Source organism: Actinacidiphila guanduensis (assembly GCF_900103985.1).
GTDB lineage: Bacteria > Actinomycetota > Actinomycetes > Streptomycetales > Streptomycetaceae > Actinacidiphila > Actinacidiphila guanduensis.
On record NZ_FNIE01000002.1, the window covers coordinates 397,687 to 455,357 of the forward strand.

Consider the following 57,671-nt stretch of genomic DNA (forward strand, 5'->3'; position numbering starts at 1 on the left):
TCGGACGTGCCCGCCGCCCCCTCCGGCTTCACCACCACGTGGAGCGACGACTTCAGCGGGCCCGCCAACACCGGTCTGAACACCGACACCTGGCGCTACGACGCCGGCGCCGGCTGGACGTTCGGCACCGGTGAGATCGAGGACATGACCACCAGCACCAGCAACGTCTACACCGACGGCAACGGCCACCTGGTGCTCAAGGCGCTGCACTCCGGCACCGACCCCAACTCCGGCTGGACGTCCGGCCGGGTGGAGACCCAGGCCGACGGCTTCGGCGCGCGGCCGGGCGGCGTGGTGCGCGTCCAGGCCTCGATCCAGCAGCCGAACCTCACCACCGCCAACGGCGCCGGTTACTGGCCCGCGTTCTGGATGCTCGGCTCCCCGCTGCGGGTCGGCGTCGGCTGGCCGGGCTCCGGCGAGGTCGACATCATGGAGGACATCAACGCCCGCAGCTCCGTCTTCGGCACCCTGCACTGCGGGGTCAGCCCCGGCGGCCCCTGCAACGAGTCCACCGGCATCGGCAGCGGTGAGCACGCCTGCTCCGGCTGCCAGACCGGCTACCACACCTACGCCGTGGAGATCGACCGCTCCACCTCGCCCGAGCAACTGCGCTACTACCTGGACGGGCAGCAGTACTTCACCATCAACTCCAACCAGGTGGACGCCACGACCTGGGCCAACGCGGTCGACCACAGCTTCTACGTGATCTTCGACCTGGCGATCGGCGGCGGCTTCCCGGCCGCCTTCGGCGGCGGCCCCAACTCCGCGACCGCCTCGGGCGGCCAGATGAACATCGACTACGTCGCCGTCTACAACAAGGCGCCGGCCGGCACCACCGGCACGAACATCGCGCTGGGCAAGACGGCCACCTCGTCCTCCAACGAGAGCGCCCAGTTCCCGGCGTCCAACGCGGTGGACGGCGACATCACCAGCCGCTGGTCCAGCGGCTTCTCCGACCCGCAGTGGCTCCAGGTCGACCTCGGCCAGTCGTACAACCTCACCCACGCCAGCCTCACCTGGGAGGCGGCCGCGGCGGCGGCCTACCAGCTACAGGTGTCCTCCGACGGACAGAACTGGACGACGGTCTACACCAACAACAACAGCCCGCAGGACCTGCAGGACACGGCGCTGAACACCACCGGCCGCTACGTCCGCGTCTACGCCACCTCCAGAGCCTCGCAGTACGGCGACTCGCTCTACGAACTGGCGCTGTACGGCACACCGGCCGGCGGCAGCACGCCCCCGGGCGGCTCCACACTGCTCTCGCAGGGCCACACCGCCACCGCGTCCTCCGCGGAGAACGGCTCCTTCACCGCGGCCATGGCTGTGGACGGCGACCCGGGCACCCGCTGGTCGAGCGCCTTCTCCGACCCGCAGTGGCTGCAGGTGGACCTCGGCGCCGTGCACACCCTCAGCCAGGTGAAGCTCAACTGGGAGACGGCATACGGCACCGCGTACCAGATCCAGACGTCCACCGACGGCACCAACTGGACCACCGTCTACTCCACCACCAGCGGGACCGGCGGCAACCAGACGCTGCCGGTGACCGGATCGGGCCGCTACGTACGCCTGTACGGCACGCAGCGCGCCACGCAGTACGGCTACTCCCTCTGGGAGTTCCAGGTCTACGGCAGCTGATCCGGCCCGCGCTGTCCGGCCGGAGGGGCGCACCAGCCCCGCCGCGCCGGGGGCCCCTTCGACCGAGCCGTGCGGGCCGGGCTGTCAGGACCGGCCCGCACGGCTCCCCGCATGTTCCGTCCCCGCCCCTTCCCCGCCGCCGTACAGGGCGCGTCAGGAAGGGGCGGGCGCGCGTCAGGGAGGCGTCAAGGACGGGTCCGCCGCCAAGGGGCCGTGCCTAGCGTCGAAGACATGCGAGGCGGCGACTTCCCCGACACGGTGCCGCGTTCCCCCGCGGGGGACGCGGGCCGGGCCGTGCGCGCCCACGACCGCGGCTGGCCCGCCCGGCTGCACACCGCCTACGCCGCCGCGGCCTCGGTGCTCGCCCTGGCGCTCGTCCTCGACGGCTGGGACGGCACCCTGACGGCCTGGCGGGCGCTGGCCTGGACCGGCCTGGCCGCGCTGCTCCTCTGTGTGCTGCTGCCGCCGCGCACCACCGCGGGCACCGGCTGGCTGCGGGTGCGCGGCCTGGCCCGGGGCCACCGGGTGCGCACCGACCTGCTGGTCGCCGCCGTCTTCGACGGCCGGGTGGACCGCCGCCTGCTGCTGCGGGACGCGCTCGGCAACCGGGTGGCCGTCGAGGTCGCCGTCCTGCTGGACAACCCGTTCCTGTGGCACGAGGTCGACGCCGGTGCCCGCCGCTCGCGCGCGGCCGGGCTGCTGCCGCACGCGGCCGCGCTGCGCGAACTGGCCGAGCGGATCGACGCCGCCGAGGCCCGGCGGCTGCTGTCGGCGGCCGGGATCAGCTGACCACCCGCACCGGGCTGCCCGCCGTCCAGGCCGCGATGTCCTCCACCGCCTCGGTGTAGAAGACCCGGTACGTCTTCTCCGTCACGTAGCCCATGTGCGGGGTGAGCAGGGTGCGCGGGGCGCTGCGCAGCCAGTGGCCGGCGGGCAGCGGCTCGGGGTCGAACACGTCCAGCGCCACTCCCGCGGGCCGGCCCGCCTCGATCGCCTGCCGCAGCGCGTCCTCGTCCAGCAGACCGAACCGCGAGGTGTTGACGAGGTAGGCGTCCTCGCGCATCGCGCCCAACTCGGCCGCCCCGACCAGACCGCGGCTGCGCTCGGAGAGCACCATGTGCAGCGTGACGACCTTCGCGGTGGCGAACAGCTCCTCCTTGGCCACCCGGCGCACCCCGCTCTTGGCGGCCCGCTCGTCGTCGAGGTGGGGGCTCCAGGCGACGACGTCCATGTCGAAGGCCGCGCCCACCGCCGCCACCCGCGCGCCGAGCCGGCCCAGGCCGACCACGCCGAGCACCTCGCCAGCCAGGTCGGGCGCCACGGTCTGCTGCCAGCCGCCGGCCCTGATCCGCGCGTCCTCGGCGGCCGTGCCGCGGACCAGGCCCAGGATGAGCGCCCAGGTCAGCTCCGCGGTGCCGGAGGGGAAGGCGCCGGTGCCGCAGACCAGTACGCCGTGCTCGGCGGCGGCCGCCATGTCGATGGCCGCGTTGCGCATCCCGGTGGTGACCAGCAGCCGCAGCCGGGGCAGGCGGGCCAGCACCCCGGCGGGGAAGGCGGTGCGCTCCCGCATCGCCACCACCACGTCGAAGGGCGCGAGCGCGGCCACCAGAGCGTCGGGATCGGCAATGTGCTCGGCGAAGAACTCCACCTCGGCGCCGGGCAGTCGCCCGGCCCAGTCGGCGGTCCGCTCGGCGACCTGCTGGTAGTCGTCCAGTACGGCGACCCGGATCGGCACGGCAACTCCCTCGGTGAACCTCGTTCGGGCACGGATGCCCCCGGGCGCCGATCCTAGGCGTCCTCCTTGTGCGGCTCCGCGCTCCGCCTCACGCCCCGGCCGCGTCGTCCCCGTCGTCCCCGTCGTCGCCTTCGCCGGCCGCGCCCTCCAGTTCGCCCTCGGTGTCCAGCAGGATCCGGCGCAGCTCGGCGAGGACGGCCGGGTCGGGCTCCGCCCACATGCCGCGCGACTGCGCCTCCAGCAGCCGCTCGGCGATGCCATGCAGCGCCCAGGGGTTGGCGGACTGCAGGAAGGCGCGGTTCTCCGGGTCGAGCAGGTAGCTCTGGGTGATCCGGTCGTACATCCAGTCGGCGACGACACCGGTGGTCGCGTCGTAGCCGAACAAGTAGTCCACGGTGGCGGCGAGTTCGAAGGCGCCCTTGTAGCCGTGCCGGCGCATCGCCTCGATCCAGCGGGGGTTGACCACGCGGGCCCGGAAGACGCGGGAGGTCTCCTCCACCAGGCTGCGGGTGCGCACCGTCTCCGGGCGGGTCGAGTCACCGATGTAGGCGGCCGGGGCGGTGCCGCGCAGCGCGCGGACGGCGGCCACCATCCCGCCGTGGTACTGGAAGTAGTCGTCGGAGTCGGCGATGTCGTGCTCGCGGGTGTCGGTGTTCTTCGCGGCGACCGCGATCCGGCGGTAGGCGGTCTCCATCTCGTCCCGCGCCGGGCGGCCGTCGAGCCCGCGGCCGTAGGCGTAGCCGCCCCACACCGTGTAGACCTCGGCGAGATCCGCGTCGGTGCGCCAGTCCCGGGAGTCGATCAGCTGCAGCAGCCCGGCCCCGTAGGTGCCCGGGCGGGAGCCGAAGATGCGGGTGGTGGCCCGCCGCTCGTCGCCGTGCTCGGCGAGGTCCGCGCGGGCGTGCGCTCGCACGTGGTTGACCTCATCGGGCTCGTCCAGGCCCGCGACCAGGCGGACCGCGTCGTCGAGCAGCGCGACGGTGTGCGGAAAGGCGTCCCGGAAGAAGCCGGAGATGCGCAGGGTGACGTCGATGCGAGGGCGGCCCAGCTCGGCCGGCGGCACCGGCTCGAGACCGGTGACGCGGCGGGAGGCGTCGTCCCACACCGGGCGCACGCCCAGCAGCGCCAGCGCCTCGGCGATGTCGTCGCCCGCGGTGCGCATCGCCGAGGTGCCCCACAGCGACAGGCCCACCGAGGCCGGCCAGTCGCCGGTGTCCTCGCGGTAGCGGGCCAGCAGCGAGTCGGCGAGCGCCTGGCCGGTCTCCCAGGCGAGCCGGGAGGGCACCGCCTTGGGGTCCACCGAGTAGAAGTTGCGGCCGGTCGGCAGCACATTGACCAGGCCGCGCAGCGGCGAGCCCGAGGGCCCGGCCGGGACGAAGCCGCCGGCCAGCGCGTGCAGGGTGCGGTCCAGCTCGGCGGTGGTGGCCGCCAGGCGCGGGACGACCTCGCGGGCGGCGAAGTCCAGTACGACGGCGAGCTGCCCGCCCTCGCCGTGGCCCTGGGCGGCCAGCACACCGGGGACCGCGTCGGGCCGCCAGCCCGCGTCCTCCATCGCCTGCACCAGCGCGCGGGCCCGCGCCTCGGCGTCGTCGGCCGCGGTGCGGGTGGCCGCGGACTCGTCCAGGCCGAGCGCCTCGCGCAGGCCGGGCAGCGCCGAGGTGCCGCCCCAGATCTGCCGGGCGCGCAGGATCGCCAGCACCAGGTCCACGCGGGCGGCACCCTCCGGCGCGCTGCCCAGGACGTGCAGCCCGTCGCGGATCTGGGCGTCCTTGATCTCGCACAGCCAGCCGTCGACGTGCAGCAGGAAGTCGTCGAAGCCCTCGTCGTCGGGCCGGTCGGAAAGGCCCAGGTCGTGGTCGAGCCGGGCGGCCTGGATCAGCGTCCAGATCTGCGCGCGCACCGCCGGCAGCTTCGCCGGGTCCATGGCGGCGATCTGCGCGTGCTCGTCCATCAGCTGCTCCAGGCGCGCGATGTCGCCGTAGGAGTCGGCGCGGGCCATCGGCGGCACCAGGTGGTCCACGAGCGTGGCGTGGGCGCGGCGCTTGGCCTGCGTGCCCTCGCCCGGGTCGTTGACCAGGAAGGGGTAGATCAGCGGCAGGTCGCCCAGCACCGCGTCGGGCCCGCACGCGGCCGACAGGCCCGCGTTCTTGCCGGGCAGCCACTCCAGATTGCCGTGCTTGCCGAGGTGGATCATCGCGTCGGCGCCGAAGCCGCCGTCGGCCCGGTCCGCCGCTATCCAGTGGTAGGCGGCCAGATAGTGGTGCGAGGGCGGCAGGTCGGGGTCGTGGTAGATCGCGATCGGGTTCTCGCCGAAGCCGCGCGGCGGCTGGATGAGGACGAGCAGGTTGCCGTACCGCAGCGCGGCCAGCACGATGTCGCCCTCCGGGTTGCGGCTGCGGTCCACGAACATCTCGCCGGGCGGCGCCCCCCAGTGCCGCTCGACGGCCTCGCGCAGCTCGGCGGGCAGGGTGGCGTACCAGCGGCGGTAGTCGGCGGCGGGCACCCGGACCGGGTTGCGGGCCAGCTGCTCCTCGGTGAGCCAGTCCTGGTCGTGGCCGCCGGCGTCGATGAGGGCGCGGATCAGGGCGTCGCCGGGGTGGGCGGTCCCGCCGGCGCCCTCGCCGTCGGCTGCCGCGGCGCCCCCGGGCTCCTGCCCGGCGTCGTCCCCGGTGCCGTACTCGGTGTCGAGGCCGGGGATCGGCTCGGTGCCCAGGTCGTAGCCGGCCTCGCGCAGCCGGCCGAGGAGGGCCATGGCGCTCGCGGGGGTGTCCAGGCCGACCGCGTTGCCGATCCGGGAGTGCTTGGTCGGGTAGGCCGACAGCACCAGGGCGAGCCGCTTGCGCTCCGGCGGGATGTGCCGCAGCCGGGCGTGGCGTACGGCGATGCCGGCGACGCGGGCGGCCCGCTCGGGGTCGGCGACGTAGGCGGGCAGCCCCTCGGCGTCGAACTCCTTGAACGAGAAGGGCACCGTGATCAGCCGCCCGTCGAACTCCGGCACCGCGATCTGGCTCGCGGCGTCCAGCGGCGAGACCCCCTCGTCGCTCGCCGCCCAGTCCGCGCGCGAGCCGGTCAGGCACAGCGCCTGCAGGACGGGTATGTCGAGGCCGGTGAGCGCGCCCGCGTCCCAGGCCTCGTCGTCGCCGCCGGCCGAGGCGTCGGCGGGCCGGGTGCCGCCGGCGGCGAGCACGGTGGTCACCACCGCGTCGGCGGCGGCGAGTTCGGCGAGCAGGCCCGGCTCAGGGGCGCGCAGGGAGGCAACGTAGTACGGCATCGCCCGCCCGCCGGCCTCCTCGATCGCCGCGCACAACGCCTCCACGAAGGCGGTGTTGCCGCTCATGTGGTGCGCCCGGTAGTACAACACCGCGACGGCCGGGGCGTCTTGGGCCACCTCGCGCGAGGCGGTGCGCTCGAGCGGGCCCCACGAGGGCGCGGCGGCGGGCGGTTCGAAGCCGTGGCCGGTGAGCAGCACGGTGTCGCAGAGGAAGCGGGCGAGCTGGTCGAGGTTGGCGGGGCCGCCGTGCGCGAGGTACGCGTGCGCTTCCGCGGCGATGCCGATCGGGACGGTGGAGGCGGCCATCAGCTGGGCGTCGGGGGCCTGTTCGCCCGACAGCACGACCACGGGGAGGCCCGTGGCCCGCACCGCGGCGAGCCCGTCCTCCCACACCCGCAGCCCGCCCAGCAGCCGCACCACCACCAGCTCCGCGCCCTCCGCGAGGGCGGCCACTTCCGCAGCGGCGGTCCGCGCCGGGTTCGCCACGCGGTACCCCACGGGGCCGCCTGCGGCGCGCGCACTGAGCAGATCGGTGTCGGAGGTGGAAACCAGCAGGATCGCCATGCGGCTCATCCTAGGTGGGGGCTACTCGCCGCTTGGGTTCCCGTCCGCCGCCGGGTGCCGCGCCATCGTGGCTGGTCGCGCAGTTCCTCGCGCCCCTCGGGTGCGCGTCTGCCCCACGGGGGTCCGATGCCGTCGCAAGGCCGGTGGCCTGCTTGTCGCGCAGTTCCCCGCGCCCCTATACAGCTTGCCCTTTGCGCGCAGGGCGAGCCCCGTACAACCCAGGGGCGCGGGGAACTGCGCGCCCAGCCAGGGCCGGCCTGCCGCCGGGAGCGGGGGGAAGCTCCTACGGCGGGGTGCCGTTTCTTGGGGGCGCGGGGAACTGCGCGGGAAGAGGCCACCGGCCTGCGGCCGGAACTGGCGGGGGTGGGGCAGACGGGAACCCGAGGGGCGCGAGGAACTGCGCGCACAGCTCAAGGCGGGCCCGCGGCCGGGAGCGGCGGGGAACCCCCACGGCGAGTGGCCACCGTAAAAAGCGTATGGCGCAGCTCACACTCGGCCGATGAAATATCCGGGGACCACATCCCCGTTTGCATAACCGTGAGCGTAAGCGGGGACCGGGTATCCGGTTCCGCGCCATCACCAGGAACCCGCCCGGAAAGGAGTGCGTCGTGACCGTCACCGTCGAGAACGTCGAGACCGTCGGGAACAAAGACACGCGGCGTGCCCCCCGCACCCGCGCGGACGCGCTCCGCAACCGCGAGCGCATCGTCGCCGCGGCCCGTGAGGTCCTTGTCGAGTTCGGCCCCGACGCCCCGCTCGACGAGATCGCCCGCCGGGCCGGCATCGGCAACGCCACGCTGTACCGGCATTTCCCGGACCGGCACGCCCTCGTCCACGACGTCGTGGTCTCGGTGATCGTCCGCATCGCGGACCACGCCGAGGAGGCGGCCCGCGGGAGCGACCCGTTCACCGCGCTGTGCGCCTTCGCGCACGCCGCGGTGGAGGAGCGGGTCGGCGCCCTGTGCGGCGTCGTCAGCTGCGGCTACGCCCCGCACAGCGAGGCGCTGGGCGCCGAGCACGAGCGGCTGCAGAGCGCGCTGGACGCGCTCATGGAGCGCGCCCGGGCCGCCGGCCAGCTGCGCCCCGGGGTCGGCACCGACGACCTGATGATCGCGCTGTCCCAGCTCACCCGCCCACTGCCCGGCAGCCACTGCCCGGGTATCGACGCGGCCGCCCACCGGCACGTCCACCTCTTCCTGGACGGCCTGCGAGCGGTCCACGCCACCGACGCACCCGAACTGCCCGGCCCGGACGCGCCCCCCACGGGGTCCCGCCCGCGCCGCACGGAGGCACCCTGCACCTCGGCCAGAAGCTGAAGTCCGCGCCCGCCACCGGCCGACGACGCCCGGAGCGGACCGCGGATCTTCCCCGGCCCTGAATTCACCCGTCCCGTACGTCCCCAGCCGACTCCGCACACTCTCCGCACCCTTTCTGCCCGCACTGCCGAACCGGCAGCACCGGCAATCCCCTTGACCCGCCGGCGGCGGAATGCCGCGGCGTGCCCAGGCGCGCCGTATCGCCCCGAACGCCGACTCCTCAGCTCCCCCTTGCCTTTTTCACTCTCCCGAGGCGGATTCGCATGTTCCGAAGCATCACCAAGAAGACGTCCGCGGCGTCCCGCCCTGCGGCTCGCGGACTCCCTGATCCCAATCGCTGGAAAGCGCTGGTGTTCATCTCGCTGGCCCAGCTGATGGTCGTGCTCGACGCGACCATCGTGAACATCGCGCTGCCCAGCGCCCAGCACGACCTGCACATCTCCGACGCCAACAAGCAGTGGGTCATCACGGCCTACGCGCTGGCGTTCGGCGGCCTGCTGCTCTTCGGCGGCCGGCTGGCCGACCTGTGGGGCCGCAAGCGGGCCTTCGTGACCGGCCTGACCGGCTTCGCGCTGGCCTCCGCGCTCGGCGGCGCCGCCGCGAACGAGGCGATGCTCTTCAGCTCCCGCGCGGCCCAGGGCCTGTTCGGCGCGATGCTCGCGCCCTCGGCGCTGTCGCTGCTGGCCACCACGTTCACCGACGCCAAGGAGCGGGCCAAGGCGTTCGGCGTCTTCGGCGCCATCGCGGGCGGCGGCGGCGCGGTCGGCCTGCTGCTCGGCGGTGTGCTCACCGAGTACCTCGACTGGCGCTGGACGTTCTTCGTCAACATCCCCTTCGCGGTGATCGCGGCGCTGGGCGCCTGGCTGGTCATCCGCGAGCCCGAGGGCGGGCGCAACCGCTCGCCGCTGGACGTGCCCGGCGTGGTCCTCTCCACGCTCGGCCTGGTCTCCCTGGTCTACGGCTTCACCCGCGCGGAGACCAGTGGCTGGTCCGCCGTGTCCACGATCGGCCTGCTGGTCGCCGCTGTGGTGCTGCTCGCCACGTTCGCGCTGGTGGAGTCGCGCACCAAGGCGCCGCTGCTGCCGATGCGCGTGGTCGCCGACCGCAACCGCGGCGGCACGTACCTCTCGCTGGGCCTGGCCATCATCGGCATGTTCGGCGTGTTCCTCTTCATGACGTACTACCTGCAGGTGGTGCAGGGGTACTCGGCGATCAGGACCGGCTTCGCGTTCCTGCCGATGGTCGCGGCCTTCGTCACCGGCTCCACGCAGATCGGCGCGCGCCTGGTCACCCGGCTGCCCGCACGGGCGCTGATGGCCCCGGGCTTCGCGGTCGCCGCGGTCGCGATGCTGCTGCTGACCCGCCTGTCGGTCGGCGCGTCCTACCCGGGCGTGATCCTGCCCGGCCTGGTGCTGCTGGGCCTGGGCATGGGCACCGCGTTCATGCCGGCGATGGCGCTGGCCACCTCGGGTGTGCAGCCGCGTGACGCGGGTGTCGCCTCGGCGATGGTCAACACCTCGCAGCAGGTGGGCGGCGCGATCGGCACCGCGCTGCTGAACACGCTGGCCGCCTCCGCGACGGCCACCTACCTGGCCTCTCACAAGGCCACGGCCGGCGGCGCCCAGCTGCTGCAGGCCCGGGGCTTGGTGCACGGCTACACCCACGCCATCTGGGTCGCCGTGGCCATCGAGGCGGCCGCCTCGCTGATCGCCCTCTTCGCGGTCACCGCGGGCCGCCCGGGCTCCACCCGGGTCGCCTCCAGCGACCAGGACGCGAGCGTCCAGGACGAGCCGGAGATCCCGGTCATCGCCCACTGACCGCGGGCCTTCACCGCACAGAACGGCGACGGCGGGTCCCCCACCAGGGGGCACCCGCCGTCGCCGTTCCGCGTTCCCGGGGCTGCGTTCGTGAGCCGTGCGGGTGACGGGGTTTGACACAAGGTCAGCAGACGGGGAAGCTGTTTGCACTGAAAGTCATTTCCAACAAGGATCGCCGTGAAGATCGCGTTCGTGGGCAAGGGCGGCAGCGGGAAGACCACGCTGGCCGCACTCTTCGCCCGTCACCTGGCTGCCGCGGGCAGCACCGTCGTCGCTGTGGACGCCGACATCAACCAGCACCTGGGTGTCGCCCTGGGGATGGACGAGGAGGAGGCCGCGGCCGTGCCCCCGCTCGGCGGCCACCTCGCCGAGATCAAGGAGTACCTGCGGGGCGGCAACCCGCTCATCGCCTCGGCCGCCGCCATGGTGAAGACCACCCCGCCCGGCCGCGGCTCGCGCCTGCTGGAGCCCGCCGGCGACGACCCGGTGCACGCGCTCGGCCGGCCCGTCGCCGGCGTGGTGCTGCTGGCCACCGGCGGCTTCGAGGCCGAGGACCTCGGGGTGGCCTGCTACCACTCCAAGGTCGGCGCCGTGGAGCTCTACCTGAACCACCTGGTCGACGGCCCCGGCTCCCACGCCGTGGTCGACATGACCGCCGGAGCCGACGCCTTCGCCTCCGGCCTGTTCACCCGCTTCGACCAGACCTTCCTGGTCGCCGAGCCCACCCGCAAGGGCGTCTCCGTGTACCGGCAGTACCGCGAGTACGCCGCCGACTACGGCATCCGGCTCGCCGTGGTCGGCAACAAGGTCGAGGGGCCGCAGGACATCGCGTTCCTGCGCGAGCACGTCGGCGACGACCTGCTGGTCTGCCTGGAGCACTCCCCGTACGTGCGCGCCCTGGAAAGGGGCCGGACGGCGCCGCTCGCCGACCTGGAGCCCGCCAACACCGCGGCGCTGCGCACCCTGCACGAAGTGGTCGCCGCCCGTACCAAGGACTGGTCCGCCTTCCAGGAGCACGCGGTGCTCTTCCACCGCCGCAACGCCCTGGCCTGGGCCGACCGCGCCACCGGCGAGGACCTCGGCCGCCAGATCGACCCCGGCTTCCGGCACGGCCCCCAGGCCCTGCAAGCGGCCCGCGCCTGAGCCGGCGCCCGGCCGACTGCCGTATCCGGTACGGACGGCGCCCGGTGCGGGTGCCGACTCCCGTGGCCGGTACGGACGGTGGCCGACTCCCGCGCCGGGCAGGAGCCGTGGCCAAGTCCCTTACCTGGTACGGGACCTGGTCAACTCCCGCCGTAACCAGACCCATTCACGCCGCCAGGCACTCACGCACTCACGAACCCACGCACCCACGCACTCACGCACTCACGAACGGAGCCCTTCCATGTCGCTCGACGTGTCCCCCGAACTGCTCGCCGAGGCCGAGCGGGGCGAGGTCGACGAAGCCGCCTTCGTCGAGACCGTCCGCACCTCGCTGCCGTACGCGTACCGGATGATCGCCGACCTCACCCGCACCCTGGAGGCCACCGCCGGGCCCTTCGCCGACAACACCGTGCCGCCCGCCTCCGAGGCCGAGCGCGGGCAGTTGCTGCGCGCGCTCGCCAGCGACTCGATCCGCGGCAGCCTGGAACGCCACTTCGGGGTGCGGCTCGCCTTCCAGAACTGCCACCGGGTCGCCGTCTTCCCCCGCGGCACCGAACACGGCGACCCCTACCGCACCTTCACCTCCCCCCGCGCCCAGATCCTCAACCAGTCCCCGGAGCTCCGGGACTGCTGAGCCGCGCTCGTCGCCGGAGGAATGGTGCGTGCCCTGCCGAAGCCGCCGGACTCTGCCAGCGCGCCTTCGGGATCGTGCAGTTGACGCCATCGACCGCAAGTGCTGCACTGCGGGCGAAGGAGATGCGTCAGGCGAGAACGCCGCTGCGCGCGGCGAGGCCGCGCAGTTCCATCGACGTGGGACCGGAGACCAGCAGACCGGAGATGAGCGACTTGGTCGCCGGGCGCGCGTGGGTCTCCTGCGGAGCGAGCCGTTCGGCGGCCAGCAGAGTGCGGACGCAGTCCGCGCGGCGGCCGAGACGGTCGTAGGTGACGGCGATGTCGCCCAGGGCACGGGAGCGCCGCTCGACGCTGGGCAGCGCCTTGAGGGAGATCGAGCGTGCCGCGGCGAGTGCTGCCAGGGGGTCCCCGGCGTGGTTCTCGGCACTGATCCTGTGCAGTCCCACGGTGAGCGGGCTGAAGCCGCCGTAGTGGCGCAGGAGGGTTCCACCGCCGAGTTCCTCGGCGATGGCCGCGGCCTCGTCGGCGAGCTCTCGCATCCCGTCCCGGTCGCCTCCGCGCGCGAGGGTGTAGCTGGCGCTCTGCACGAGAAGACCGCGCAGGGCAGCCCCGGGACGGCCGGCGCGGCGCAGGTCGGGGTGGTCGGCGGCGGACAGCGCGATCGAGAGCGCCTCGGAACGCCACCCTGCTTTCCTCGCCAAAACGGCGAGCTGGCGAGCGGATTCGGCGACGACGAGGGGGTCCTGGGCGGCCTCGGCGAGCTGCCGTGCACGGTCGGCCGCCATCCAGCCGAGCTGCTGCTCGTCGAGTTTCACGAGCATGCGCGTGGCCAGCAGATAGGTCTCGGCGAGGAGGGAGTACTGGGCGGAGTCGTCGTCGGCGGCGGTCAGCGCGTGGCCGGCGCGAATCAGGCGCGGCAGGCGAACGGCGAGGGAGGCGTACCGGCAGGCGTCGAAGTCGGCGAGTGCGTGGGCGAAGTCGGCGGGGAGTTTCTCCGCCGACGGGATCATGGGGGCCGGGCCCAGGCCGAGCATGGCGTCCCGCAGCCGGGTGACCAGCAGCTCTCCGAGCAGGGCCTCGTCGGCCTGTGCGGCTCCGTTCCCGAGGAGAGGGGTGCCGGCCGCCGAGGCGGCGGTGGCCGCCAGGCCCGCGAGCAACTTCCGTCGGCGCACCGGGTCTTCACCGTCCTCCCCACCGGATCCACCCAGCCTAGGGGCGGGCAGCCGGGGGAAAGCGCCGGTTGCGCCGATCCGCTGACCGTGTCGAACCTCAGGCCGACGTGCGGGCGGCGCGAGGCCGACTGCCTGGGGCGGCAGCTCCAGTGCGTCGGCGAAGCGGCGCAGTACGTCGATGTCGGTCATCGGCGAGATGCCGCGCTCGTAGCGGGAAACCTGCGCTGCGGAGTAGCCGGTCCGCTTGCCGAGTTCGGCCAGGGTCATGCCCTTGGCCTGCCGGGTCTCCCGGATCAGCTCCCCGGGCTTCACGACCGCCTCGCGACGTGCTGGTGCCTTGTTGACCGCATCGGTACCCCGTTCCCGCCGGTAGCGGAGGCAGTGCCGCCTCGACCGTAACCCTGGGACTGCGCGGTCGACAGACGGTTTGCATGAGATGCACACGGCTTTGCAGAGCAGGACAGCGCACCTGCCGCCGGCCCGTCGACATCGGCGACCTTCTTGGGCAGACGGTCCGCAATCGGCGGACCGCTTCGACTTCGGGGGCTCCCATGCACTCCGTGAACGTCACCCCGTCCATGACGCCGGCGGTCGATGTCCGTCTCAGGCCCGCCTACTACTTCAGCAGCGAATGCCTCGGCCCGTACGTCACCGGCCTGCTGGAGCGCTGCACCAGCATTTTCGAACTCAAGAAGGCGATGGCCACCGACCTCGCGCACGGAAACGCGGGCGTGAGCGACGGACGAGGCGTCGTCGAGAACGGGGCCCTGCTCCAGGGTGAGGTCATCGTGCAGGCCGGGGCCCGGATCGAGGCGGGCGCACGGGTCATCGGCCCGGTTCTCGTCTGCACGGGCTCCGTCGTCTCCGCGGGAGCGCTCGTGCGCGACCACAGCGTCATCGGTCCGGGCTGCCGGATAGGGTTCGGCGCCGAGATCACCCGCAGCCTGCTGACCTCGCACGTCTTCGCGAAGCACCCCTGCTTCGTCGGCGACTCGGTGATCGGCCGGCGGGTCAACATCGGCTCCTTCTGCTCCACCACCGGACTGCGATGCGACCGCGGGCCGGTCGCCGAACCGGCAATCGAGGAGATCACCGTCACCCTCGACGGGCAGCGCATCCCCACCGGCCAGACCAAGTTCGGCGCAGTCGTCGGCGACGAGGTCGTCCTGCCGGCCGGGAGCGTGCTCTCCCCGGGGACCCTGATCGGCCCCGGCACCGTCATCCACCCCCGCGACCACATCGGCGGCTTCCTGCCGGCCGGCTCCCGCGTGCGGTGACGGCCGTGACCCTCGATCCCCCATCCGACGCCACCGTGGACACCGCCCTTGTACGTGTCACCGGCGGGCGGCCGCTTTCCGGCCGCATCCCGGTGCAGGGCAGCAAGAACATCGCCCTCCACCTCTATGCGGCCTCCCTCCTGGCCGACTCGCCGGTCACCTTGTCGGCGGCGCCGGACATCATCGACACCCAGGTGTGCGCGCAGATCTTGCGCCACACCGGCGCCCGAGTAGAGGTCACCGGCGGGCGGTTCGATGTCATCCCGCCCCGGGACCCCTGGCCGGTCGTCCATGCCGAACTCGGCCGCCGGGTGCGTACGACGGTGGTCCTGGCCGCCGCGGTGCTCGCCCGCGCCGGACAGGTCGCCTTCCCCTGGCCCGGCGGGGACGCGTTCTGCCCCCGCCTGATCGACCGGCACGTCGCCGCGATGCGGGCAGCAGGTGCGGAGGTCGTCGCCGACGGCGCCGGGATGCGTGCGCGGTGCGGACCGCGCGGCGTGAAGGCATTCACCGTGGACGTGGACACACCGTACGGGCCGAGCCTGGGCGCGACCGTGACGGCGATGCTGCTGGCCGCCCGCGCCACCGGCGCCAGCCTGATCACCCACCCGTCCATCGAGCCGGAAGTCACCGAGACCGCGCGCTTCCTTTCCGAGCGCGGCGTCCGCATCCACTTCGACGACCAGGGCCTGCACGTGGCCGGCAGCGACTGGATCGACGGAGGCGGGTTCGCTGTGGCCGGGGACCGGATCGAGGCGGCCACCATGGTCATGACCGCTGCCGCGACCGGCGGCCGCGTCCACCTCGACAACATCACCGCCGCAGGCTTCCCCCGCGGGCTCGTGCGCGTCCTCACCGCGGCCGGGATCGGTCTGAGCGACGCGCCCGACGGCGGCGTGCAAAGCCAATCAAGGGGACCGCTGACCGCCGTCGAGGCCGCCACAGGTCCGCACCCGGACCTTCCCACCGACACCGCACCACAACTCGCCGCCTTGCTCACCCAGGCGGACGGCACCTCGCTGCTCGGCGAGCGCGTGTATCCCCGCCGCGACAGCCACGCCGCGGGCCTGCGCTCCTTCGGCGCCGACATCACCACCACCGGTGCGGTGATCCGTATCCGCGGGCCGGTGCGGCTGCACGGCGCAGATGTCGAAGCGTCGGACATCCGTGCGGTGACGGCCCTGTTGATCGCCGCTCTCGCCGCCGAGGGCCCCTCTACGATCCGGGGGTTGTACCACCTCCGGCGCGGCTACGGACACCTGCTGTCCAACCTCGCCACGCTGGGAGCCGACATCACCACCGTCCCCGGAGGCCCTGATGCCCATCCCGTTCACCGCCGATGACGCCGCCCGCCTCATGGAGACCCTCGAGTCCGTCGTCGCCGACGGCGCCACCCCTGGGGGCGTGATCGCCTTCGGCACCGCGGACGGCACCCCGGAGTACCTCAGCGCCGGTGTCGTCGCCCCGGAGTGCGGCACCGTGGCACCCACACGGCACACGGTGTACGACATCGCCTCGCTGACCAAGGTCGTCGCGACCTGGCCCCTGGTCGGCCGCGCGATCCATGACGGCCTGCTCGACCTGGACGGGCCCATCCGCGACTTCCTGCCCGCGATGAACGGCGAGTTGCCCAGCGCCGAGGCGACCGTGCGCCAACTCCTCGCCCACACCTCGGGACTTCGCGCTTCCACCCGCCTGGACCACTACCGCGGCGCCGAACTGCCCCTGCACGAACTGATGTGCCGCGAACCGCTGGACGACGCCCCTGGCACCCACCGTTACATCAACCGCGGGTACATCCTGCTGGGCCTGGCCCTCGCGCACATCCACGACCAGCCCCTCGACGAGTTGGCAGCGGCCGTGTGGGACGAACTCGGCATGTCCGAAGTGATGTACGGGCCCATCGGCCGCTCCGGTCGGGTCGCTCCGACCGAGCAGCGCATCCCCGGCGCGCCACGCATCTGGGGTGCCGCGCACGACGACAACGCCGCTCTGCTCGGTGGCGTCGCCGGTCATGCCGGGGTCTTCGCCACCCCGCGCGACCTCGCCCGGTACGCCCGGCATCTGCTGACCGCCCACGCGGACGCGACCGACGCCGACCTGGGGGAGTGGATGCGCGCCGGCCTCGTTCCGCAGGCCGCCATCGAGCCGGGCCTGGACCGCGGCCTGTCCTGGATTCTCGCGGCCGGCGGGCGTGTCGCCTACCACCACGGGTTCACCGGGACCAGCCTCTACCTCGCCCTGGACAGCGGCCGGTACCTGGTGATCTGCACGAACGCCGTGTACCACGGCAACGCCCGCACCCGTATCGCTCCCCTGCGGGCACTCGCACTCAAGACGATTTCCGCCACGTGATCAAGGGAGCGATTCGATGGTGGAGTTGCCGGCCGACCACACCACGCTCCGCCCCGGGGGACCCGGCGGCCGGTTCCTCGCCCACCAGGACCCGGCTGCTCGGCCCGACCCGACGAGGGACATCCGCCGCAGCCAGGACTGCTGAGCCGCGACCGCGGGCGGTGGGTCCGTTCCGGGGCGACCGGGGCGGGGGCGCGGTTACTTGCGGCCGAGAGCGGGGCCGAGGCGGGTGGCGATGTCGGTGAGGATCTGGACGTAGTCGGCGTGCTCGAAGTCGAAGGGCAGCGCGAAGGCGACCTCGTCCACCTCGCGGAAGGCCGCGTGCGAGTGCAGTCGCTCGGCGATCTCCGCCGAGGTGCCCACCAGGTCGGGCGCGAAGAGCAGCCCGGCCGGGCCCTGCGGCGCGGCGGTGCGCGGCAGCCGCCGCTCGGCGTAGGCCGCGTACTTCGCCCGCTGCTCGGCCGAGGCGCTGTCGGTCGGGATGACCACCAGGCCCTGCGAGACGCGGGCCCGCTCGCCGTCGGGGTGGGCCGCGCGGAACGCCCGGATCTGCTCGTACTGGATGGCCGCGAAGTCCCAGCCGCCGGGTGGCGCCTCGGCTCTCTGCTCGGGCTTGACCACGCTGCTGGTCAGCAGGTTCATCGCGTTCTCGCCCGCCCAGCGGGCCGAACGCAGGCTCCCGCCGCCGTACCACATGCGGCCGGCCAGCCCGGGGGAGTGCGGCTCGACCCGGTCGGAGAACACCTCGAAGCCCTCGGTGCCGCCGTCCGGTACGGCCCGCTCGCCGCGGACGAAGTCCAGCAGCCGGCGCACCCGGCCGTAGCCGAAGTCCTCGGCCTGCGCGGTGTCGGGGTAGAGCGCGGGGGCGACCCGGTCCCAGTGCATCGGCGGGCCGACGCTCACGCCCGGGTTGAGTCGCCCGCCGGAGAGCACGTCCACCGTGGCCAGGTCCTCGGCCAGCCGCAGCGGGTTCTCCCAGCCCAGCGGGATCACCGCCGTGCCCAGGTCGATCCGGCTGGTGCGCTGCGAGGCCGCGGCCAGCACCGCGACCGGCGAGGAGATGCCGTACTGCAGGTGGCGGTGGCGCACCCAGGCGCTGTCGAAGCCCAGCTGCTCGCCGAGTTCGATGATCTCCAGCGTCGTCTCGTGGCCCGGACGCGGGTCCGCCCCGTCGAACAGCCCGATGGTCAGGAACCCCAGCTTCCGCAGCGGGCGCGCACTCGGCTCCACGGCCTTCTCCTCCCTCGCCCCGTCCCGCGGCCGATTCTGCCAGCCCGCGCAGCCGGGTCCGCGTTCGCCGCGGCGTAGGGTCGGGGGCAGAGGGACAGTCCGGCAGTCCGGTACGACGGGGCCGGCGCCGCGGCGAGCGGCGGGACGTGGAGGTGGGCGGTGCGGCGGACGTACGTGCTGTGGGCGACCGCGGCCGCGGGCTTCGCGGTCGACCAGACCACGAAGGCCATCGCGGCGGTGACGGTGGAAGGCAGCGAGCCGCGGCACATACTCGGCGGCCGGGTGACCCTCACGGCCTTCCGGAACTCCGGGGCGGCCGGGTCCTTCGCGCCGCACGCCACCCTGGTCTTCACGGTGCTGGCGATCGGCGTGCTCGGCTTCGTGGCGCGCGTCTCGCGCAACGTCGGCTCCACCGGCTGGGCGGTCGGCCTCGGGCTGATATCCGCCGGCGCCGGCGGCAACCTCGCCGACCGGATCTTCCGCACCCCTGGCTTCGGCCGCGGTGCCGTCCTCGACTTCATCCAGGTCGGCAACTCCGGCATCTTCAACCTCGCCGACCAGTGCGTGAGCGCGGGCGCGCTGGTGATCCTCGTCCAGACCTTCCGTGGCGTCCCGATGCGCACCCCGACGGCCGCCACCCCCCTGCCCCAGCCCCACACGGGCTGACCGACCGGCTCCGACCGCCTCCCGCTTCCAGCCGCACATGGGCTGAGACCGGCTCCGGCCGAGCCCGCGCCTACGGCCTCGCGGTGACGGGCCCGTCCGCCGACTCGTGCGCGGCCCCGCAGGGACGCCGCTAGCGGTGATGTCCGCACGAGCCGGTCCGCCCGCCCGTCCGGCCCACGGCGGCCGCCGAGCCGACCGGGACCCGCCCACCCCCCGCTTGTCGCGCCCCTACCGTCCCGCCGTGATCCCGGCGAGGATCAGGTCGATGCCGGCCAGGAACTCCTCGCGGTCGTCGTGGGTGCGCAGCCGCCCCGCCATGGTCCGGGTGAACGGGTACTCCTGCGGGTCGAGCCGTGACCACGCGGTGGCCGCCGCGTCCAGGAACTCGCCGCGGCCGGTGGCCGACGCGGCCGCCGTACGGGCGTTGGCGGCGTTCTGGCCGGCCACGCCCAGGATGTAGTTCAGCAGCGCGGAGGCCGCGGTGAACTGCGCCGGCTCCGGCACCGCGAGGGCGCGGACCTGGCGCCCGATGCGCTCGAAGAGCCGCAGCATCGGGGACTCGCCGGGCGATCCGGCGAGCTGGGCGCCGAGCCAGGGGTGGGCGTCGATCGCGTCGAAGACGCCGAGCGCGAGGGCGCGGACCGCCTCCTGCGGAGTCGCCCCGCCGTCCTCGGCGGCGACCGCCTCGGCGAGGACGGCCTCGGCGGCCGCGGTCAGCAGCTCGGCCTTACCGGTGACGTGCCAGTAGATCGCCCCGGGCCCGGTGGCGAGCCGCTCGGCGAGCGCGCGGAAGGTCAGCCCGCCCGCGCCCACCGTGTCCAGCAGCTCGCAGGCGGCGGTGACGATGCGCTCGCGCGAGAGCGGTTCCTGCCGTCGCTCCGGACGGCCCGTGCTGACGGCCATGCCGCCATCCTAAGCCGCCCTGGAACGACATTCCAGCTTGACAAGGCATGGAACGGCGTTCCAGGCTGGAGGGACTGGAACGCCGTTCCAGGAGTTCGCCGGGTACGCCGAGGCGCCCGCCCGGCGGCCCGCAGCCAGGAGGGAGCAGCACCATGACCACCCCCGTCACGATCATCGGCGCCGGACTCGGCGGCCTCACCCTCGCCCGCGTCCTGCACGTCCACGGCATCGAGTCCGCCGTCTACGAGGCGGAGCCCTCACCCGCGGCCCGCGCCCAGGGCGGCATGCTCGACATCCACACCGGTACCGGTCAGCCCGCTCTCGCGGCGGCCGGGCTGACCGAGGAGTTTCGCGGCATCGTGCTGCCGGGGCGGGAGGCGACCCGCCTGCTGGCCTCCGACGGCACTGTGCTGCTCGACGAGCCCGACGACGGCACGGGCACCCGTCCCGAGGCCCAGCGCGGCGAACTGCGCCGCATCCTGCTCGACGCGCTCCCGCCCGGCACCGTCCACTGGGGCCGCAAGGCCGCCGGCGTGCGCGCCCTTGGCGGCGGCCGCCACGAGGTGGCCTTCACCGACGGCACCACCGTGACCACCGGCCTGCTCGTCGGCGCGGACGGCGCCTGGTCGCGAGTTAGGCCGCTGCTCTCGCCGGCCACCCCGGCGTACACCGGCGTGTCCTTCGTGGAGACCTTCCTTTTCGACGCCGCCACCCGGCACCCCGCGGCCGCGAAAGCGGTCGGGGCCGGCGGCATGGCGGCCACTGCGCCGGGCCAGGGGATCCAGGCGCACCACGAGAGCGGCGGCACCCTCCACACCTACGTGGCGCTCGCCAGGCCGCAGGAGTGGTTCGCCGCCCTCGACTTCGGCGATCCCGCCGCGGCCGCCGCCCGGATCGCCCGGGAGTTCGACGGCTGGGCGCCCGAACTCACCGCGCTGATCACCGACGGCGACACCCCGCCCGTGCTGCGCCCCCTGCACACCCTGCCGCCGCGGCACCGCTGGCAGCGGGTGCCCGGGGTGACCCTGCTCGGCGACGCCGCCCACCTGATGCCGCCCTCCGGCGAGGGCGCCAACCTGGCCATGTACGACGGGGCCGCCCTCGGTACGGCCCTGGCCGCCCACCCCGGCGACACCGAGGCCGCGCTCGCCGCCTACGAGCAGGAGCTGTTCCCGCGCAGCGCCGCGGCCGCGGAGGACGCCCTGCGCATCCAGGAGGTGTGCTGGGGCCCCGGGGCGCCGCGCAGCTTCCTCGACTTCCTCACCGGCGCCGGGCAGACCGGGTGACCGGCGCCGGTCACGGGGGCGGCCGCTCGGCGCGCGGGCCCGGCGGGGAATCGCTAGCGTGAGAAGTGGAGGCGGCCCGGGAGCCTCCCGGGCACGGCGCCCGCGAGGACCGCGAGAGCGCCGGCCGATCCGCGGTGACGCTGTCCGCGGCCGGGCCTCCGCGAGCGGGACGACATGGGGGTCTTCGCGATGACCGGGTTCACCGAAGGGACGCCGTGCTGGGCCGACGCGATGTTCGCCGACCTGGAGGGCGCCAAGAGCTTCTACGGCGACGTGCTGGGCTGGACGTTCGGCGAGAGTTCCTCGGAGTACGGCAACTACACCCAGGCGTACTCCGACGGGAAGGCGGTCGCGGCCGTCGTACCGCCGATGCCGGGCCAGGAGGGCGAGGCCGCCTGGTGCGTGTACTTCGCCTCGCCGGACACCGCGGCCACCGCGGAGAAGGCGCGGGCGGCCGGCGGCCAGGTGCTGATGGAGCCGATGAAGGTGGGCGACTTCGGCACGATGGCGCTGGTGAAGGAGCCCAGCGGGGCCGTGCTCGGCATCTGGCAGCCCGACCGGCACCGCGGCTTCGAGAAGACGGGCGAGCCCGGCTCCTACGCCTGGGCCGAGCTGTTCACCCGAGACCCGGACCGGGCCGACGCCTTCCTGAAGGACGTCTTCCCCTACCGGGCGCAGCAGGTGGCCGACGACACCGGCGAGGACGTCGACTTCAAGGTGTTCACACCTGAGGGCGCCAAGGAGGCCGTGCTCGGCCGGCTGGCGATGGGCGAGCAGTTCCCGCCGTCGCTGCGGCCGTTCGTCAACGTGTACTTCGCCGTGGCCGACTGCGACGCGACGGTGAAGAAGGCCGTGGACCGCGCCGCCAAGCTCCAATTCGGGCCGGTGACCATCCCATTCGGCCGGTTCGCCAGCCTCACCGACCCGCAGGGCGCGCACTTCGCGGTGATCGACCCGTCCACGACTGCCGGCGAGATGCCGAAACTGACCGACGCCTGAGGGGAGTCGGGCCTTCGGTCACCGGACGGCTGGCTCTCGTGTGTGGGCTCGGCTCACGCCGGGGTCAGCCGGTAGAGGGCGGCCGCGCCCGGGGCGAGGTGGGGGGCGAGCGTGATGCCGGCCACGGGGGTGTAGGTGTCGGCGGCGGGGTCGTAACAGGCTGCCGCGAAGGCCGGGTTGATCTGGACGCGGGGCTTCGCTGGCTTGTCTGCGTGTCGGTTGGTGATGAGGAGGTGGCGGGTGTCGTTTTGTTGGTGGGGGTGGGTGTAGAGGGTGAGGAGGGCGGGGTCGCCGGTGGTGTGGGTGAGGTGGGTGCCGGGGGTGAAGGGGGTGGTGCCGGTGGGGGGTTGGGGTTCGTTGGCGTGGTGGACGGTTTCGGTGGTGAGGGGTTTGAGTTGGCGTCCTGTGGGTTGGAGCCAGGTGGTGTTGAGGGTGCGGGCTGCTTGGTAGAGGGGTGTTTGCTGTCCGTCGGTGGTGATGAGGGCTTGGGTGTAGCCCTCGCCTCGGGCGGGGTCGGGGGTCCAGTAGGTGAAGTACTGGATGCCTTTGCAGCCGTAGGCGAGGGAGGTGTTGATCTGCCAGGCGAGTTGGGCAGGGGTGGGGACGGCGTGGCCGTTGAAGCCGGTGGACTGGATGTAGGTCCAGGCGGGGATGCGGGCTGTGAGGGCGGCTTCGCGGATGATGGCCCAGGTGTCGAAGTAGGCGGTGTCGATGCTGCCGTCGGCCAGGATCGGGTACCGGTCGAACGAGATCAACGACGGACGCACCGCGTCCAGGTACTTCCGCACGAAGGCGCGGTAGCGGGCGCCGTTGCCGCGGTTGATGTTGGCGTAGGGCAGCAGCGAGGGGGCCACGTCGCGCAGCACGCGGGTCAGGGAGCCGACGTTGGGGAAGCGGGTGGTGGGCGGCTCATCGTAGAGGTTGAAGCCGGCGAACGAGGGGTGGTGGGCGTAGTTCCCCACAGCGGAGGTCATCCAGTCCGCCGCGTCGGCGGTCGTCAGCGAGGACGGCACCGAACGGTCGTCGGTCACCGTCAGGTGCTGGGCCATCGCCTGCACCCGCGGGTCGCCGGCCACCAGCACCTTCAGCCCGACCTTGTCGGCCAGGCCGAGCGCCTGGTTCGCGCTGGCCTCGTCGTTCTGGTAGTTGCCGGTGATGAGGAAGGTGAAGCCCGCGTCGGTGATCTCCTCGTAGCGGGCCTCCGTGCTCTCGAAGGGGTGCGGCGGCCAGAACAGGCCGATCGGGAAGTCGGGGCCGGATATGAGGGGCAGGTCGGCGGCGTCGGCCGCGTCCGCCGTGCCGGGGTCGGCCGGGGCGCGGTGCCGGTGGGCGGCGACCCGGTCCGCGGCGATCGTCCCGGCGGCGAGCACCCCCGCCCCGAGCCCGGCGGCCTGCAGCAGGCCGCGCCGGTTCACACCCCGCGCCGCCCTGCCGGAGGGCGGGGAGTCCTGCTCTGCCATGGGTCCACTCCTGCGGGAAGGCGCGTGCGCGCGACGGCGTCTCGAACCCGCGCGCGATCCCGGCGCGGCAAGCAGGAAATTACGACACGGCGGTCACAGGACCATAAAGGCCAGTGATCTTCGTGAATCACGCCAATCGCCCCAACTTCCGTCAGGAACGGCCCCGTTCGGCCTCATCCGCCCCTGGCACCACTGCCGTCACGTGACCGATTCCACATCGCTGCGCCGGTGCTCCGCTTCCGACTGTGGGCACGGCTGTGGACCGGCGGTGAACCGGCAGTGAACCGGCCCGGAAGATGCCTCGGCCGCCGCGGGAACTCTTCGGGCGGTGTGCTGGCGGGGCGGCGGACGGTCCCGGCGGCCCCGGCGACGGCTCCGCAGGCGGGCGTGCGGGCGGCGCGCGAGGTGCCGCGGTCGGGTCAGGCGCGCGCTCGGGCGCAGTCGGGGCACAGGCCCCGGTAGGTGACCTCGACCGCGGAGACCGCGAAGCCGAAGCGCTCGGCGGCGGGCAGGTCGGCGAGCGGGTCGCCGGTGGGGTGGACGTCGCGCACGGTGCCGCAGGAGGCGCAGACCAGGTGCTGGTGGGGGCGGTGGGCGTTCGGGTCGTACCGCTTGGCGCGGCCGTCGGTGGCGACCTCCATCACCTCGCCGAGCGAGACCAGCTCGCCCAGGGTGTTGTAGACCGTCGCCCGGGAGATCTCGGGCAGCCGGCGGGCCGCGCGGGCGTGCACCTCGTCGGCCGTCAGGTGCACGTGCTCGCCGTCGAGGACCTCGGCGACCACCCGGCGCTGGGACGTCAGCCGCCAGCCGCGGCCGCGCAGGCGCTCCAGCAGGTCGCTCATGTCGTTCACCCCATCAGGTTCGCGCGGTACCCGAAGTTTACCAGCGGACGTCCGATTTACGATCGGATACGCCTTTGGCTCGCTTCTTGACTTGGACAGCGTCCATCGTAGGATCGGTTCCGGCGACAGCCAAGGCCCGCGCCGGCTGCGGCGCCCGGCCGCCCGCTCACCGCACCCTGCCCGCGCCCAGCACAGCCGTCCGCCTGATCGGGAGAGGAACCCTCATGTCTGAGAACCAAGTGAACGCCGACGCGGCACCGGAAGGCGGTTGCCCGGTGGTCCACACGCGCGCACCGCACCCGACCCAGGGCGGCGGCAACCGCGGCTGGTGGCCCGAGCGGCTGAACCTGAAGATCCTCGCCAAGAACCCCGCCGTGGCGAACCCGCTCGGTGAGGACTTCGACTACGCCGCCGCGTTCCAGACCCTCGACCTGCCGGCGGTCAAGCAGGACATCGCCGAGGTGCTCACCACCTCGCAGCCCTGGTGGCCGGCCGACTTCGGCCACTACGGCCCGTTCATGATCCGCATGGCCTGGCACAGCGCCGGCACCTACCGGATCAGCGACGGCCGCGGCGGCGCCGGCGCCGGCCAGCAGCGCTTCGCCCCGCTCAACAGCTGGCCGGACAACGTCAACCTGGACAAGGCCCGCCGCCTGCTGTGGCCGGTGAAGAAGAAGTACGGCAAGAGCCTGTCCTGGGCCGACCTGCTGATCCTCGCCGGCAACGTGGCGCTGGAGACCATGGGCTTCAAGACCTTCGGCTACGCCGGCGGCCGCGAGGACGTCTGGGAGCCCGAGGAGGACGTGTACTGGGGCCCGGAGACCACCTGGCTCGGCGACGAGCGCTACACCGGCGACCGCGAGCTGGAGAGCCCGCTGGGCGCGGTGCAGATGGGCCTGATCTACGTCAACCCCGAGGGCCCCAACGGCAACCCGGACCCGATCGCCTCGGCCCGCGACATCCGCGAGACCTTCCGCCGGATGGCGATGAACGACGAGGAGACCGTCGCGCTGATCGCCGGCGGCCACACCTTCGGCAAGACGCACGGCGCCGGCCCGGCCGACAACGTCGGCGCCGACCCCGAGGCCGCGCCGCTGGAGGCCCAGGGCCTGGGCTGGAAGAGCACCTTCGGCACCGGCAAGGGCGCCGACACCATCACCTCCGGCCTGGAGGTGACCTGGACCAGCACGCCCACCCAGTGGAGCAACGGCTTCTTCGACAACCTCTTCGGCTACGAGTGGGAGCTCACCGAGAGCCCGGCCGGCGCCAAGCAGTGGAAGCCGAAGGACGGCGCCGGCGAGGGCACCGTGCCGCACGCCCACGACGCCACCAAGAAGATCGCCCCGGCGATGCTCACCAGCGACCTGGCGCTGCGCTTCGACCCGGTCTACGAGCCGATCGCCCGCCGCTTCCACGAGCACCCCGAGGAGTTCGCGGACGCCTTCGCCCGCGCCTGGTACAAGCTCACCCACCGCGACATGGGCCCCAAGCAGCTGCTGCTCGGCCCGGAGGTCCCGGCCGAGACCCTGCTGTGGCAGGACCCGCTGCCCGAGGCGGACTACGAGGCGATCGACGCCGAGGACATCGCCGCGCTGAAGGCGAAGATCCTCGACTCCGGCCTGACCGTCTCCCAGCTGGTCACCACCGCGTGGGCCTCGGCGTCCACCTTCCGCGGCAGCGACAAGCGCGGCGGCGCCAACGGCGCCCGCATCCGCCTGGAGCCGCAGCGCGGCTGGGAGGTCAACAACCCCGACCAGCTCGCCGCGGTGCTCGGCACCCTGGAGAGCATCCAGCGCGAGTTCAACGCGGGTGCCGGCGCCAAGCAGGTCTCGCTCGCCGACCTGATCGTGCTCGGCGGCACCGCGGCGGTCGAGAAGGCCGCCAAGGATGCCGGTGTGGCGGTCGAGGTGCCCTTCGCCGCGGGCCGCGTGGACGCCGGCGACGAGCACACCGACGCGGAGTCCTTCGCGGCGCTGGAGCCCACCGCCGACGGCTTCCGCAACTACGTGGGCAAGGGCAACCGGCTGCCGGCCGAGTACCTGCTGCTCGACAAGGCGAACCTGCTGGGCCTGAGCGCCCCGGAGACCACCGTCCTGGTCGGCGGCCTGCGCGTGCTGGGCGCCAACTACGACGGCTCGGCGCACGGCGTCTTCACCGACACCCCCGGCGTGCTCACCAACGACTTCTTCGCCAACCTGCTGGACCTCGGCACGGAGTGGAAGTCGGTCACGGAGGACCAGAGCCTGTTCGAGGCCACCGACGCCGTCACCGGCGCCGTGAAGTGGACCGGCACCCGTGCCGACCTCGTCTTCGGCTCCAACTCCGAACTGCGCGCGGTGGCCGAGGTGTACGCGGCCGACGACGCGAAGGAGAAGTTCGTCACGGACTTCGTCGCGGCCTGGACGAAGGTCATGAACGCGGACCGCTTCGACCTCTCCTGACCCACCCCGCGGGAGCCACCCCCGGCTCCCGCCCGCCAAGTGCCCGGCCCCGCAGCGCCCCCAAGCGCCCGGGGCCGGGCGCTTTTTGCGTTCCGGCAACGGTGCCGGACCCGGCTGCCGGCGGGAGACGCCGGACAGGTCGTAGCCCGCGCGCGGTCCGCTCGGGGGTGGATCGGGGGAGATGCACCCGTCTTGGGGAAGCGGGGGGAAACACCGTATATGCGCGGGGTGGGTGGAGAAGTCATCCTGCGGCCGGGATGCGAGACCCGGTCGCGATGGGCGGGGCGCCGGGTGAGGCGGCGCCCCGGCCGGACGGCTCGACGCGAAACGTGACGGGAAAGGTGACGGATCCATGCGCGCAGAGGCCACCCAGCGGGTAGCGCTCGTCTTCTCACTGCTGGACGCGAACGGGAACGGGGTGCTGGACGAGGAGGACTTCGCGCTGATGGGGGACCGCGTGGTCGCCGCCGCGCCCCAGGCGTCCCCGGCCGCCGCGGAGGCGATGCGGGCCGCCTTCCGGCACTACTGGAGCACGCTGCTGCGGGAGTTGGACGCCAACGGCGACGGGGTGGTGAGCTTCGAGGAGTACACCGCCTGCGTACTGTCCCCCGAGCGCTTCGCGCCCACCGTCGCCGAGTTCGCCGAGGCGCTGGCCGCACTCGGCGACCCGGACGGCGACGGGCTCATCGAACGGCCCCTGTTCACCGCCCTGATGACCGCCATCGGCTTCGAACCCGCCAACATCGACGTGCTGTTCGACGCCTTCGCCCCCACCCCCGACGACCGGATCGCGGTCCGCACCTGGGTCGAGGGGATCAAGGACTACTACGCGCCCGACAAGGCCGGCATCCCCGGCGACCACCTCGTCGCCCGCCCCGTCGCCTGACCGCGGCCCGGAAGGAACTCAGAAGAAACCCGCAAAGCGCCGCCCGGCGCGAACCCGGCACCCGCCCCGGCATCAGCCCGGCGCGTGGCCTGCAACACCCGTCAGCACCAGTCACCACCCGGCAGCAGCACCCGGTACGAAGCAGAAACGAAGGGGCCCGGTCAGGGAATGAACGCAGCGGAGTACACCGTCGGCCTGGCCGTCGGCCGCGGCACCGGCGCGGAGGTCGCCGAGGTCTTCGAAGAGGTCCTCGCCGCCTTCGCCCGCCGGCACGGCAGGACCGTCACGGTGGCGCGCTCGCCGCGCACGTACCACTCGTACGTCTCGCTCAAGCGCCAACACCCGTACGGCACCGGGGACATCCGCCGGCTGACCCGGGAGGACGCCGACCACTACGAGCAGTTCGTCCGCACGCAGGCCGCCGCCGGCACCCGCGCGGTCTTCCGTACGGCGATCAACGCGCAGACGCTCTACCTCGTCCGCCACCGCCTGCACGCCGTCAAGGTCGACGCCCTCGACGCGGCCGGCGCCAGGATGCTGCTGGTGCGCGACCAGGCGCAGGGCTTCTACACCGGCGAGAACGACCACCGGGCCGAAAGCGTGCGCAGGACAACGGAGTTCAGCCGCGCCACCACCCACAAGGTGCTGGCCTACGCGCTGCGCAGGGCCTGGCAGGAGTGGCCCGGTGAGGGCCCGGCCGCGCTGGTGATGGCGTACAAGTTCCACCTGCTGGACGGCGTACTGGACACCTGGGCGCAGGAGTTCGCCGAGCGGCACGGCGTGGAGGTGCGGGTCTTCCAGCCGGACACCGTCAACCGCAACCTCATCACGCACGGCCCCGCCGACCGTACGGTGCTGGTCGCGGGCAACGAGTGGGCGGACATCATGCACGTGGTGCTCCTCGACCGCTTCGGCGCCGGCCGCCAGGAGGAGCACTGCACCCGCAACGTCCATCTGCACGCGGACGTCGAGGGGTTCACCGAGTACCAGACCGTGCACGGCTCCGCGGACGACCTGGAGGGCCGCAACCTCGTCAACCCGCTGGCCACCGTACGGGCCGCCGCCGCGGTCGCCGAGCAGCACGCGGGCTGCCCGGGCGCGGTGGCCGCCGCCGAAAGCGCCCTGTCGCGGGTCCGCGAGGAGGGCATCGGCACACCGGACCTGGGCGGTCGCCACTCCACGACGGAGGTCGTGGCGGCCTTCCTGGCAGCGCTGGAGCCGGGCGGACCCGGCGGCACAGATGGTGAGGCCGCGGGCAGAGGGGGCGGCGCGGCCTCCGATGCGGGCAAACTTTCCGGCCAAGAGCCGAGCGGCGACCCGGCTTCCGTGCCCCGCCCCCGTGTCGGCCCGGCCGCCCGCCCGTACGGGCCCGAGCCCGACGGCCCGCCGCCGCGTCCGTACGGCCCCGTGCCCCGGCCGCCGGCGCCGGCCCCGTGACCCCGCCCGGCGGCACCGCCCTGGTCGTCGTGGACGTCCAGAACGACTTCTGCGTCGGCCCGCTCGCCGCCTCCCGCTACCCGGGCGACCCCGCGGTGCTGGAGGCGGTGGTGGGCACCACTCAGCGGGCGGTCGAGACGGCCCGGGCCGGCGGCACCGACGTGGTGTTCGTACGGTTCACCGGCGATCCGGCCCATCAGAAGGCGAGTTGGCGGCACCGCGACGCCGCGCGCGGCCGGCCGCCCAAGTGCCTGGAGGGCACGTGGGGCGCGCAGTTCGCCGCACCGCTCCAACCCCGCTGCGGCGAGGGCGTGTTCACCAAGCGCGCCTGCTTCGACGCCTTCCTCGCCGACGGCTTCGAGCAGCACCTGGCAAGCCTGGGCACCCAACACCTGGTGTTCGCGGGCGTGTTCACCGACGTGTGCGTCGACAGCACCGCCCGCACCGCTTTCCAGAAGGGGTTCCACATCACCGTCCTCACCGACTGCACCACCGCCCTGCACCAAAGCGACGAGCAGATCCTGCAGTTCATGCGCCGCCTCTACGGCGCCCGCACCACCACCCACGACAACGCGGCGCTCTGGACGCGCCACCCGGAGGAGGAGGGGACGTGGCAGCCGAGGCCCGTACCGGTACCGCGCCCGAGGCCGCAGGCACCGGCGGAGACCGGCCCGTAGCGGAAGGGGCGGCGGAACAGGCGGCAGGGGAAGTGGCGGAAGAAGCGGCAGGGGCACCGCCCGGCGGAGTGCAGGGCGAGGTGCCCGCCGCGTCGCAAGGGGCGAAGGGGTCGAATGTACCCGTGGTACCCCTTTCTGTGCTGGACGGCGGCGTACACGCGGGCGAGGACCCGCCGCCGTACGCCGCATCGCCTGCCGTGCCACGTCCCCGTGCGCACCGCGCCGTCGAAGAGGGCGGCATCGAGGAAGGCGTCGGCCTGACCGCCCTCATGGTCGCCGCCGCCCGGGCCATCGAGACCGGCCGGCCCGACGCCCTGGCCCGCGACGAGTACGCCGCCCACTTCGTCCGCGCCGCCCCCGCCCGCGCCCACTGGCCGGTATGCCCGCAGGACGTGCCGGGCCTGGACGCCGACCCGCTGTGGGGCCGCCTCGGCCGCTACTTCGCCCTGCGCACAAGGGTGTTCGACGACCACCTGTTGCGCCGCGCGCAGGCGGGCACCCGGCAGGTCGTGTTGCTCGGCGCCGGGCTGGACACCCGCGCGTACCGGCTCGACTGGCCGGCCGGCAGCATCGTCTACGAACTCGACCGGCCCGGCGTCCTCGCCTTCAAGCAGCGCACCCTGGACGCGCTGGCCGCCCGGCCCCGCGCCCACCGCGTCACCATCCCCATCGACCTGCGGCTGGACTGGACCGCCGCCCTGCTCGCGGCCGGCTTCGACCCCGCCGCCCCCACTGCCTGGCTCGCCGAGGGCCTGCTGCTCTACCTGCCGCCGGCCGCCGAACGCCACCTCGTCCGGACCGTCCACGACCACAGCGCGCCCGGCAGCGCGCTCGCCTGGGAGGCCAAACTCGGCGTCGAGACCGAGGCGGTGCGCACCTCGCCCGTCTACACCGCCGCCCGCGACCGCATCGGCGTGGACCTGCTCGCCCTCTTCGACCCCGAGCCGCGCCCCGACTCCGCCGCCGACCTCGCCGCCCTCGGCTGGACCACGGCGGTGCGCACCCCGTACGACTTCAGCCGCCGCTTCGGCCGCGGCCCGCTCCCCGAGCCGGACGACGCCCTCGCCGCGAACCGCTGGACCTTCGCGGGACTGCCCGAGCGCTGAACGTCCTGTTTCCGCACGTCCGTTCGCCCACCCGGCCCGTGCCGCCCCGACACTGCCCGAAGCTGCCCGGGCCGGCACGGGCCCGGCTGCGTCCGCGCCGTTGACGTGTTCCTGCCTGCTGGCTAACGTCACCGAGAGCGCTCTCACCACTTCGTCCCGTCGTGTGCACTCCTGACCGAGGAGCCCCCCATGCGCACATCCGGACCAGGCGGGCATGTCCCGCCTCACGGCCGCGACAGCCTGACAACGTTGTCGATCTTGCGCGGGCAGCCCGTGGGCGGGGCCGAGCCGGTGTGCCGCCGGGACGGGCTCTCGTGCGGCCGGACAACGTTGTCCGTTGCTCGGGCTGTGTGCCTTCCTCGGCCTGCTCCGGTGCCGTGGTCCGTCGAGCGGCCGTACGGCCTCGCGGCCGGGGGCCTTCGCTGCTCTCGGGTACGCCCTTGTCCCGTCCGCGGTCCGCAACTCGCGCTGCCGCCGCCGCGCCGACGCCCACGCCCGTAAGCCTCTCGCTCGCGCGCCCCGCACCTCGCGGTTCCGCCTCCGCACCCGGTAACCCTCCCGGTCGTCACGCCGCCCCAATGAGCCCGCGCACGCGGTCACTTGAGCCCCGCCCTCGCCCCGCACCCGTACTGCCCCGCGGTGCGAGCCGGCGCGGAAACGTACCTCCCTACCCCGCAAGAGAGGACCCCATGAGACGACTGTCGAGATCGCCGGGCGCTGCCGCGGCGGGTGTGCTCGCCGCCGCGGCGCTGGCCGTGGCCGGGATGAGCGCGCCCGCCCTGGCGGCCGGGAAGGCCGCGCTGGTGACCGCGCCGGCGACGCTGGTGAACCCGTTCATCGGGACGTCGAACCAGGCCGACGACTTCCCCGGCGCGGACGTCCCGTTCGGCATGGTGCAGTGGAGCCCGGACACCCCGTCCCGTCCGGACGGCGGCGGCTACGAGTACAACGACTCCTCGATCACCGGCTTCAGCCTCACCCACATCGCCGGGCCCGGCTGCGGCGCGGCCGGCGACGTGCCGGTGCTGCCCACCGTGGGCGCGGTGAGCACCGGCGCGAACGACTCCTTCGCGCACGCCAACGAGTCGGCGTCCGCGGGCAGTTACAAGGTCACGCTGGACAACAAGGTGACCACGGAGCTGACCGCGACCACCCGCTCCGGCATGGCCCGCTTCACCTTCCCCTCCACCACCCAGGCCAACCTGGTCTTCAAGCTCAACGGCAGCCAGAACGGCGACAGTTCGACGCAGTTCAACGTGGTGTCCAGCACCGAGGTGAGCGGGCAGGTGACCAGCGGCCACTTCTGCGGCGCGGGCAACACCTACACCGTCTACTTCGACATGGTCTTCGACCAGCCCTTCACCACCAGCGGCACGCCCGCCGCGAAGCCGAACGAGGCGGCGCCCACCACCAGGGGCGCCTCGAAGAACTCCGCCGAGAAGCCCAACGAGCCTGTCCTGCACGGCTCTTCGCCGAAGGCGGCGAAGAGCGTCAGCCCCGACGCCGCCGCGAGCAACGGCTACGTCACCTTCAACGCCACCGCCCACCCGGTGGTGCAGGCGAAGGTCGGCGTCTCGTACGTCTCGATCGCCAACGCCACCGCCAACCGGGCCGCGGAGAACACCGGTTGGGACTTCGACGCCACCCGCACGGCCGCGCAGAACGCGTGGAACGCCGAGTTGGGCAAGGTGCAGATCGGCGGCGGCACCGCCGCCCAGCAGCAGAGCTTCTACACCGCGCTCTACCACTCGCTGCTGCACCCGAACGTGATCAGTGACACCAACGGCCAGTACTTCGGGTTCGACGGCAAGACCCACACCGTCGACTCCGGCCACAAGGCGGTGTACGCGAACTACTCCGGCTGGGACATCTACCGCTCCCAGGCCCAACTGGAGGGGCTGATCGACCCGCAGGCCGCCTCCGACACCGCGCAGTCCATGGTCGACGACTACGCGCAGACCGGGGTCTTCCCCAAGTGGTCGGAGGACAACGGCGAGTCGTACGTCATGGTGGGCGACCCCGCCGACGCCATCATCGCCGACTACTACGCCTTCGGCGCCCGGAACTTCGACACGGCCACCGCGCTGAAGGACCTCGCGGCCCAGGCGTCCAAGGCCAACAACGACCGCCCGGGCCTGAACTACCTCACCGCGCCCGGCTACATGCCCCACGACGGGTCCTACGGCTGCTGCAACTTCTACGGCCCCGTGGCGACCACGCTGGAGTACGACACCGCCGACTTCGCGCTGTCCGCCCTGGCCGGCGCGCTCGGCGACACCGCGAACCAGCGCACGTACGCCGAACGGGCGCAGGACTGGCGCAACGTGCTCGACCCCGACTCCGGTTTCGTCCAGCCCCGCAACGGCGACGGCACCTGGACCGGCGGCTTCGACCCCACCAGCGGTACCGACATGGTCGAGGCCGACTCCTGGATCTACACCGGCATGGTCCCCTTCGACATCGCCGGCCTGGCCCGCGCCAAGGGCGGCAACGCGGCCATGAACGACTACCTGGACACGGTGCTGCGCAGCTTCACCGGCGACAACGGCTACGCCTGGGTCGGCAACGAGCCCAGCATCGAACTGCCCTGGGAGTACGACTACACGGGCGCGCCCTACAAGACGCAGGGCACCGTCCGCGCCATCCAGGACGCCATCTGGTCCAACACCCCGGGCGGCCTGGCCGACGGCAACGACGACCTGGGCGCGATGAGCGCCTGGTACGTGTGGGCGGCGCTCGGGATGTACCCCGAGACGCCCGGCACCTCCGATCTCGCCCTGGGCTCACCGCTGTTCACCCAGGCCGTGGTCACCCTGCCGGGCGGCGGCACGCTGACCGTCAACGGCAACGGCGCCGCCGACAACGCCCCTTACGTGCAGTCCGCGAGCTGGAACGGCTCCGCCTGGAACAACGCCTACGCGCCCACCACGGCGATCACCTCGGGCGGCACGCTGAGCTTCACGCTCGGCACCACCGCGAACACTTCGTGGGCGACCGGGAGTTCGTCGGCCCCGCCCTCGTACGCCGGTGACACCGACGCGCCGCCCACGCCGCGGATCGGCGCGATCAGCTCGGGCGTCGACAAGACCCTGTGCGTCGACGACGCCACCTCCGGCACCGCCGACGGCACCCACGTGCAGATCTGGGGCTGCGACGGCACGTACGCGCAGGACTGGCTGGTCGCCGCCGACGGCACGCTGCGCACGCTGGGCAAGTGCCTGGACGTGGTGAAGAGCGGTACCACCAACGGCACTCTGGTCCAGCTCTACACGTGCAACGGGACGGGCGCGCAGCAATGGACGCCCGGTGCGAACGGCTCCCTGGTCAACCCGGAGTCGAACCTGTGCCTGGACGACCCCAACGCCTCGACGTCCAACGGCACGCAGCTGCAGATCTACACCTGCAACGGCTCGGCGGCGCAGAACTGGACGCTCCCCGCGGCACCCGCGGTGCGCCACGGCGCGGTGACCGCGGGCGTCGGCTCGGGCCTGTGCCTGGACGACAAGTCGGCGGCCACGGACGACGGGACGCCGATCGAGATCTGGTCCTGCAACAGCACCAGCGCGCAGGACCTCACGGTGGCCCCCGACGGCACGCTGCGCATCCTGGGCAGCTGCCTGGACGCCTCCAACAGCGGCACGTCCAACGGCACACTGGTGCAGCTCTACCACTGCAACGGCTCGGGCGCGCAGCAGTGGCACGCGACCACGGCGTCCCAACTGATCAACACCCACTCGGGCCTGTGCCTGGACGATCCCAACTCCTCGACCACCCAGGGCACGCAGCTCCAGCTCTACGCGTGCAACGGCTCAGGCGCCCAGCAATGGCACCTCCCCTCCTGACCCCACCCTGACCCCCATCCCCCGAACACGCGGGCCTCGGCTGCTGCTCCCAGCCGGGGCCCGCGTCCTTGTCCGGTGCCTGCGCGAGGTTCGGTCTCCGCGTGGGCCTTGCCGCCTCCGCGTGCGCCGCCTCGGGTCCGGCCCGGCTGCGGGCTCAGCCCGAAGTGCCGGGGCCCGCGGGGTTCGTGCCGCTGTCCGGGGTCGGGGTCCTGCCGCGTTCGATCGTTTCCGCGATGCGCTTGATGCGCCGCAGGCGGGCGTCCCAGGCGGAGCCCACGGCGGCGAGTTGGGCCGCCGCGCGGGCCAGTTGGGGCTCGTCGACACTGAACCTGCGTTCGCGGCCGGCCGTTTCGGCGCGGACCAGGCCCACGCGGTCGAGGACGGTGAGGTGTTTGGCCACGGCCTGGCGGGTCACCGGGAGGTGGTCGCTCAGGCTGGTGGCGGTGCCGCCGCCCTCGGTGAGCAGCAGGTCCAGCATCCGGCGCCGGGTCGGGTCGCCTATCGCGGACCAGAGGTCGTCGTCCACCGGCACGGCTACGCGCCCACCTTGGCCGCGTACGTCTGCAGCCGCTCCAGGAAGTGGCCCCAGCCGGAGTAGTGGTCCTCGTAGGTCGCCAGGACCTGCGCCTGCGCCCAGCCCTGCTCGCGGAAGCCGCTCTCGGTGACGGTGAGGCGGGTGCCCGTGCCGTCGGGTTCGAGTGCGAAGACGACCAGGTTGGAGTTGCCCTCCTGCGCGGTCTCGCCCTCCTCGTGCATCCAGCGGAAGGAGAACAGCCGTGGCGGCACCGCGTCGACCACGGTGAACCGCACCCACTTCACGCCCTCGCCGGTGCCGAACCCGAACCGTCCCCCTTCCCCGACCTGCGTCGTCCCCTCCAGCGTGTCGGGCCACCACTCCCGCAGGTGCTCCGGGCTGCTCACCACGTCGAAGACCACCTCGGGCGACGCCTCGATGTGGATATCCCGTTCCAGCGTTCCGTACTCCATGACTCCACCTTCCGCAACGTTCGGTTGCACATCACGTTAGTACGGCGTCCGGTGATGTGCAACCTTCGGTTGCGCTGAAGCTCCGACCGCCCCCACCCGGCGGCACGGGAGTCGACGCCTAGGCGTACCGCCTCAGCCCATGCTCTTCGCCCCGTCCAGCGACTCGCGGATGATGTCCGCGTGGCCCGCGTGCTGGGCGGTTTCCGCGATGATGTGCATCACCACGCGGCGGACGGACCAGTGGGCGCCCGGCTCGAACCACGGGGCTTTCGGGAGCGGGTGGGCGGCGCCCAGGTCGGGCACCGTGGCCACCAACGCGTCGGTACGGGCGGCCTGTTCGGCGTACGCGTCCAGCACGCCGGCCAGCGTCTCGCCGGGCAGCAGCCGGAACTGGTCGGCACGGCGCTGCCAGTCGGCCTCCGTCATGGCGTCCGCGTCGCGCATCGCCGAGGGCCCCTCGACCGCGAAGGCGGCCCAGTCCCGCTCCGTGACGGTGACGTGCTTGATCAGCCCGCCGAGACAGAGCTCGCTGACGGTGGTGCGCTGCCGGGCCTGCTCGTCGGTGAGGTCGCGGGTGGTGAAGCGCAGGAAGTGGCGGTGCCCGGCGAGCATGGCCAGCAGGTCCGCGCGCTCCCCGTCCACCGCCGCCGCGCCCTCGGCACCGTCTACCGCCGCGCCCTCGGCCCCGTCCGTCCGAACCGTCGTCCCGTTGCTCATGACCTGCTCCTTCGCTCGTCCACGTACGGCGGGCTCCGCCTCGGCCTCCCGCCTTCACTTCCACGCTAGGAGCCATTGCGGTCACTTTCCGGCCTGAATCTGCGGAATAGTCGACGGTATGGCGAACACCAGCACCCGGACCCTGCGGCTGCTGTCCCTGCTCCAGACCCACCGCTTCTGGCCGGGCACCGAACTGGCCGAACGGCTGGGCGTCTCGGCCCGCACGCTGCGCCGGGACGTCGAGCGGCTGCGCGAGCTGGGCTACCCGGTGCGGGCGCAGCGCGGCGTGGACGGCGGCTACCAGCTGGCCGCGGGCGCCGCGCTGCCGCCGCTGGTCATCGACGACGAGGAGGCCGTCGCGCTCGCCGTCGGGCTGCACCTGGCCGCCGAGGGCGCGGTGGAGGGCATCGCCGAGGGCTCCGTGCGGGTGCTCGCCAAGGTGGCGCAGGTGATGCCGGTACGGCTGCGGCACCGGGTCGAGGCGCTGCGGGCGATGACGGTGCCGGCCGGCTGGGAGGGCGCCGAGCGCGGCGGCATCGACCAGGGTGTCCTCGTCACCCTCGCGCTGACCTGCCGGGACGGCGAGCGGCTCGGCTTCTCGTACACCGCGGCGGACGGCAGCAGCAGCGCCCGCGAGGTCGAGCCGTACCGGCTGGTGCGCATCGACCACCGCTGGTACCTGGTCGCGTACGACCTGCTGCGGCACGACTGGCGCACCTTCCGGGTGGACCGGCTCGCCGACCCGTGCGGGACGGGCGCACGCTTCCGGCCCCGCGAGCTGCCCGCCGCCGACGCGGCCGCCTTCGTCCGCGCCGGCCTGAAGAACGCGCGGCGCCCCTATCGCGTCGAGGCCGTGGTGGACGCGCCGGCCGCCGCCGTACGCGAACGGATCGGCCGGTGGGCCACGATCCAGGAGCTGGACGACGGGCACTGCCGCCTGCTGATGCAGTCCGACTCGCTGAACTGGCCCTTGATGGCCCTGGGCGCGATGTCGGCCCCCTTCCACGTCATCGGCCCCCCTGAGCTGCGCGAACGCCTCGCCGAGTGGTCCACGCGATTCAGCCGCGCCGCGACGGAGGACCCACCACCGGAACCGGAGGAGCAGCCCACGCGATAGGGCGGGCGCCGATCGGGAAGGGCCCCGATCGCTTGGCGGTCGGGGCCCTCGGTGTGGTGCGGTGGGGTCTACTGACGGGTGAGCGGCGGTACGCCCGTCGTCTCCTCCCGGGCGACGTGGGCGGCCGCTGCCGAGGCGGTGCGGGCGGCCGGCTTCGGCGCCGGGGCGCCGCAGAACACCGAGTCCAGGGCGGCCCGTTCGGCGGCGAACACCGTGGGGTTGTTGGAGGCGTCCGCCGAGATCGTGACCTGCCGGGAGCCGTCGCGCGTGGTGTAGGAGTACGTCTGGTAGCCCTGCACGATGCCGTCGTGGCCGTAGACCTGCGTGCCGCACGACAGGGTGTACTCGCGCATGCCGAGGCCGTACGAGGAGGTGCCCGCCGCGTTCTCCGGGTGCATCGTCTCCATCTGCGCCAACTGCGCCTGCGGCAGCAGCCGTCCGCCGGTCAGCGCCCGCCAGTACGCGTTGAGGTCTGCGGTGTCGGAGATGGCCGCGCCGGCCGTCCCGATCCACGAGGCGGTCTGCTCGGTGGCGTCGAACAGCGGCTTGGTGCGGTCGTCCTGGGTCAGGTAGCCGACGGCGTGCGGGCCGCCGAGACCCGTCCGGGGGACGACGTAGCGGGTGTCGTGCAAGCCCGCGGGCGTGAGGATGTTCTCGTCGAGGACCTGCGCGAAGGGCTTCGCGGTCACGTGCTCGATGATCATGCCGAGCACCACGAAGTTCGTGTTCGAGTACTGGTACTGGGTGCCGGGGGTGAACTGCAGGCCGTGCGTGAGGGCGTCGGCGATCTGGTCGGCCGGCTGGAAGACGGAGTCGCGGAACTGCTGGAAGCCGGTGACGGTGTCGCCGACGAGGATGCCGGGCAGGTCGTTGGTGTAGTCGTACAACCCGCTGGTGTGGCTGAGCAGTTCGCGGACGGTGATCGGCGAGTCGGCCGGCAGGACGCCGGTGGGCAGGTAGTCGACGGCCGGCCCGTCGAGGTCGACCTTGTGCTTGGCGACGAGTTGCAGGGTGAGCACGGCGTCGAAGTTCTTGGTGATGCTGCCGATGCGGAACTCGCCCCGGGGATCGACGGGTTGCTGCGTGGCGAGGTCGCCGGTCCCGGTGCTGACGGTGCCGCCCGCGCCGCCGCGGTCGCTCACGAGGGCGAAGGCGCCGGGCGATCCGGCCGTCACCACCCCTTGGAGCGCCTGCCGCAGCCCCTGGTAGTCGGGCGCGGGCAGTGCGGCGGCGGGCGCGGCACCGGCCGGGCCGGCGGCGAACAGGGTCGAGACGAGGGCCGCGGCGGCGGCCGCCACGAGCAGGGACCGGCGCCTGGCACCGGTGGGACGAGAGGACACGGCACTCCAGGTGAGCTGCGGGGACGAGTGGTACGGAGGTGACCACGGGTGAACCATGGGTACCAACTCAGACCGCCTGGGCCCGGTGATGCGTTGCAGGCGCGTCGCATCAGCCGTGTAACAGCCGTGGCCCGTACGGCAGTTGGCGGTGCGCCGTGGCCCCGCTCCCCTCGTTCGGCCCCTCGGCCCGTCAGCCCCCGTCCGCGGTGGACAGCGCCTTGGCGACCATGGTGGTGGCGAAGTCCGGGTCGCCGGTGATGCGGTTGATGTGCTCCGCGAGGAGGAAGGCGGTGACCTCCAGCGGGTTCATCTCCTTCTCGGTCCACTCCCCGTACTGCTTGCGCCACAGGTTGGGGCTCAGCCCGAGCGCCGCGGAGACGACCAGGCCGGCCATGGTGGGGATCGCCTCGGGGCGCACACTGCGGGGCATCATGTTCATGGTGGCCACGAGGTTGGGCACGACGTACTCGATGACGTCCTTGTCGTGCTCCTCGTGGGCCTTCTGCAGCCACGTGGTGAAGACGTAGACGAGCGTGCAGGCGCCCTCCAGCACGTCGCCCGCCTCCTGCGGGCTGAGCGACGCCATGAACTGGTCGATCAGCGCCTGCTGTTCGGGGTCGGTCCCGGTGCTGCCGTCACGGACGCTCTTGATGCGGGAGTCGATCATCATGAGTGCCGCGCCGACATCGCCGACAGGGGCGTGTTCGGGGGCGAAAGGCGATGACAAGGGTTCCTCCTCGGACGGCACGACGGGCGGGTCGGCGTCCTCGTAGCGTAGACGGCCGCCGAGGAGCACGGGGGGCTCCCGTGCCTCAACGTGACGGACTGGATACGCTGTTGCCGGCCCGATGCGGGCGGCCGTCCACCCCCCTGCCGCGCCCGTCCGGTCAGCTGCCCTCGGCGCCCGGGCGCAGCGTCAGCACGGTGATCTCGCTCGGCGCGAAGACCCGGAACGGCGGGCCCCAGAAGCCGGTGCCGCGGCTGGTGTAGAGCAGGGTCCGCTCACCGTGCCGGCTCAGGCCCTGCACGACGGGCTGGTCGACCCGCACCAGGAAGTGGAACGGCCAGATCTGACCGCCGTGGGTGTGCCCGGAAACCTGCAGGTCAACGCCCGCCGCCGCGGCCTGCGCCACGTACTTCGGCTGGTGCGCGACGAGCAGCACCGGCCGGTCCGGGTCCGCCCCCGCCAGCGCGCCCCGCAGGTTCGCGCGGTGCCCGGCCAGCCCGGAGGACTCCGCGGTCACGTCGTCCACGCCCGCCACGACGAGCGCGTCGCCGCCGCGCTCCACCACGACGTGGCGGTTGTGCAGCGGCTCCCAGCCCAGTTCCGCCATCCGGTCCAGCCAGCCCTGGGCCTCGCTGAAGTACTCGTGATTGCCCGTGACGTAGACCTTCGCCAGCCGCGACTGAATACGGCCCAGCGGCGCCGACTGCTCCCGGCGCTGTGCCGCGGTGCCGTCCGCGATGTCGCCGGCGTGGACGACGATGTCCGCGTCGAGCGCGTTCACGGCCTCCGTGACCCGCGCCGACCACCCGGCCCGGTCGATCGGCCCGTAGTGGGTGTCGGTGAGGACGACGACCCGGGTCCCGTCGAGCCCGGCGCCGAGCCGCGGCAGGCGGACGTCCAGCCGCCGTATCCGGGGCACGCGCATGGCCTCGTAGTGCCCCCAGGCCAGCAGGACGGCCGAGACCGAGGCGACGGCGACGGCGATCACCTCGGCCCGGTCGCCGCCCTCGACCCCGAGCGCCATCAGGACGAGGTGCACCACGCTGCCGAGCACCGACCAGGTGAAGAGCACCCAGACCGCGCCGAGCGTGCTGTCCGCGATCCGGGCCGCGCGGTCGCTGCGCCGCCGCCCGTGGCCCGCAGCCATCAGGAACGGGAAGGAGCCGAGCGCGGCCGCGAAGACCACGGTGCCGGCGACGAAGACGGGCAGCGGCCAGCCGGCGCCGAACAGCGTCCACCAGGGCAGCACGAACAGCATCGCGAGCACGAGGAAGAACACGGTCCCGCCGAGCCGCCGCCGCAACGACCCGCGCGGTGGCCCGCTTTCGGCGGAGCCGCCGGGCACGGCCTCGCTCCCGCCAGCGGGCACGGGTGTCGGTACGGCCTCGCTCGCGGACGCGGGTTCGCTCGCGGTACCGGTCCGGGCGCCGGCTGTCGCCCCGCTCCCGGGTGTCGCCACACCGGCTGCGGCCTCGGCGTCGGGTGCGGCCGCGGGTTCGCTCGCGCCACGAGCCCGGGCACCAGGCGCGGCCCCGCTCCCGGACGCGGCTGCCGCATCGGGTGCGGCCTCCGCTGCCGTCACGGCCTCGCTCCCGCCACGGCCTCCGGCACCGGCTTCCGCCTCGCCGGCGGGCCGGGCCACGGCCACCGCGCTCTCCTGGGAACCGCCCGGTTGGGACCCCGGCTCCGACCCGATGGACTCGTTCTCCGCCACTGCGCCCGCCCTCACATCCGCTGCCCCGTCGATCACCTCCCATCATCCGGCACGCGGCCCCGCGGTGCGGAGCCCCGAAGGCGCCTTCCCCGCGCCGCAAACGCGCCAGGAGCCCGGTGCGGTGTGAGGTGTTCCAGGATGTGAAGGGGCCCTGAAGACTGCCGGGTTCAGGCAGTGCGCGGGCGCGGGCGCGGTGCCACCCTGACGCATGCGGCGCACGGAGCGTGGCCGTTCGGGGGATGCAGAGGCAGGCGAGCGCAGTGCGTGGCTTCGTGGGGGCGATCACGGGCTTTCCGACCGTGGTCTTCAGTTTCGCGCTGGCCGTCGTGGCGGCCTACTGGGTGCTGGTGCTCGTCGGGGGAGCGCACCTGCACGGCGCCCGCGGCGGCCACGGCGGGCACCTCGGCCACGGCGGCTCGCCTGCCGCGCACGGGCACGGCATGCACGGTACGGCGCACGCGGGCCACGGCGGCGGCCACGGCGGCCACGGTACGGCCCACCTCGGGAACGGCCCGGGCCGCCTCGGGAACAGCCGCAGCGGCGGCCACGGCTCCGCACGGCCCGGCCCCGCCGCCGCACCGTACGCCGGGCACCCCGGCCACCCCGGCCCGCACGTCCGCGCCGGCCTGGTGCGCGCCCTCGGCCTGGGCGGTGTACCGCTGACCGTCGCCGTCTCGCTCGTCGTCGCCTTCGCGTGGTTCACCGCGCTGGCCGGGCGCGCCTGGCTCGGGCACGGGGCCGGGTGGCTGCTGCCGGTGGCCCTGGCCGGCGGCTGGCTGGGGGCCCGCGTACTCGTCTGGCCGCTGCGGCGGCTGATGCCCGAGCCGCCCCCGCCGCCCTCCCTCCGGGACTTCGTCGGCCTGGAGTGCGTGATCCGCACCGGGCGGGTCGGGACCGACTTCGGGCAGGCCGAGGTCCGCGCCGCCGACGGCTCCTCGGCGGTGGTGCAGGTCCGGCAGACACCGGACGACGCCGCCGCAGTCGGCAACGCCCTGCGGGCCGGGGCCTTCGCGCTCATCTACGACTACGACGCCGAGGGCGAGTTCTTCCGGGTCATGCCCGCCCCGCCGCCGACCGGCTGAGGCCGGCACCGTCCGGGCCGAGGAGGGGAGCCCATAGCGGCACCCGTCCGGGCGGCCGGCGCAGCGTCGCGCCGCCGCTTGGGCCCGCAGTTCGTCCGTACACGCCCAACACCCCAATCATTCGCGGCCGGTTCATTCCAAGGGAACAGCCATGTCCGTTGTCACCATCGGTGCGGGGGTCCTCCTCGCCGTCCTCCTGCTCATCGGCCTGGGCACGCTGCTGCTCTTCGGCCGGCTGTTCCGCAAGGTGGTGCAGGGCGAGGCCCTGATCATCTCCCGTCCCAAGGGCGCCACGGTGACCTTCACCGGCGCGCTCGTCCTGCCGATGCTGCACCGCGCGGAGGTCATGGACATCTCGGTGAAGACCATCGAGATCGCCAGGACCGGACGCGAGGGCATGATCTGCAAGGACAACATCCGCGCCGACATCCAGATCACCTTCTTCGTCCGGGTCAACAAGACCGTCGAGGACGTCATCAAGGTCGCCCAGGCCATCGGCACCGACCGGGCCAGCCACCAGGAGACGCTGCAGACGCTGTTCAGCGCGAAGTTCGCCGAGGCGCTGCGGACCGTCGGCAAGCAGCTCGACTTCGCCGACCTCTACACCCACCGCGAGGAGTTCAGGGACCGGATCGTCGCCGCCATCGGCACCGACCTCAACGGCTACCACCTGGAGGACGCGGCGATCGACCACCTGGAGCAGACGCCGATGTCGCAGCTGGACCCGTCGAACATCCTCGACGCCCAGGGCATCCGGAAGATCACCGAGCTGACCGCGCTGGAGCACATCCGCACCAACGACTTCCAGCGCAACGAGCAGATGGAGATCACCCGCCAGGACGTCGACGCCCGCGAGGCGGTGCTCGAACTGGAGCGGCGCCGCGAGGAGGCGGAGATCCGGCAGCGCAAGGGCGTCGAGACGCTGCGGGCGCAGGAGGAGGCGGCGACCGCCACCGTCCAGGAGGAGGAGCGGCTCAAGGCGCACAGCGCGCTGCTGCGGACCGAGGAACTGCTGGGCGTGCAGCGGGAGAACCAGCAGCGGGAGATCGCCGTCGCGGGGAAGAACCGGGAGCGGGTGCTCGCGGTGGAGAGCGAGCGGATCGAGAAGGACCGGCTGCTGGAGGTCGTCAACCGGGACCGCGAGGTGCAGCTCGCCAGGGCCGGGATGGAGAAGGAGGTGGAGATCGAGCGGCGCGGGGTGGCCGATGTGGTGCGCGAGCGGATCGCGGTGGAGCGCACGGTCGCCGAGCAGGAGGAGGAGATCAAGCGGGTCCGGGTGGTCCAGGAGGCCGAGCGCACCCGGCAGAGCGTGGTGATCGCGGCCGAGGCGGCGGCGCAGGAGCAGCTGGTCAAGGACATCAAGGCGGCCGAGGCCGCCGAGCAGTCCGCGCACCTGCGGGCCAGGGAGCAGCTGGTGCTGGCCGAGGCCGGGCAGAAGAGCGCGGAGCTGGCGGCCGCGGCCGATGTGCGGCGGGCCGAGGGTGAGCGGGCGCTGGCGGGCGCGGCGGGGTTGGCGCAGGCCGAGGTGGCCGAGCGGCAGGCGCTCGCGGACGCGGCCGGGGCACGGGCCCGGCTGGAGGCCGAGGCGGCGGGCCTGAAGGAGAAGGCGGTCGCGATCGAGAAGGTGGGGCTGGCCGAGGCGGCGGTCGCGGAGAGCAAGGCGAACGCGGAGGCCGCGGGCATCCGGGAGAAGCTGCTCGGTGAGGCGGCCGGGCTGGAGCGCAAGGCGGCGGCGATGGCCGCGCTGGACGAGGTCTCGCGCTCCCACGAGGAGTTCCGGCTGCGGCTGGCCGCCGACAAGGAGGTCAGGCTGGCCGCGCTGGAGGTGCAGAGCAAGGTGGCCGAGGCGCAGGCGGCGGTGCTGGCCGCCGGGCTGGAGAGCGCGGACATCGACATCGTGGGCGGCGACAGCGTGTTCCTGGAGCGGCTGGTGGGCGCGGTGTCCTTCGGCAAGTCCCTCGACGGGGCGGTGCAGGGCTCGGAGACGGTCAAGGCGCTGGGAGAGCAGTGGCTCAGCGGCGAGAAGAGCTTCGCCGACGACGCCACCGAGGTGCTGAAGTCCCTTGCCGCGGGCGGCCCGTGGAACCTGGCGCTGCTGCTGAAGCTGCTGGGCGGCGGCGCGGCCGACGGGGCCGTGCCGCTGGACCCGGCCCGGCTGGTGGGCGGCGTGAACGGCGCCGCCGGCACCGGCAGTACGGGGAACGCGGGCGGCAACGGCACCGGGGGCGCGGCGAAGTAGCGCGCGAAGGACGTCAAGGACCGTTGCGACAAAGGGACATGGGGAAGCAGTGATGGGCGTCGAGGACGGCACCTACGGGATCCTGCGGGCGCGGCTCGTGGAACGTGCCGGGGAACTGGAGCGGCGGGCCCAGGAGTTGAACGCGCGCCGCCAGGAGGCGTTCGGCTCGCGCCCCCTGGCGCTGGCCGGCTCGGCGCGGCTGCGCACCGCGGGCGCGGGCACCGCCTGCGGCCTCGTCGCCGTCCGCCCCGACGTCCTGCTGCTCGGCACCACCGCGCCGGACCTCGGTGCGGGGCTGCTGTCCCTGCACGCCCTGGACGGCACCGCGCTGGACCAGGACGCGGTGCCCGGCCTGCTGGACGACGAGCGGTTCCACCGCGACCTGGCCGAACTGCTGCGCTACTACCGTGAGGCCCGCCTCGCCGACCTGGTGCGCACCCCGGCCGGGCGGCTGCTCGCGGTGTTCCGCACCGGGGACAACGAGGGCGACCAGCGGGTCCTCAGCTGGCAGACCGGGCCCGACCGGTTCGAGTACCTGGGCAACCACGGCGAGCGCGACCTGCCGCAGCCGCCCGTCCACGAACTGGCCTGGACGACGACCGGGCGCGAGCACCACGACCGCGGCCGGATCAGGATCGAGACGGGCGGGGGGAGCGAGGGCGGTACTGTCGCGGTCACCGTCGCCACCACCGGCGGCGCCCTCACCGTACGGGCCCTGCCCGGCGACCGGCTGCTCCACGAGGAGCCGGTGGACGAGCCGCTGCAGAGCCTGGCCGACGCCGCGGTCGCCTACGCGCAGGCCGGCCCGCTGCTGGTGGTGCGGGTGCGCCCGTACAACGAGCCGGCCGACCGCTACCTCGTCGTCAACACCCGCACCGGGACCGTCCGCCGGCAGGACTCGCTGTCCTTGGGCGCGCGGCTGCTCCCCGCCGAGCAGGGACTGCTCTTCCCGCGCGGCTACGAACTGGCCGACGGCACCCACCGCACGTTCCGCGTCGAGGGCGACGGGGGCTCCGGCGTGCTGCGCTTCGCGCACGTGCTCCCCTCGCCCAACGGCGAGGACCTGCTCTACGTCCTGCACCGCCCCGACCGCGCCCAAGTGCTGCTGCTGCCCTGGAACACCGTGCGCCGTGAGGCGGCCGCCGCTCTGCAGGGGGCCGCGCACACCGTGCTCCCCGACGGCACGCTGGTGCTGCTCAAACCGGACCGCGAGCCGGTCCACGCGCACGAACTCCAGCTGTGGCAGACGCCGTTCCAGTCCGCCGACCACGCCGCCGCCCAGCCGGTCGGCGACGGCCCGCTGGCCCGGATCGGCAACGCCGACCTGGTCCGCGGCATCGCCGACTGCCTGGACGTCGTCCGCACGGCCGGCGCCGCCCCGGGCGGGCAGCCCGCCGCGACCCCCGAACTCGTCCTGGACGCCTGCGCCAAAGCGGCCGACCGCCACTACTGGCTCGCCGAGGCCGGCCTGCTCGACGTGCTCGGCGAACTGCGGGACGCCGCCGAGCAGATGCTCGCCGAGCAGGCCCGGATCAGGGGCCTGGCCGCCCACGCCGCCGAGGCGCTGGACCGGGCCCGCGAGGAGGCCGCCGCGCTGATCCGCCGCTCGCACGGCGAGCCACCCGAGGACACCGAGGCGTGGACGGACCTGCTCGCCGAGCTGCGCCGGGCCCAGGGCCGCGCCCGTACCCTGCGGGAGCTGCCGCAACTGGACCTGGCGGCACTGGAGCAGGTCGAGTCGGAGCTGGCGGCCGAGCTCTCCTCGGCCACCGGGCGCGCTTTCGCCTTCTTCGCCGGCCCCGACGCCTTCGCCGCCCCGCTCGCGGCCGCGCAGGAAGCCGCAGAGGACGCCGGGAGCGTCGCCACCGCGGCCGAGGCCGACCGGCTGGCCGACCGGCTCGCGCAGCGGGCGGACGCCCTGATGACCGTGACCGACCTGGTCACCGGCGCCGTCGCCGCCGACCCGGCGCTGGGCACCGCCGTCCTCCTGGCCATCGGCGAGGTCCTGGCGGCCGTCAACCGGGCCCGCGCGATCCTGGCGGGCCGCCGCCGCACCCTGCTCGACGCCGAGCACCGCGCGGCCCACGCCGCGGAGTCCGCCCTGCTCGTCCAGGCCACCGCCGCCGCCCTGGCCGCCGCGGACACCCCGGCGGCCTGCGACGACCACCTCGCCCGGCTGCTGCTGCGGGTGGACGCCTTGGAGGCCCGCTTCGCCGAGGCCGAGGATCTCGCCGCCGACCTCGCCGTGCGCCGCGAGGAGATCCGGCAGTCCTTCACCGCCCGCCGCCAGACCCTGCTGGACGAGGCCGCGGCCCGCGCCGACCGCGTCGCGGCCGCCGCCCGGCGCGCCCTGGACACCCTGCGCCGCCGGCTCGCCGCCCTACCGGCGGCCGCCGACATCCACGCCGCCGAGGCCGCCGACCCGATGGCGGTACGGGTGCGCGCCGCCGCCGAGGAACTGCGCGGCCTCGACGACCGGGTGCGCGCCCAGGAGCTGGAGGACGGGCTGCGCGGCGCCGTCCGCACTGCGCTGCGCGACCTGCGCGACCGCACCGACCTCTCCGACGACGGCGGCGCCACCGTCCGGCTGGGCCGGCACCGCTTCGCCGTCCGCCGCGAAGGCGTCGAGCTGACCCTGCGGCCCGAAGGCGGCCGGCTCGCCTTCCTCGTCACCAGCACCGCCTACCGCCGCCCGGCCCACCTGCCCGAACTGCCGGCCGACGCCGAGTTCTGGACCCAGCCGCTGGTCAGCGAGTCACCGGCGCTCTACCGGGCGGAATACCTCGCCGCCGCGCTGCTGCCGGGGACGGCACCGGGGGAGGGGACCGGCGGCACGCGCCGGGACCTGCCGCCCGGGCTCGCCAATGGGGCCCTGCCCGCCCACGACGCCGTGCTCGACCACGGTGTTCCGCTCGACCACGACCTTCTGCTCGACCACGTCCGCCGCGCCGCCGAGCGCGCCTACGACGAGGGGTACGAGCGCGGGGTGCACGACCACGACGCCGCCCTCATCCTCGGTGCCCTGCTGCGGCTGCGGGCCGGCGCCGGGCTGCTGGAGCACCCCGCTGGCGTACGGGCGGCGGCCCAGCTGTTCTGGGCGCATGGCACCGACGAGGCCCGGCGGGCGGCCTGGCAGCGCCGCGCCCGCTCGCTCGCCCTGGCCCGCGCCCGCTTCGGGCCCGGCGGAACGGCGCTCGCCGACCTCGCGGCCGAACTGTCCGGCGCCGTCGAGGAGTTCCTGACCTCGGCGGGCCTGCCCCGGCCGCCGCGGGCGGGCGGCTACCTGACCGCCCAACTCGCCGACACCCGCGAGGGGTTCGCCGCCGGCACCGCCGCCCGCACGCTGCTGGACGGCTTCCTGCACACCGACGCGGCCCCCGAACTCCTCGCCGACCTCAAGGCGCTCGGCCCGGACCTGCCCGCCCGGCACCAGCTCGCAACGGCCTGGCTGGCCGCGTACGCGGGGAGCCGGGCGGACGGCGAGGGCGGTGCGGACGGCCGTGTCGGGGGCGGCGTGGGCCTCGGGGGCGGGGCGGAGGGCGGGCGCTCTGCCCCGGCCGGAGTCGGAGTCGGGGCCGAGGGCGCGAGCCCTGCCGGGGCTGGCCCTTCGGCGGGTGGCCCCCAGGGCGCTGACGCGGGCCTCGCCGAAACGGCCGCCACCGAACGTGCCACCGCGGGCCTCGCAGGGGCGGCCGCCGAGGGCCCCACCGCGGGCTTGTCGGAAGGAGTCGCGGCAGCCGTCACCGAAGCCGTCGCCCACCTGTGCGCGCCGGACCTGCCGCGGTACGCGATCACCGCCCCCGTCGCCGAGACTGTCACCGGCCTGCTCGGCGACCACCCCCGCGTCCGAGCCGGCCAGTTGACCGTACGCATCGACGAACTGCCGTACCGGGCGCGGGCGTTCCGCGAGGAGCGGGCGCCGGCCTTCCGCGCCTTCCAGCGGCGGCGGGCCCAGGCGCTCGACGCCGAACGGGAGCGGCTGCGCCTCGCCGAGCACCGCCCGCGCCCGCTCGACGGCTTCGTGCGCAACCAGCTCATCGACCAGGTCTACCTGCCGCTCGTCGGCGACGCCCTGGCCAAGCAGCTCGGCACCGCGGACACCGCCGCGAGCACCGACCGCAGCGGCCTGTTGCTGCTCCTGTCCCCGCCCGGCTACGGCAAGACCACGCTGCTGGAGTACATCGCCGACCGCCTCGGTCTGCTCATGGTCCGCGCGGACGGCCCGGCACTCGGCGCGGGGACCACCTCACTCGACCCCGACCGGGCGCCCGACGCCGCGGCCCGGCGCGAGGTCGAGAAGATCGTGTTCGCCCTGGAGGCCGGCAGCAATGTGCTGCTGCACGTGGACGACATCCAGCACGTCTCGGCCGAACTCCTCCAGCGATTCATCCCGCTGTGCGACGCGCAACGCCGCATCGAGGCGGTCAGCGACGGCGTGGCCCGCAGCTTCGACCTGCGCGGCCGCCGGTTCGCGGTGTGCCTGTCCGGCAACCCGTACACCGCGAGCGGGCAGCGCTTCGCCGTCCCGGACATGCTCGCCAACCGCGCCGACGTGTGGAACCTCGGCGAAGTGCTCACCGCCCACCAGGACCTCTTCGCGCTCTCCTTCCTGGAGAACACGCTCGCGGCCAACCCGGTGCTCGCGCCGCTCGCCGGCGCCGACCCGGCCGACCTGCGCCTGCTGGTCGCCCTCGCCGACGGCGACCCCGCCGCGCAGCCCGACCGGCTCAGCCGCCCGGTACCGGAGCTGGACCGGGCCGTGGCCGCGCTCGCCCGGCTCCGCCGCGTCCAGCGCACCGTCCTCGCCGTCAACGGCGCCTACATCGCCTCCGCCGCGCAGGAGGACGCCGACCGCACCGAGCCCCCGTTCCTGCTCCAGGGCTCCTACCGCACCATGGCGCGGCTGGCCGCCCGGATCGACCCGGCGCAGAGCGCGGCCGACGTCGAGGCCCTGATCGACGACCACTACCTCGCCGAGGCCCGCACCCTCGGCAGCACCGCGGAGGCCAACCTGCTCAAACTTGCCCTGCTGCGCGGCCGCGCCACCCCCGAACAGGCCGCCCGCTGGCGCGTGTTGTGCGCGGGCTACGGCGCCGGGCGCGCGTCCTCGTCCAGCCAGCCCAGCAGCCTCGCGCCGAACACCGCCGTCTCCAGGGTGTAGCGCTGGAGCGCGTCGTCCGGGTCCAGGCCGGTGAGCCGGACGATGCGCGCGACGCGGTAGGCCAGCGCCCGCACGCTCAGCCCCAGCCGCCGTGCCGCCTCCGCCGACACGTAGCGTGCGTCGGCGTACGCGGTCAGCGTCTCCAGCAGCGGCCCGGCGCCGCCGCGGGCGTTCTGCAGCGGTCCGAGGACGCTGCGCACCAGCTCCTCCAGCGCGTCGCGGTCGCGCAGCAGCACCGGCAGCACCAGCAGGTCCGCCGCGTGCAGCAGCCGCCCCTGCAGGCCGAGTTGGTCCGCCTGCTCCAGGGCCGAGCGCGCCTCCTCGTAGGAGCGCACGACACCGCCGGGGCCGCTGTGCGGGCGGCCCACCACGATCCGGCGCTCCTGGGTGAGTTCGGCGAACGCCTTGACCGCCGCGTCCTCGCCGGGCCCGGAGGGCACGATGCACACCAGGCGCCCGTGCTTGACCGCCAGCAGCACCTCCTGCTCGCCGAAGCGGCCGAGCAACTGCCGCTCCAGCGCGCGGACCAAGGGGTCGTCCAGGTCGTAGCCGTCGCCCTCGGCGACCGCGACCACGTGCGCGCAGGCCAGGTTGAGTCCGAAGCGCTCGGCGTGCTCGGCCAGCCGCCCCAGGTCGCTGCGGCTGCTCAGCAGGTCGGCGACGAACTCGCGGCGTCCGGTCTCCTCGCGCCGCAGCCGCTCGCGGTAGGCCCGGCTGTGGCCCTCGGCGAGCGCGGCGACCGCCGCGCGCAGGGCGGCGATCGAGGCCGCGTCCACCGGCTCGCCCGCCCAGACGCGGCCCGCGGCGGCCAGCTTCTCGTCGATCAGCTCGGCCAGGCCGCGGCCGTGCTCGGCGGCCTGATCGCCGTAGTCGCGCAGCGCGTCCAGCTCCTCGCGCCGCAGCCGCCGACCGCTGCGCGCCACCTCCTCCAGCGACCGCCGCCAGGCACCGTCCCCGCCCGCGTCCGCCTCAGTTCCGACGGTCGTCAACTCCCGCGTCCTCCCCCGACGTACACCGGCGCACCTGCCTCCGGCGGCAGGACGGCGAACGGCACCCCGTAGACGCGGGTCCGCCCGCCGAACAGGTAATGGGAGACCGTCGCGGCCCGCGCTGTCAAGTCCCTGGCGGAACACCGCCGACGGCCCGAAAGGTCCGGCCCGGTGTGGCGGGAACCGGACGCGGAAAGGACGGGACAGGGACGCGAACAGGACGGGGGGACAGGAAAGAACCGGAAATCTGGTCTAGTCCTCTTGACGAGGTGGGCCTGCGCGCTGTTTGGTACGTACCAACTCAGGCCAGAAAACGCACTCCCCCCACCACTTCTCGCTCGAGGGGCTTCCATGCGCCTTGCGACATGGGCGGCTTCGGCCGCCGCACTCACCCTCGCGACCGCCGGTGCGGTCGTCGCCCTGGCCCCCGCCGGCAATGCCGCGGCGACCAACGTCTACTCCGTCGCTCCCTACGTCGACATGTCGAACAGCCAGGAAGGGCTGCTCGACACCGCCATCACCGGACACGGGCTCAAGGCGTACACCGCGGCCTTCGTGCTCGGTTCGGGCTGCAACCAGATCTGGGGGGACACCCTCCCGATCGGCGCCGACTCCTTCACCGACCCGCTGATCGCCAAGGCGAAGTCCGAGGGCGCCTCGGTGATCATCTCCTCCGGCGGCGCCAGCGGCCTGCCGCTCGCCTGGACCTGCAGCAACCAGAGCTCGATCGACGCCGGCTACCAGGCACTCATCAACGACTACGGCGTCACCCAGCTGGACTTCGACATCGAGGGCGCCGCCATCGCGGACACCGGCGCGGCCGCCCGCCAGATGCAGGCGATGAAGGACCTCAAGGCGTCCAACCCCAACCTGAAGTTCTCCGTCACCCTGCCGGTGCTGGCCAGCGGCCTGACCGGCGACGGCGTCAACATCATCAAGGCCGCCAAGACCGCGGGCGTCAAGATCGACGTGGTCAACATCATGACCATGGACTTCTACTCGGGCACCGGCACCGAGATGGGCCAGGGCTCGGTCTCGGCCGCGCAGGCCACCCTCGCCCAGATGCAGTCCGTGGACTCCTCCTACTCCTACGCCAATCTCGGCATCACCCCGATGATCGGCAAGAACGACGACGGGTCCACCTTCACCCTGGCCGACGCCCAGACGGTGGAGAGCTTCGCCGCCCAGCACGGCGTCGGGCGGCTGGCGTTCTGGGCCGTCACCCGCGACCAGCAGTGCGGCGGCAGCGCCAACTCCCTGCCCACGTGCAGCGAGATCAGCCAGAGCCCGCTGGCCTTCACCGACGCCTTCCAGCAGTACGCGGGCGGCTCCGGCGGCACCTCGGGCGGCACGACGGGTGGGACGACCACCGGCGGCACCACCACCGGCGGTACGACGACGGGCGGTTCGACCACCGGCGGCTCCACGACCGGCGGCACCGGCACCTGCACCACGGCCTCCTGGAGCTCCTCGCAGATCTACGTGGGCGGCGACAAGGTCTCGTGGAAGGGCCACACCTGGCAGGCCAAGTGGTGGACCCAGGGCGAGGAGCCGGGCACCACGGGCCAATGGGGCGTGTGGCAGGACCTCGGCGCCTGCTGACCTCCCGGCACCCTTCATCCCCACGCGTACGGCCCGACCCGGCACCCGCCGGGCCGGGCCGTACGCGTGATCCCGCGTGTTCCCCGGGGGGTCAGTACCCGGGTCAATACCGGGGGAAGGGGCCCCACTGCTTGATGGCGAAGCCGCTGCCGGCGTGCTCGATCTCCAGGGCGGTGCGGCCGCTGAAGTGGGCGGGGAGCAGCAGGGCCTTGTTGTCGGCGGCCCAGGTGAGCAGGCGCAGGCGGGTGGCGCGGGAGCCGGCCGGGTCCAGGTCGAAGCAGCTGTTGTGGCCGGGGTGGGTGATCTGCAGGGGCGTGTGCAGGATGTCGCCCGCGAACAGGGCCTGTTCGCCGCGGGAGTCGAGCGTGATCACGGCGGCGCCGGGAGGGTGGCGAGGACGCGGACGGCGCCGGTGCGGGTGATCTCGGCGAGTTGGCGGGCGGCGGCGAAGGTGACGTAGGCGTCGCCTTTCGGGGTCAGGGCGATGTTCTCGGGCGTCTGGCCTGTGGCGAGGTCGAAGTGGTCGGCGATCCTGGGGGTGGTGAGGTTGGGGGCGCTCGGGGTGGATGCGGGCGCGGCGGTGGGGATGTGTGCGGGGGTGGGCGAGGCCGCGGCGCCGGCGGGCGCGGGTGCGATGGGGACGGGCCCTGCGGCCGAGGCCGCGGTGGGGGCGAGGGCCGTGGCGGTGGCCGCGACGAGGAGGCCCGCGGTGAGGGCGGAGCGGAAAAGCCGCACAATTGCTCCTGTTCCGGTATATGTTCGGGTGTTTTCGGGCATGCGGCAGCGTCACGCCGACACGTGCGGGTTCGAAGGGGGGCACGCCAGGGGCGTTGCCGCGTGCGGACGGCCAGCCGTTAAGGGGGCCGCCGTCGTACGGTGCCGAGTGCGGGGTGTTACGTCCCGCGCGGGTCGGTCCTGGCCGACGCGGGACCTCGTCCGTACCGGTTCGGTGAAGTCGCCCGTCCTCGCGGTGAGTTGGGCGAGCAGGGTCAGTGCGGCCCGGGCGGGGGAGCCCGGTGCGGTGGCGGCGGCCACCACGACCGGGCCCGGGCCGTGGCTCAGGGACTGCTGGGTCACGATCAGCGCACCCACCAGCGGATGGCGCATCTCGTACGGGGCGACCGTGCACGCCGTGATCCGGTGGTCGGCCCACATTGCGGCGAACTCCCCGCTCTTGGCGGACAGTTCGCCCACCAGCGCGTGCAGGGCGGTGTCCTCCGGGTGCCGGCCGGCGACCAGGCGGAGGTTCCCGACCACCGCCCTGGCCTTGCTCGGCCAGTCCGCGTAGAGCGCGCGGACGTGCGAGTCGAGGAAGACCAGGCGGGCCATGTTGGACCGCTCTGACGGGAGTTCGGGAGCGTGCGTTCGGATCGTTCACGCATTGCGGCAGCACGGGCTGCTCAGTGACCGGAGGCTCAGCGACCGGTTGCTCAGCGACGGTACGCGGCTGTCGCGATCTGGATGAAGGACCGGATCAACGGGTTGGTGTCGCCCTCGTTCCACACCGCCACCACGTGGCTCGGCGGCATGTCGAGCAGCGGCACCACGGCCAGCTCCGCGGGCAGGTCGTGTCCGAGCGGGGCCAGGCCGACCGTGCCGTTCCACAGCACCGCCTGCAGGCATTCCTGGACGGCGCGCACCACTGGTCCCCGGCGCGGTCTGCCGCCGTTCCAGTACGACTGCCAGACGGGGTCGGTGCCCTCCGGGAACTGGAACCAGCGGCGGTCGCCCAGTTCGGCCAGCCGAAGCCCGTCGCGGTCGGCCAGCGGATCGTCCGCGCGCAGCACCACGCCGACCGGATCGCTCCGCAGCGCACGCACCGTCAGAGCGGTCACGTCGAAGGGTGCCCGGGTCAGCGCGACGTCCACCAGCCCGGCGCGCAGCCCGCAGGTCGGGTCGGTCAGATCGGTGTCGCGGACGCGGATGTCGATGCCGGGGTGGTGCCGGCGGTAGGCGGCGGCCAGCCTGGCCGCTCCCGGGTCGGTGCCGTCGCCCAGGATGCCGATGGTGATGGTCGCGGCGCCGGCCGCGGCGCTCACGCGTCCCCGGACGCGGTCGGCATGCTCGAGCAGGGCCCGCGCCTCGTCGAGCAGCACGGTGCCCACCGGAGTGAGCGCGACGCCGGCAGGCGAGCGGACGAAGAGCAGAGCCCCGACATCGGCCTCCAACTGCTTGATCGCCCGGCTCAGCGGCGGCTGGCTCATGTGCAGCCGGGTGGCGGCCCGGCCGAAGTGGAGTTCCTCGGCGACCGCCACGAAGTAGCGCAGGGTACGTAGCTCCACGCTGCAACGATACCCGCGAGGTATCGGCGGTGCGGGACAGGTCTTGGACAGCCCCGGGGGCCCGGCGGTGAACTCGTGGGCATGACCGAAGAAGCGAAGACCAGCGAGCCGCAGACTCCCACCGCCGTATCGGTGACGGGTCCCGGTGAGGGCGAGACGATCGTTCTGGGTACGACGCGCATGCGGGTGCTGGAGGACGGCAGCCACACCGGGCACCGCCTCGCGATCGCCGAGTCCGTCCTCGCCCCGCACACGCAGGGACCGCCGCAGCACCGCCATGCCCGGCACGACGAGGGCTTCTACGTGCTGTCCGGCACCGTGCGGTTCACCGTGGGGGACGAGGATTACGACGCCACCGCGGGCACGCTCGTGATGGTTCCGCCCGGTGCCCCGCACACCTTCGCCAACCTGACCGACGAACCGGCCGTCATGCTCAGCACATTCACCCCGGACCAGTACGTGCAGTATTTCCGGGACCTCCAGGAAGCACTCGCCGGCGGCGTGCCGCTGACGCCCCAGGCCAACATCGACGCGATGAGCCGGTACGCGACCGCGCCCGCCACGGACCTCGGCTGAGGCTGAGGCTGAGGGTAGGGGAATCATGGACATCGCCTATTGGATCGTCGCGGGGCTGCTCGCCGCCTTCTACGTCTACGCGGGCACGCTGAAGGTGATCCGCAGCCGCGATCAACTCCGGCCGATGATGGCCTGGGTCGACCGCATACCGCTGCCTGCCGTCAGGGCGCTGGGGACGGTCGAAATACTCGGCGCGATCGGCCTGATCCTGCCGCCGCTGACGGGTATCGCACCCTGGCTGGCGACGGCCGCGGCCATCGGCTTCGTACTCCTGCAGACCGGCGCGATCGCCGTCCACCTGACCGGCGAAGACCGCCGGATCGCCCTCAACGCCGCCCTCATCGCAACGGCGGCCGTGTCCATCTGGCTGACCACAGGGCTGTGACCGAGCCCAGGCTGTGAGCGGGCGGATGCGGCGACTACGGGACCGGCCGCCCTCCGCCCGCTGTCATTGACACCTGCCCGTAGAGGGTGGCCAGGTCGATCAACCGGACGGCGGGGTCCGCTGCCGCGGCGTGCGCCTTGTCGTTGAAGCCGGCTCCGCTGAAGCACATGAGCCGCGTGTTGGTGGTGTCATAGCGGTTCACGAAAGCGTGAGGCTGGGGAGCTGGACCGCTGTTTTCTTCATGTGCGGTCCGGTCTTTCACGCAGCCAGCTGCCTGCGCAATGCCTCCGCGTCGTGGACGTTCGTCATGTGCACGAACCGACCATCACGGATGTGGTAGACGGCGAACTCCACGATTTCGAAGGAGGCTCCGGAGGGCGCCACACCCAGCCACTCCTTGACGGGCGTGCCGGTATTCAGTAGGCGCACAGCCAGGTGGCCGCCGTCTACGGAAAGCTCCTGAATCTCCCAGTGCAGGTCCGGAACCGTGTTCCCGAGGTCGGTCAGCGCCGAAACGATCAGATCAGCTGTAACGGCGTCGCCGAAGTACGTGAGGTCGTCGCTGAGGAAGTCTCGAACGCGGGCGAAGTCGTGAGCATTGAGCGTCTCGATGTAACGCGCATAGAAGGCGCGCAGGTCAGTGTCGGACATGGTTCCTCGCTTGGTGGTGGTCCAGAGCCTTACTGGTCTCACCAGCTTCACCCGACCCGATGTTACGATCCATAACGTGTCGTCCATGGTTCTTCACCGATCGTCCAGCGCGCCGACCGTGGCGCCCTCCGATCCGGTGGCCGACGCGATCGGCCTCTTGCGACCTCGGACCGAGGCCCACCCCGGCCTGCATGCCGCAGCGCCTTGGGCGGTACAGTTCGACGCCTTTGACTTTGTCAAGATCGGATGCGCGGTTCGCGGCGCGTGCTGGCTGGTAGTGGAAGGACGTGAGCCTCTGCATCTGGAGGAAGGCGACTTCTTCCTCCTGACCTCTCCCGGCCCGCACGCTCTCGCCAGTTCACTGACCGCGACGCCCCGACCCGGCCGAGAATTGTTCGAGAGTGCCTCGCAAGGCGTCGCACGGCTTGGTGCCGAGGCCGACGAGGTCAACTACGTGTGCATGGCGTCCCTATGGTTCGACGAGGCCAATGCTCCACTCCTGCTGGAGATCCTGCCCTCGCTCGTGCACCTGCCGGCGAAGAATCCCCTGATTCGCCAAGTTGCCTACGTAACCGAACTGTTGGGGCTCGAGGTCGAGAGCAGAGCTGTAGGACGGTCCCTGGTCCTGGACCATCTCGCACAGATCATGTTCGTTCATGTGATCAGAGCACACGTCGCACAAACCGACCGGCCCGCCGGATGGCTGGGAGCACTCGGCGATGACGGAATCGGCGCAGCGCTCCGCGCCATGCACGCCGACGTGGCCTACCGCTGGACCCTTCGTGAACTCGCGGACATCAGCAATCTTTCTCGATCCGCTTTCGCGGCCAAGTTCAAGAAAGAGGTCGGCGTCGCACCCCTGAAATACCTGATCCAGTGGAGGATGAGCCTCGCCCGTGACGCACTTCGCCGTGACACGCATTCCATCTCCGAACTGGCCTTTGCAACCGGATATGAGTCGGAGAGTGCGTTCAGCACGGCGTTTCACCGTGTCGTAGGCGTTTCGCCGCGGCAGTTCCGCGACGACGCACGGCGTGCTGCAAGTGGCCTCGTCGAACGCGAAGGCGGGCAAATGCCGGTTGGCCGGTAGGCCGAGCCGGTTCTGTGGCGACGGTCACTGCCCCTTTGAACATGCCAGTGCCGAAGAACGTGATCGGGCGCGTGCGAGTTGGCTGATGGCCTTCCTAGTCGGTAGGCGATCAAGGCCGGTGACCGGCATCACCGGTCGATGCTGGCCCGCCACGGGGACAATCCCGCCGATCTTGACGGGGACCCACCCCATACACAATCTCCGCCGACACCCGCAGTCGCGCCACCGCCGCGACCGGCATGCCCTACCCGAGCAGAGCGGCGGCCTCGCACCACACCGCCTCACGCGCGACCAGGCGGTCAACCGCCAGCGTCCG

Annotated in this window: 47 protein-coding genes (1 of these 47 running past the window's edge); 27 read left to right on the plus strand and 20 right to left on the minus strand. The window is 73.3% G+C overall.

Going from position 1 to position 57,671, the window contains the following annotated elements:
* Positions 1–1,638 carry the 3' portion of a discoidin domain-containing protein gene (locus BLR33_RS05065; RefSeq protein ID WP_093783037.1) on the plus strand. It extends 207 nt beyond the left edge of the window, so only the last 1,638 of its 1,845 coding nucleotides appear in the window; its start codon lies off the left edge, out of view; its stop codon occupies positions 1,636–1,638.
* Positions 1,639–1,869: 231 nt separating this feature from the next.
* Positions 1,870–2,427: a hypothetical protein gene (locus tag BLR33_RS05070; RefSeq protein WP_093783038.1), complete on the plus strand. Its 558-nt coding sequence runs from the start codon at positions 1,870–1,872 to the stop codon at positions 2,425–2,427.
* Here BLR33_RS05070 and BLR33_RS05075 read toward each other — a convergent pair.
* Positions 2,420–3,373: a D-2-hydroxyacid dehydrogenase family protein gene (locus BLR33_RS05075; protein ID WP_218136612.1), complete on the minus strand. Its 954-nt coding sequence runs from the start codon at positions 3,371–3,373 to the stop codon at positions 2,420–2,422. The genes BLR33_RS05070 and BLR33_RS05075 overlap by 8 nt on opposite strands.
* A gap of 88 nt (positions 3,374–3,461) precedes the next feature.
* Positions 3,462–7,208 (minus strand): cobaltochelatase subunit CobN, encoded by a 3,747-nt coding sequence (gene cobN / locus BLR33_RS05080; protein WP_093783039.1) that lies wholly within the window; start codon positions 7,206–7,208, stop codon positions 3,462–3,464.
* Positions 7,209–7,816: 608 nt separating this feature from the next.
* On the opposite strand from cobN, the gene BLR33_RS05085 reads away from it, so the two are divergent.
* The 4 genes from BLR33_RS05085 (at position 7,817) to BLR33_RS05100 (ending at position 12,118) form a co-directional block, all read left to right on the plus strand.
* Positions 7,817–8,524, plus strand: a complete 708-nt coding sequence (locus BLR33_RS05085; protein ID WP_093783040.1) for a TetR/AcrR family transcriptional regulator — start codon at positions 7,817–7,819, stop codon at positions 8,522–8,524.
* 263 nt (positions 8,525–8,787) lie between these two features.
* Positions 8,788–10,341, plus strand: a complete 1,554-nt coding sequence (locus BLR33_RS05090; RefSeq protein WP_093783041.1) for an MFS transporter — start codon at positions 8,788–8,790, stop codon at positions 10,339–10,341.
* 177 nt (positions 10,342–10,518) lie between these two features.
* Positions 10,519–11,484: an ATP-binding protein gene (locus BLR33_RS05095; RefSeq protein ID WP_176930128.1), complete on the plus strand. Its 966-nt coding sequence runs from the start codon at positions 10,519–10,521 to the stop codon at positions 11,482–11,484.
* Between the two features lie 241 nt (positions 11,485–11,725).
* Positions 11,726–12,118: an SCO5389 family protein gene (locus BLR33_RS05100; RefSeq protein WP_093783042.1), complete on the plus strand. Its 393-nt coding sequence runs from the start codon at positions 11,726–11,728 to the stop codon at positions 12,116–12,118.
* 127 nt (positions 12,119–12,245) lie between these two features.
* On the opposite strand, the gene BLR33_RS05105 is transcribed toward BLR33_RS05100, so the two are convergent.
* A complete protein-coding gene (locus tag BLR33_RS05105) occupies positions 12,246–13,601 on the minus strand; it encodes a helix-turn-helix domain-containing protein (protein WP_245771161.1) in 1,356 nt (451 codons plus the stop codon).
* 248 nt (positions 13,602–13,849) lie between these two features.
* Between BLR33_RS05105 and BLR33_RS35030 the strand changes: the two genes are divergently transcribed.
* From BLR33_RS35030 to BLR33_RS36670, 4 genes are read left to right on the plus strand one after another with little or no spacing between them, the layout of a single operon-like run.
* A complete protein-coding gene (locus BLR33_RS35030) occupies positions 13,850–14,566 on the plus strand; it encodes a GlgC family sugar phosphate nucleotidyltransferase (protein ID WP_176930129.1) in 717 nt (238 codons plus the stop codon).
* Positions 14,567–14,571: 5 nt separating this feature from the next.
* Entirely contained in the window at positions 14,572–15,909 is a 1,338-nt protein-coding gene (locus BLR33_RS05110) for a UDP-N-acetylglucosamine 1-carboxyvinyltransferase (RefSeq protein ID WP_176930130.1), read from the plus strand.
* Entirely contained in the window at positions 15,884–16,921 is a 1,038-nt protein-coding gene (locus BLR33_RS05115; RefSeq protein ID WP_093783044.1) for a serine hydrolase domain-containing protein, read from the plus strand. Before BLR33_RS05110 ends, BLR33_RS05115 begins: the two co-directional genes overlap by 26 nt.
* A 16-nt stretch (positions 16,922–16,937) precedes the next feature.
* The gene (locus BLR33_RS36670) at positions 16,938–17,066 is read left to right on the plus strand and encodes a hypothetical protein (protein WP_265737016.1); all 129 of its coding nucleotides are present in this window, start codon (positions 16,938–16,940) and stop codon (positions 17,064–17,066) included.
* 53 nt (positions 17,067–17,119) lie between these two features.
* Here BLR33_RS36670 and BLR33_RS05120 read toward each other — a convergent pair whose 3' ends face one another.
* Positions 17,120–18,151: an LLM class flavin-dependent oxidoreductase gene (locus BLR33_RS05120; protein WP_093783045.1), complete on the minus strand. Its 1,032-nt coding sequence runs from the start codon at positions 18,149–18,151 to the stop codon at positions 17,120–17,122.
* A 159-nt stretch (positions 18,152–18,310) separates the two neighbouring features.
* Here BLR33_RS05120 and BLR33_RS05125 point away from each other — a divergent pair, with 159 nt between their 5' ends.
* Positions 18,311–18,817 (plus strand): signal peptidase II, encoded by a 507-nt coding sequence (locus BLR33_RS05125; protein WP_093783046.1) that lies wholly within the window; start codon positions 18,311–18,313, stop codon positions 18,815–18,817.
* Between the two features lie 228 nt (positions 18,818–19,045).
* On the opposite strand, the gene BLR33_RS05130 is transcribed toward BLR33_RS05125, so the two are convergent.
* Positions 19,046–19,720, minus strand: a complete 675-nt coding sequence (locus tag BLR33_RS05130; RefSeq protein ID WP_093783047.1) for a TetR/AcrR family transcriptional regulator — start codon at positions 19,718–19,720, stop codon at positions 19,046–19,048.
* 152 nt (positions 19,721–19,872) lie between these two features.
* Between BLR33_RS05130 and BLR33_RS05135 the strand changes: the two genes are divergently transcribed.
* Together BLR33_RS05135 and BLR33_RS05140 are read left to right on the plus strand one after the other, a co-directional pair.
* The gene (locus BLR33_RS05135) at positions 19,873–21,006 is read left to right on the plus strand and encodes an FAD-dependent oxidoreductase (RefSeq protein ID WP_093783048.1); all 1,134 of its coding nucleotides are present in this window, start codon (positions 19,873–19,875) and stop codon (positions 21,004–21,006) included.
* A gap of 189 nt (positions 21,007–21,195) precedes the next feature.
* Positions 21,196–22,005, plus strand: a complete 810-nt coding sequence (locus tag BLR33_RS05140; protein ID WP_093783269.1) for a VOC family protein — start codon at positions 21,196–21,198, stop codon at positions 22,003–22,005.
* Positions 22,006–22,058: 53 nt separating this feature from the next.
* Here BLR33_RS05140 and BLR33_RS05145 read toward each other — a convergent pair whose 3' ends face one another.
* A complete protein-coding gene (locus tag BLR33_RS05145; RefSeq protein WP_093783049.1) occupies positions 22,059–23,465 on the minus strand; it encodes a hypothetical protein in 1,407 nt (468 codons plus the stop codon).
* A 419-nt stretch (positions 23,466–23,884) separates the two neighbouring features.
* On the minus strand, positions 23,885–24,307 hold the full coding sequence (locus BLR33_RS05150; RefSeq protein ID WP_093783270.1) for a Fur family transcriptional regulator: 423 nt from the start codon (positions 24,305–24,307) through the stop codon (positions 23,885–23,887).
* Positions 24,308–24,531: 224 nt separating this feature from the next.
* Between BLR33_RS05150 and katG the strand changes: the two genes are divergently transcribed.
* The 6 genes from katG (at position 24,532) to BLR33_RS05180 (ending at position 34,696) form a co-directional block, all read left to right on the plus strand.
* Positions 24,532–26,748 (plus strand): catalase/peroxidase HPI, encoded by a 2,217-nt coding sequence (gene katG, locus BLR33_RS05155; RefSeq protein WP_093783050.1) that lies wholly within the window; start codon positions 24,532–24,534, stop codon positions 26,746–26,748.
* A gap of 352 nt (positions 26,749–27,100) precedes the next feature.
* Positions 27,101–27,634 carry an EF-hand domain-containing protein gene (locus BLR33_RS05160; RefSeq protein WP_093783051.1) on the plus strand — a complete coding sequence of 178 codons (534 nt, stop codon included), beginning with the start codon at positions 27,101–27,103 and terminating at the stop codon, positions 27,632–27,634.
* Between the two features lie 168 nt (positions 27,635–27,802).
* Positions 27,803–29,071 carry an isocitrate/isopropylmalate family dehydrogenase gene (locus BLR33_RS05165; protein ID WP_093783052.1) on the plus strand — a complete coding sequence of 423 codons (1,269 nt, stop codon included), beginning with the start codon at positions 27,803–27,805 and terminating at the stop codon, positions 29,069–29,071.
* Entirely contained in the window at positions 29,068–29,748 is a 681-nt protein-coding gene (locus BLR33_RS05170) for a cysteine hydrolase family protein (RefSeq protein WP_093783053.1), read from the plus strand. The genes BLR33_RS05165 and BLR33_RS05170 overlap by 4 nt, the downstream gene beginning before the upstream one ends.
* 269 nt (positions 29,749–30,017) lie before the next feature.
* Positions 30,018–30,854: an SAM-dependent methyltransferase gene (locus BLR33_RS05175; protein ID WP_093783271.1), complete on the plus strand. Its 837-nt coding sequence runs from the start codon at positions 30,018–30,020 to the stop codon at positions 30,852–30,854.
* A gap of 689 nt (positions 30,855–31,543) precedes the next feature.
* Entirely contained in the window at positions 31,544–34,696 is a 3,153-nt protein-coding gene (locus tag BLR33_RS05180; RefSeq protein ID WP_245771162.1) for a lectin, read from the plus strand.
* A 154-nt stretch (positions 34,697–34,850) separates the two neighbouring features.
* Here BLR33_RS05180 and BLR33_RS05185 read toward each other — a convergent pair whose 3' ends face one another.
* The 3 genes from BLR33_RS05185 to BLR33_RS05195 all read right to left on the minus strand — a co-directional run bounded on the left by BLR33_RS05185 (position 34,851) and on the right by BLR33_RS05195 (position 36,295).
* Entirely contained in the window at positions 34,851–35,228 is a 378-nt protein-coding gene (locus tag BLR33_RS05185) for an ArsR/SmtB family transcription factor (protein ID WP_093783054.1), read from the minus strand.
* Between the two features lie 2 nt (positions 35,229–35,230).
* On the minus strand, positions 35,231–35,683 hold the full coding sequence (locus BLR33_RS05190) for an SRPBCC domain-containing protein (protein WP_093783055.1): 453 nt from the start codon (positions 35,681–35,683) through the stop codon (positions 35,231–35,233).
* 132 nt (positions 35,684–35,815) lie between these two features.
* Positions 35,816–36,295 (minus strand): DinB family protein, encoded by a 480-nt coding sequence (locus BLR33_RS05195; RefSeq protein ID WP_245771208.1) that lies wholly within the window; start codon positions 36,293–36,295, stop codon positions 35,816–35,818.
* A gap of 223 nt (positions 36,296–36,518) precedes the next feature.
* On the opposite strand from BLR33_RS05195, the gene BLR33_RS05200 reads away from it, so the two are divergent.
* Positions 36,519–37,517: a helix-turn-helix transcriptional regulator gene (locus BLR33_RS05200; RefSeq protein ID WP_093783057.1), complete on the plus strand. Its 999-nt coding sequence runs from the start codon at positions 36,519–36,521 to the stop codon at positions 37,515–37,517.
* A gap of 68 nt (positions 37,518–37,585) precedes the next feature.
* Here the strand turns inward: BLR33_RS05200 and BLR33_RS05205 are convergent, their stop codons facing one another.
* The 3 genes from BLR33_RS05205 to BLR33_RS05215 all read right to left on the minus strand — a co-directional run bounded on the left by BLR33_RS05205 (position 37,586) and on the right by BLR33_RS05215 (position 40,929).
* Positions 37,586–38,857 (minus strand): serine hydrolase domain-containing protein, encoded by a 1,272-nt coding sequence (locus BLR33_RS05205; RefSeq protein ID WP_245771163.1) that lies wholly within the window; start codon positions 38,855–38,857, stop codon positions 37,586–37,588.
* Between the two features lie 190 nt (positions 38,858–39,047).
* Positions 39,048–39,584: a hypothetical protein gene (locus BLR33_RS05210; RefSeq protein WP_093783273.1), complete on the minus strand. Its 537-nt coding sequence runs from the start codon at positions 39,582–39,584 to the stop codon at positions 39,048–39,050.
* A gap of 160 nt (positions 39,585–39,744) precedes the next feature.
* Entirely contained in the window at positions 39,745–40,929 is a 1,185-nt protein-coding gene (locus tag BLR33_RS05215; protein ID WP_407639635.1) for a metallophosphoesterase, read from the minus strand.
* A gap of 668 nt (positions 40,930–41,597) precedes the next feature.
* On the opposite strand from BLR33_RS05215, the gene BLR33_RS05220 reads away from it, so the two are divergent.
* The 3 genes from BLR33_RS05220 to BLR33_RS05230 all read left to right on the plus strand — a co-directional run bounded on the left by BLR33_RS05220 (position 41,598) and on the right by BLR33_RS05230 (position 49,780).
* Positions 41,598–42,380: a hypothetical protein gene (locus BLR33_RS05220; protein ID WP_245771164.1), complete on the plus strand. Its 783-nt coding sequence runs from the start codon at positions 41,598–41,600 to the stop codon at positions 42,378–42,380.
* Between the two features lie 151 nt (positions 42,381–42,531).
* Complete coding sequence (locus BLR33_RS05225) at positions 42,532–44,619, plus strand: flotillin family protein (protein WP_093783060.1); 2,088 nt, start codon at positions 42,532–42,534, stop codon at positions 44,617–44,619.
* A 52-nt stretch (positions 44,620–44,671) separates the two neighbouring features.
* Complete coding sequence (locus BLR33_RS05230) at positions 44,672–49,780, plus strand: DNA repair ATPase (protein WP_093783061.1); 5,109 nt, start codon at positions 44,672–44,674, stop codon at positions 49,778–49,780.
* On the opposite strand, the gene BLR33_RS05235 is transcribed toward BLR33_RS05230, so the two are convergent.
* Positions 49,705–50,769, minus strand: coding sequence for a PucR family transcriptional regulator (locus BLR33_RS05235; RefSeq protein WP_093783062.1), 1,065 nt, complete (start codon positions 50,767–50,769; stop codon positions 49,705–49,707). The genes BLR33_RS05230 and BLR33_RS05235 overlap by 76 nt on opposite strands.
* Before the next feature lie 351 nt (positions 50,770–51,120).
* On the opposite strand from BLR33_RS05235, the gene BLR33_RS05240 reads away from it, so the two are divergent.
* Positions 51,121–52,371, plus strand: coding sequence for a chitinase (locus tag BLR33_RS05240; RefSeq protein WP_093783063.1), 1,251 nt, complete (start codon positions 51,121–51,123; stop codon positions 52,369–52,371).
* A 103-nt stretch (positions 52,372–52,474) separates the two neighbouring features.
* Here the strand turns inward: BLR33_RS05240 and BLR33_RS05245 are convergent, their stop codons facing one another.
* The 4 genes from BLR33_RS05245 to BLR33_RS05260 are packed head-to-tail and all read right to left on the minus strand — an operon-like array spanning position 52,475 to position 54,653.
* On the minus strand, positions 52,475–52,744 hold the full coding sequence (locus BLR33_RS05245) for an MBL fold metallo-hydrolase (RefSeq protein ID WP_093783064.1): 270 nt from the start codon (positions 52,742–52,744) through the stop codon (positions 52,475–52,477).
* Positions 52,741–53,106: a hypothetical protein gene (locus BLR33_RS35035; RefSeq protein ID WP_176930131.1), complete on the minus strand. Its 366-nt coding sequence runs from the start codon at positions 53,104–53,106 to the stop codon at positions 52,741–52,743. The genes BLR33_RS05245 and BLR33_RS35035 overlap by 4 nt, the downstream gene beginning before the upstream one ends.
* Before the next feature lie 51 nt (positions 53,107–53,157).
* On the minus strand, positions 53,158–53,742 hold the full coding sequence (locus tag BLR33_RS05255) for an MmyB family transcriptional regulator (RefSeq protein WP_265737018.1): 585 nt from the start codon (positions 53,740–53,742) through the stop codon (positions 53,158–53,160).
* A gap of 59 nt (positions 53,743–53,801) precedes the next feature.
* Positions 53,802–54,653: a LysR family transcriptional regulator gene (locus BLR33_RS05260; RefSeq protein ID WP_245771165.1), complete on the minus strand. Its 852-nt coding sequence runs from the start codon at positions 54,651–54,653 to the stop codon at positions 53,802–53,804.
* A gap of 81 nt (positions 54,654–54,734) precedes the next feature.
* Between BLR33_RS05260 and BLR33_RS05265 the strand changes: the two genes are divergently transcribed.
* Both BLR33_RS05265 and BLR33_RS05270 read left to right on the plus strand, forming a co-directional pair.
* Positions 54,735–55,229 (plus strand): cupin domain-containing protein, encoded by a 495-nt coding sequence (locus BLR33_RS05265; protein ID WP_176930133.1) that lies wholly within the window; start codon positions 54,735–54,737, stop codon positions 55,227–55,229.
* 25 nt (positions 55,230–55,254) lie between these two features.
* Positions 55,255–55,614 carry a DoxX family protein gene (locus BLR33_RS05270; protein ID WP_093783066.1) on the plus strand — a complete coding sequence of 120 codons (360 nt, stop codon included), beginning with the start codon at positions 55,255–55,257 and terminating at the stop codon, positions 55,612–55,614.
* A gap of 34 nt (positions 55,615–55,648) precedes the next feature.
* Here BLR33_RS05270 and BLR33_RS35040 read toward each other — a convergent pair whose 3' ends face one another.
* Together BLR33_RS35040 and BLR33_RS05275 are read right to left on the minus strand one after the other, a co-directional pair.
* Positions 55,649–55,816, minus strand: a complete 168-nt coding sequence (locus BLR33_RS35040) for a hypothetical protein (protein WP_176930134.1) — start codon at positions 55,814–55,816, stop codon at positions 55,649–55,651.
* Positions 55,817–55,872: 56 nt separating this feature from the next.
* Entirely contained in the window at positions 55,873–56,265 is a 393-nt protein-coding gene (locus BLR33_RS05275; protein ID WP_093783067.1) for an ester cyclase, read from the minus strand.
* Between the two features lie 85 nt (positions 56,266–56,350).
* Here BLR33_RS05275 and BLR33_RS05280 point away from each other — a divergent pair, with 85 nt between their 5' ends.
* A complete protein-coding gene (locus BLR33_RS05280) occupies positions 56,351–57,355 on the plus strand; it encodes an AraC family transcriptional regulator (protein ID WP_093783276.1) in 1,005 nt (334 codons plus the stop codon).
* Positions 57,356–57,671: the final 316 nt, after the last annotated feature.

Bases quoted from the DNA above. Each gene is read 5' to 3' on its own strand.
- BLR33_RS05070 (WP_093783038.1), top strand. From the start codon at position 1,870: ATGCGAGGCGGCGACTTCCCCGACACGGTGCCGCGTTCCCCCGCGGGG.
- cobN (WP_093783039.1), bottom strand. From the start codon at position 7,208: ATGGCGATCCTGCTGGTTTCCACCTCCGACACCGATCTGCTCAGTGCG.
- BLR33_RS05090 (WP_093783041.1), top strand. From the start codon at position 8,788: ATGTTCCGAAGCATCACCAAGAAGACGTCCGCGGCGTCCCGCCCTGCG.
- BLR33_RS05100 (WP_093783042.1), top strand. From the start codon at position 11,726: ATGTCGCTCGACGTGTCCCCCGAACTGCTCGCCGAGGCCGAGCGGGGC.
- BLR33_RS05115 (WP_093783044.1), top strand. From the start codon at position 15,884: ATGCCCATCCCGTTCACCGCCGATGACGCCGCCCGCCTCATGGAGACC.
- BLR33_RS36670 (WP_265737016.1), top strand. From the start codon at position 16,938: ATGGTGGAGTTGCCGGCCGACCACACCACGCTCCGCCCCGGGGGACCC.
- BLR33_RS05130 (WP_093783047.1), bottom strand. From the start codon at position 19,720: ATGGCCGTCAGCACGGGCCGTCCGGAGCGACGGCAGGAACCGCTCTCG.
- BLR33_RS05135 (WP_093783048.1), top strand. From the start codon at position 19,873: ATGACCACCCCCGTCACGATCATCGGCGCCGGACTCGGCGGCCTCACC.
- BLR33_RS05140 (WP_093783269.1), top strand. From the start codon at position 21,196: ATGACCGGGTTCACCGAAGGGACGCCGTGCTGGGCCGACGCGATGTTC.
- BLR33_RS05145 (WP_093783049.1), bottom strand. From the start codon at position 23,465: ATGGCAGAGCAGGACTCCCCGCCCTCCGGCAGGGCGGCGCGGGGTGTG.
- BLR33_RS05150 (WP_093783270.1), bottom strand. From the start codon at position 24,307: ATGAGCGACCTGCTGGAGCGCCTGCGCGGCCGCGGCTGGCGGCTGACG.
- katG (WP_093783050.1), top strand. From the start codon at position 24,532: ATGTCTGAGAACCAAGTGAACGCCGACGCGGCACCGGAAGGCGGTTGC.
- BLR33_RS05160 (WP_093783051.1), top strand. From the start codon at position 27,101: ATGCGCGCAGAGGCCACCCAGCGGGTAGCGCTCGTCTTCTCACTGCTG.
- BLR33_RS05165 (WP_093783052.1), top strand. From the start codon at position 27,803: ATGAACGCAGCGGAGTACACCGTCGGCCTGGCCGTCGGCCGCGGCACC.
- BLR33_RS05175 (WP_093783271.1), top strand. From the start codon at position 30,018: ATGGTCGCCGCCGCCCGGGCCATCGAGACCGGCCGGCCCGACGCCCTG.
- BLR33_RS05180 (WP_245771162.1), top strand. From the start codon at position 31,544: ATGAGACGACTGTCGAGATCGCCGGGCGCTGCCGCGGCGGGTGTGCTC.
- BLR33_RS05190 (WP_093783055.1), bottom strand. From the start codon at position 35,683: ATGGAGTACGGAACGCTGGAACGGGATATCCACATCGAGGCGTCGCCC.
- BLR33_RS05195 (WP_245771208.1), bottom strand. From the start codon at position 36,295: ATGCTCGCCGGGCACCGCCACTTCCTGCGCTTCACCACCCGCGACCTC.
- BLR33_RS05200 (WP_093783057.1), top strand. From the start codon at position 36,519: ATGGCGAACACCAGCACCCGGACCCTGCGGCTGCTGTCCCTGCTCCAG.
- BLR33_RS05225 (WP_093783060.1), top strand. From the start codon at position 42,532: ATGTCCGTTGTCACCATCGGTGCGGGGGTCCTCCTCGCCGTCCTCCTG.
- BLR33_RS05230 (WP_093783061.1), top strand. From the start codon at position 44,672: ATGGGCGTCGAGGACGGCACCTACGGGATCCTGCGGGCGCGGCTCGTG.
- BLR33_RS05240 (WP_093783063.1), top strand. From the start codon at position 51,121: ATGCGCCTTGCGACATGGGCGGCTTCGGCCGCCGCACTCACCCTCGCG.
- BLR33_RS05265 (WP_176930133.1), top strand. From the start codon at position 54,735: ATGACCGAAGAAGCGAAGACCAGCGAGCCGCAGACTCCCACCGCCGTA.
- BLR33_RS05270 (WP_093783066.1), top strand. From the start codon at position 55,255: ATGGACATCGCCTATTGGATCGTCGCGGGGCTGCTCGCCGCCTTCTAC.
- BLR33_RS05275 (WP_093783067.1), bottom strand. From the start codon at position 56,265: ATGTCCGACACTGACCTGCGCGCCTTCTATGCGCGTTACATCGAGACG.
- BLR33_RS05280 (WP_093783276.1), top strand. From the start codon at position 56,351: ATGGTTCTTCACCGATCGTCCAGCGCGCCGACCGTGGCGCCCTCCGAT.